At 66.7% G+C, this 55,705-nt stretch carries 53 protein-coding genes (1 of these 53 cut by a window edge); 29 read left to right on the top strand and 24 right to left on the bottom strand.

Annotated elements, in window-relative coordinates; all coding sequences use genetic code 11:
• Nucleotides 1-6: 6 nt before the first annotated feature.
• Nucleotides 7-1,392, bottom strand: coding sequence for a sodium:solute symporter family protein (locus G4G71_RS02380; RefSeq protein ID WP_169935256.1), 1,386 nt, complete (start codon nt 1,390-1,392; stop codon nt 7-9).
• Nucleotides 1,393-1,632: 240 nt separating this feature from the next.
• On the opposite strand from G4G71_RS02380, the gene G4G71_RS02385 reads away from it, so the two are divergent.
• Complete coding sequence (locus tag G4G71_RS02385; RefSeq protein WP_169935257.1) at nt 1,633-1,860, top strand: CopG family ribbon-helix-helix protein; 228 nt, start codon at nt 1,633-1,635, stop codon at nt 1,858-1,860.
• Complete coding sequence (locus G4G71_RS02390) at nt 1,857-2,138, top strand: type II toxin-antitoxin system RelE/ParE family toxin (protein ID WP_169935258.1); 282 nt, start codon at nt 1,857-1,859, stop codon at nt 2,136-2,138. Before G4G71_RS02385 ends, G4G71_RS02390 begins: the two co-directional genes overlap by 4 nt.
• Before the next feature lie 244 nt (nt 2,139-2,382).
• Here G4G71_RS02390 and G4G71_RS02395 read toward each other — a convergent pair whose 3' ends face one another.
• The gene (locus G4G71_RS02395) at nt 2,383-2,670 is read right to left on the bottom strand and encodes a DUF2218 domain-containing protein (protein WP_169935259.1); all 288 of its coding nucleotides are present in this window, start codon (nt 2,668-2,670) and stop codon (nt 2,383-2,385) included.
• A 97-nt stretch (nt 2,671-2,767) separates the two neighbouring features.
• Between G4G71_RS02395 and G4G71_RS02400 the strand changes: the two genes are divergently transcribed.
• Complete coding sequence (locus G4G71_RS02400; protein ID WP_169935260.1) at nt 2,768-3,685, top strand: LysR family transcriptional regulator; 918 nt, start codon at nt 2,768-2,770, stop codon at nt 3,683-3,685.
• A 43-nt stretch (nt 3,686-3,728) separates the two neighbouring features.
• Nucleotides 3,729-4,184: a GNAT family N-acetyltransferase gene (locus G4G71_RS02405; RefSeq protein WP_169935261.1), complete on the top strand. Its 456-nt coding sequence runs from the start codon at nt 3,729-3,731 to the stop codon at nt 4,182-4,184.
• Nucleotide 4,185: 1 nt separating this feature from the next.
• On the opposite strand, the gene G4G71_RS02410 is transcribed toward G4G71_RS02405, so the two are convergent.
• Both G4G71_RS02410 and G4G71_RS02415 read right to left on the bottom strand, forming a co-directional pair.
• Nucleotides 4,186-5,214 (bottom strand): helix-turn-helix domain-containing protein, encoded by a 1,029-nt coding sequence (locus G4G71_RS02410; RefSeq protein ID WP_240964868.1) that lies wholly within the window; start codon nt 5,212-5,214, stop codon nt 4,186-4,188.
• Between the two features lie 73 nt (nt 5,215-5,287).
• A complete protein-coding gene (locus G4G71_RS02415; RefSeq protein WP_169935262.1) occupies nt 5,288-6,238 on the bottom strand; it encodes an alpha/beta fold hydrolase in 951 nt (316 codons plus the stop codon).
• 209 nt (nt 6,239-6,447) lie between these two features.
• Here G4G71_RS02415 and G4G71_RS02420 point away from each other — a divergent pair, with 209 nt between their 5' ends.
• The gene (locus G4G71_RS02420) at nt 6,448-7,374 is read left to right on the top strand and encodes a LysR family transcriptional regulator (RefSeq protein ID WP_169935263.1); all 927 of its coding nucleotides are present in this window, start codon (nt 6,448-6,450) and stop codon (nt 7,372-7,374) included.
• Between the two features lie 71 nt (nt 7,375-7,445).
• Nucleotides 7,446-7,736 (top strand): hypothetical protein, encoded by a 291-nt coding sequence (locus G4G71_RS02425; protein ID WP_169935264.1) that lies wholly within the window; start codon nt 7,446-7,448, stop codon nt 7,734-7,736.
• A 112-nt stretch (nt 7,737-7,848) separates the two neighbouring features.
• On the opposite strand, the gene G4G71_RS02430 is transcribed toward G4G71_RS02425, so the two are convergent.
• On the bottom strand, nt 7,849-8,775 hold the full coding sequence (locus tag G4G71_RS02430; RefSeq protein WP_169935265.1) for a LysR family transcriptional regulator: 927 nt from the start codon (nt 8,773-8,775) through the stop codon (nt 7,849-7,851).
• Between the two features lie 96 nt (nt 8,776-8,871).
• On the opposite strand from G4G71_RS02430, the gene G4G71_RS02435 reads away from it, so the two are divergent.
• The 6 genes from G4G71_RS02435 to G4G71_RS02460 all read left to right on the top strand — a co-directional run bounded on the left by G4G71_RS02435 (nt 8,872) and on the right by G4G71_RS02460 (nt 17,883).
• Nucleotides 8,872-9,720 (top strand): AraC family transcriptional regulator, encoded by an 849-nt coding sequence (locus tag G4G71_RS02435; RefSeq protein WP_169935266.1) that lies wholly within the window; start codon nt 8,872-8,874, stop codon nt 9,718-9,720.
• An 84-nt stretch (nt 9,721-9,804) separates the two neighbouring features.
• Entirely contained in the window at nt 9,805-11,634 is a 1,830-nt protein-coding gene (locus G4G71_RS02440; RefSeq protein WP_240964869.1) for a DUF1302 domain-containing protein, read from the top strand.
• Nucleotides 11,635-11,645: 11 nt separating this feature from the next.
• A complete protein-coding gene (locus G4G71_RS02445; RefSeq protein WP_240964870.1) occupies nt 11,646-12,983 on the top strand; it encodes a DUF1329 domain-containing protein in 1,338 nt (445 codons plus the stop codon).
• Between the two features lie 465 nt (nt 12,984-13,448).
• Nucleotides 13,449-15,542, top strand: coding sequence for a 3-hydroxyacyl-CoA dehydrogenase NAD-binding domain-containing protein (locus G4G71_RS02450; protein WP_169935267.1), 2,094 nt, complete (start codon nt 13,449-13,451; stop codon nt 15,540-15,542).
• Nucleotides 15,543-15,551: 9 nt separating this feature from the next.
• A complete protein-coding gene (locus G4G71_RS02455; protein ID WP_169935268.1) occupies nt 15,552-16,742 on the top strand; it encodes an acyl-CoA dehydrogenase family protein in 1,191 nt (396 codons plus the stop codon).
• A 10-nt stretch (nt 16,743-16,752) separates the two neighbouring features.
• Nucleotides 16,753-17,883: an acyl-CoA dehydrogenase family protein gene (locus tag G4G71_RS02460; RefSeq protein WP_169935269.1), complete on the top strand. Its 1,131-nt coding sequence runs from the start codon at nt 16,753-16,755 to the stop codon at nt 17,881-17,883.
• A 38-nt stretch (nt 17,884-17,921) separates the two neighbouring features.
• Here G4G71_RS02460 and G4G71_RS02465 read toward each other — a convergent pair whose 3' ends face one another.
• Both G4G71_RS02465 and G4G71_RS02470 read right to left on the bottom strand, forming a co-directional pair.
• Nucleotides 17,922-18,863, bottom strand: coding sequence for an IS481 family transposase (locus G4G71_RS02465; protein ID WP_169935270.1), 942 nt, complete (start codon nt 18,861-18,863; stop codon nt 17,922-17,924).
• 353 nt (nt 18,864-19,216) lie between these two features.
• Entirely contained in the window at nt 19,217-20,002 is a 786-nt protein-coding gene (locus G4G71_RS02470) for an IclR family transcriptional regulator (RefSeq protein ID WP_024763684.1), read from the bottom strand.
• Nucleotides 20,003-20,200: 198 nt separating this feature from the next.
• Here G4G71_RS02470 and G4G71_RS02475 point away from each other — a divergent pair, with 198 nt between their 5' ends.
• The 4 genes from G4G71_RS02475 (at nt 20,201) to G4G71_RS02490 (ending at nt 26,317) form a co-directional block, all read left to right on the top strand.
• A complete protein-coding gene (locus tag G4G71_RS02475; protein WP_169935271.1) occupies nt 20,201-21,832 on the top strand; it encodes a long-chain-fatty-acid--CoA ligase in 1,632 nt (543 codons plus the stop codon).
• 47 nt (nt 21,833-21,879) lie between these two features.
• On the top strand, nt 21,880-23,403 hold the full coding sequence (locus G4G71_RS02480) for a 3-hydroxyacyl-CoA dehydrogenase (RefSeq protein WP_169935272.1): 1,524 nt from the start codon (nt 21,880-21,882) through the stop codon (nt 23,401-23,403).
• A gap of 137 nt (nt 23,404-23,540) precedes the next feature.
• Nucleotides 23,541-24,899, top strand: a complete 1,359-nt coding sequence (locus G4G71_RS02485; RefSeq protein WP_169935273.1) for a DUF1254 domain-containing protein — start codon at nt 23,541-23,543, stop codon at nt 24,897-24,899.
• Nucleotides 24,900-24,901: 2 nt separating this feature from the next.
• A complete protein-coding gene (locus G4G71_RS02490) occupies nt 24,902-26,317 on the top strand; it encodes a DUF1254 domain-containing protein (RefSeq protein ID WP_169935274.1) in 1,416 nt (471 codons plus the stop codon).
• A gap of 126 nt (nt 26,318-26,443) precedes the next feature.
• Here the strand turns inward: G4G71_RS02490 and G4G71_RS02495 are convergent, their stop codons facing one another.
• A complete protein-coding gene (locus G4G71_RS02495) occupies nt 26,444-27,535 on the bottom strand; it encodes an aminopeptidase (RefSeq protein ID WP_169935275.1) in 1,092 nt (363 codons plus the stop codon).
• Nucleotides 27,536-27,600: 65 nt separating this feature from the next.
• On the opposite strand from G4G71_RS02495, the gene G4G71_RS02500 reads away from it, so the two are divergent.
• On the top strand, nt 27,601-28,017 hold the full coding sequence (locus G4G71_RS02500; protein ID WP_169935276.1) for a PA0061/PA0062 family lipoprotein: 417 nt from the start codon (nt 27,601-27,603) through the stop codon (nt 28,015-28,017).
• A gap of 43 nt (nt 28,018-28,060) precedes the next feature.
• The gene (locus G4G71_RS02505; protein WP_169935277.1) at nt 28,061-28,501 is read left to right on the top strand and encodes a PA0061/PA0062 family lipoprotein; all 441 of its coding nucleotides are present in this window, start codon (nt 28,061-28,063) and stop codon (nt 28,499-28,501) included.
• A gap of 126 nt (nt 28,502-28,627) precedes the next feature.
• Here the strand turns inward: G4G71_RS02505 and G4G71_RS02510 are convergent, their stop codons facing one another.
• The 4 genes from G4G71_RS02510 to G4G71_RS02525 all read right to left on the bottom strand — a co-directional run bounded on the left by G4G71_RS02510 (nt 28,628) and on the right by G4G71_RS02525 (nt 30,180).
• The gene (locus tag G4G71_RS02510; protein WP_420825972.1) at nt 28,628-28,873 is read right to left on the bottom strand and encodes a DUF1161 domain-containing protein; all 246 of its coding nucleotides are present in this window, start codon (nt 28,871-28,873) and stop codon (nt 28,628-28,630) included.
• Nucleotides 28,874-28,955: 82 nt separating this feature from the next.
• Complete coding sequence (locus G4G71_RS02515; protein ID WP_169935278.1) at nt 28,956-29,378, bottom strand: OsmC family protein; 423 nt, start codon at nt 29,376-29,378, stop codon at nt 28,956-28,958.
• 230 nt (nt 29,379-29,608) lie between these two features.
• A complete protein-coding gene (locus tag G4G71_RS02520) occupies nt 29,609-29,830 on the bottom strand; it encodes a DUF1161 domain-containing protein (protein ID WP_169942488.1) in 222 nt (73 codons plus the stop codon).
• A 134-nt stretch (nt 29,831-29,964) separates the two neighbouring features.
• Nucleotides 29,965-30,180 (bottom strand): dodecin, encoded by a 216-nt coding sequence (locus G4G71_RS02525; protein WP_017518905.1) that lies wholly within the window; start codon nt 30,178-30,180, stop codon nt 29,965-29,967.
• Between the two features lie 166 nt (nt 30,181-30,346).
• Between G4G71_RS02525 and G4G71_RS02530 the strand changes: the two genes are divergently transcribed.
• From G4G71_RS02530 to G4G71_RS02540, 3 genes are all read left to right on the top strand, one after another.
• Nucleotides 30,347-30,853 carry a sigma-70 family RNA polymerase sigma factor gene (locus G4G71_RS02530; protein ID WP_420825973.1) on the top strand — a complete coding sequence of 169 codons (507 nt, stop codon included), beginning with the start codon at nt 30,347-30,349 and terminating at the stop codon, nt 30,851-30,853.
• The gene (locus tag G4G71_RS02535; RefSeq protein WP_169935280.1) at nt 30,850-31,800 is read left to right on the top strand and encodes a FecR family protein; all 951 of its coding nucleotides are present in this window, start codon (nt 30,850-30,852) and stop codon (nt 31,798-31,800) included. Before G4G71_RS02530 ends, G4G71_RS02535 begins: the two co-directional genes overlap by 4 nt.
• 97 nt (nt 31,801-31,897) lie before the next feature.
• On the top strand, nt 31,898-34,300 hold the full coding sequence (locus G4G71_RS02540) for a TonB-dependent siderophore receptor (protein ID WP_169935281.1): 2,403 nt from the start codon (nt 31,898-31,900) through the stop codon (nt 34,298-34,300).
• Nucleotides 34,301-34,307: 7 nt separating this feature from the next.
• Here the strand turns inward: G4G71_RS02540 and G4G71_RS02545 are convergent, their stop codons facing one another.
• Nucleotides 34,308-35,195, bottom strand: a complete 888-nt coding sequence (locus G4G71_RS02545) for a LysR family transcriptional regulator (protein WP_169935282.1) — start codon at nt 35,193-35,195, stop codon at nt 34,308-34,310.
• 304 nt (nt 35,196-35,499) lie between these two features.
• On the opposite strand from G4G71_RS02545, the gene trpB reads away from it, so the two are divergent.
• Nucleotides 35,500-36,708, top strand: a complete 1,209-nt coding sequence (gene trpB, locus G4G71_RS02550; RefSeq protein ID WP_054907542.1) for a tryptophan synthase subunit beta — start codon at nt 35,500-35,502, stop codon at nt 36,706-36,708.
• Complete coding sequence (gene trpA / locus G4G71_RS02555; RefSeq protein WP_169935283.1) at nt 36,705-37,511, top strand: tryptophan synthase subunit alpha; 807 nt, start codon at nt 36,705-36,707, stop codon at nt 37,509-37,511. Before trpB ends, trpA begins: the two co-directional genes overlap by 4 nt.
• A 262-nt stretch (nt 37,512-37,773) precedes the next feature.
• Here trpA and G4G71_RS02560 read toward each other — a convergent pair whose 3' ends face one another.
• On the bottom strand, nt 37,774-39,285 hold the full coding sequence (locus G4G71_RS02560; RefSeq protein ID WP_169935284.1) for a YdgA family protein: 1,512 nt from the start codon (nt 39,283-39,285) through the stop codon (nt 37,774-37,776).
• Nucleotides 39,286-39,476: 191 nt separating this feature from the next.
• On the opposite strand from G4G71_RS02560, the gene gloA2 reads away from it, so the two are divergent.
• Nucleotides 39,477-39,863, top strand: coding sequence for an SMU1112c/YaeR family gloxylase I-like metalloprotein (gene gloA2, locus G4G71_RS02565; protein ID WP_169935285.1), 387 nt, complete (start codon nt 39,477-39,479; stop codon nt 39,861-39,863).
• Nucleotides 39,864-40,154: 291 nt separating this feature from the next.
• Here gloA2 and G4G71_RS02570 read toward each other — a convergent pair whose 3' ends face one another.
• Nucleotides 40,155-41,096, bottom strand: coding sequence for an AraC family transcriptional regulator (locus tag G4G71_RS02570; protein WP_024763669.1), 942 nt, complete (start codon nt 41,094-41,096; stop codon nt 40,155-40,157).
• A 311-nt stretch (nt 41,097-41,407) separates the two neighbouring features.
• Between G4G71_RS02570 and G4G71_RS02575 the strand changes: the two genes are divergently transcribed.
• A complete protein-coding gene (locus G4G71_RS02575; protein ID WP_169935286.1) occupies nt 41,408-41,725 on the top strand; it encodes a putative quinol monooxygenase in 318 nt (105 codons plus the stop codon).
• A 30-nt stretch (nt 41,726-41,755) separates the two neighbouring features.
• Here the strand turns inward: G4G71_RS02575 and G4G71_RS02580 are convergent, their stop codons facing one another.
• From G4G71_RS02580 to G4G71_RS02600, 5 genes are all read right to left on the bottom strand, one after another.
• Nucleotides 41,756-44,140, bottom strand: a complete 2,385-nt coding sequence (locus tag G4G71_RS02580) for a TonB-dependent receptor (protein ID WP_169935287.1) — start codon at nt 44,138-44,140, stop codon at nt 41,756-41,758.
• 249 nt (nt 44,141-44,389) lie between these two features.
• Complete coding sequence (locus tag G4G71_RS02585) at nt 44,390-45,331, bottom strand: FecR family protein (protein ID WP_169935288.1); 942 nt, start codon at nt 45,329-45,331, stop codon at nt 44,390-44,392.
• On the bottom strand, nt 45,328-45,849 hold the full coding sequence (locus tag G4G71_RS02590; RefSeq protein WP_054907549.1) for a sigma-70 family RNA polymerase sigma factor: 522 nt from the start codon (nt 45,847-45,849) through the stop codon (nt 45,328-45,330). The genes G4G71_RS02585 and G4G71_RS02590 overlap by 4 nt, the downstream gene beginning before the upstream one ends.
• A gap of 103 nt (nt 45,850-45,952) precedes the next feature.
• A complete protein-coding gene (locus tag G4G71_RS02595) occupies nt 45,953-46,291 on the bottom strand; it encodes a DOPA 4,5-dioxygenase family protein (RefSeq protein ID WP_169935289.1) in 339 nt (112 codons plus the stop codon).
• On the bottom strand, nt 46,288-47,184 hold the full coding sequence (locus G4G71_RS02600; protein ID WP_169935290.1) for a choline sulfate utilization transcriptional regulator: 897 nt from the start codon (nt 47,182-47,184) through the stop codon (nt 46,288-46,290). Before G4G71_RS02600 ends, G4G71_RS02595 begins: the two co-directional genes overlap by 4 nt.
• Before the next feature lie 141 nt (nt 47,185-47,325).
• On the opposite strand from G4G71_RS02600, the gene betC reads away from it, so the two are divergent.
• The 3 genes from betC to G4G71_RS02615 are packed head-to-tail and all read left to right on the top strand — an operon-like array spanning nt 47,326 to nt 51,375.
• Nucleotides 47,326-48,840, top strand: a complete 1,515-nt coding sequence (gene betC, locus G4G71_RS02605) for a choline-sulfatase (RefSeq protein ID WP_169935291.1) — start codon at nt 47,326-47,328, stop codon at nt 48,838-48,840.
• A gap of 33 nt (nt 48,841-48,873) precedes the next feature.
• Nucleotides 48,874-49,809: a choline ABC transporter substrate-binding protein gene (locus G4G71_RS02610; RefSeq protein WP_169935292.1), complete on the top strand. Its 936-nt coding sequence runs from the start codon at nt 48,874-48,876 to the stop codon at nt 49,807-49,809.
• A 3-nt stretch (nt 49,810-49,812) separates the two neighbouring features.
• Nucleotides 49,813-51,375 carry a SulP family inorganic anion transporter gene (locus G4G71_RS02615; RefSeq protein ID WP_169935293.1) on the top strand — a complete coding sequence of 521 codons (1,563 nt, stop codon included), beginning with the start codon at nt 49,813-49,815 and terminating at the stop codon, nt 51,373-51,375.
• Nucleotides 51,376-51,497: 122 nt separating this feature from the next.
• On the opposite strand, the gene aroE is transcribed toward G4G71_RS02615, so the two are convergent.
• Complete coding sequence (gene aroE / locus G4G71_RS02620) at nt 51,498-52,319, bottom strand: shikimate dehydrogenase (RefSeq protein WP_169935294.1); 822 nt, start codon at nt 52,317-52,319, stop codon at nt 51,498-51,500.
• A 158-nt stretch (nt 52,320-52,477) separates the two neighbouring features.
• Nucleotides 52,478-53,392, bottom strand: coding sequence for an oxygen-dependent coproporphyrinogen oxidase (hemF, locus tag G4G71_RS02625; protein WP_169935295.1), 915 nt, complete (start codon nt 53,390-53,392; stop codon nt 52,478-52,480).
• A 182-nt stretch (nt 53,393-53,574) separates the two neighbouring features.
• Between hemF and G4G71_RS02630 the strand changes: the two genes are divergently transcribed.
• Nucleotides 53,575-54,552, top strand: a complete 978-nt coding sequence (locus tag G4G71_RS02630) for an NADPH:quinone reductase (RefSeq protein WP_169935296.1) — start codon at nt 53,575-53,577, stop codon at nt 54,550-54,552.
• 97 nt (nt 54,553-54,649) lie between these two features.
• On the opposite strand, the gene tsaC is transcribed toward G4G71_RS02630, so the two are convergent.
• Entirely contained in the window at nt 54,650-55,207 is a 558-nt protein-coding gene (gene tsaC / locus G4G71_RS02635; RefSeq protein ID WP_169935297.1) for an L-threonylcarbamoyladenylate synthase type 1 TsaC, read from the bottom strand.
• 41 nt (nt 55,208-55,248) lie between these two features.
• Nucleotides 55,249-55,705 carry the final stretch of a DNA-processing protein DprA gene (gene dprA / locus G4G71_RS02640; protein ID WP_169935298.1) on the bottom strand. Its footprint extends 644 nt past the window's final position, so the window shows 457 of its 1,101 coding nt (coding positions 645-1,101); the start codon falls outside the window, past its right edge; its stop codon occupies nt 55,249-55,251.

The following is a 55,705-nucleotide window of genomic DNA, read 5'->3' on the forward strand; positions in this document are numbered from 1 at the left end:
AGTGGCTCAGTCGGTCTGCGCGTGCAGGCTTGTGGCCGGCGCACCCGCGAGGCTGATCACCACGAAGGTGACCAGGCTGGCGAGCAGGCCGTAGGCGATGGGGGTATTGGCGAGGATGCCGTCGATGGCCATGAACAGGATCACCACCAGGCTGCCGACGATGATGCTGGCGATCGCCCCGCGGGCCGATGCGCGGCGCCACAGCAGCGCGCCAAGGATCGGCACCAGCAGGCCGCCCACCAGCAGGTTGTAGGCAATGCTCAGGGCGCCGATGACGTCGTTCACCAGGCACGCCAGGACCAGCATCACCACGCCCATCAGCAGGGTGAACAGGCGGCTCTCACGCAGGCCATTGGGCGCACCGGGGCGCAGGAAACGTGCGTAGACGTCCTCCTGCAGCACAGTGGCGGCGGCGAGCAGGCAGCCGGAGGCGGTGGACATGATGGCCGACAGCGCTGCCGCTACCACCAGCCCGCGCACGCCCGGCTCCAGTACCTGCCGGGTGACCTCGGCGTAGGCGTTCTCCGGCACCGCCAGGTTGGGGATCAGCACGTGGGCGGCGGCGCCGATCAGCGCGCAGGCCAGGCCGTAAAGCATGCAGTAGATACCGGCGCCTAGACCGGCGTAGCGCACCACCTTCTCGCTGCGCGCAGTGAACACGCGCTGCCAGATGTCCTGGCCGATCAGGGCGCCGAAGAAGTACAGCAGGAAGTAGGTGAGGATAGTGTCAAGGCCGATGTGGCCAAGGTCGAAGAAGCCCGCCGGCAGCACCTCCTGCATCCGCGACAGGCCGCCCGCCTCGTGGATCGACATGGGCAGCAGCACGGCGAAGATGCCAAGGGTCTTGATCACGAACTGGATGATGTCGGTGAGGGTCAGCGACCACATGCCGCCAATCACCGAGTAGAAGATGACGATGCCGCCGCCGCAGAGGATCGCCGGGATGCGCGGTACATCGAAGACCACCTCGGTCACCGAGCCGATGGCGATGGTCGCGGTGACCGCCACCATCAGGTCGTAGGCGACCATCACGATGCCGCCGATCAGCCGCGAGGAAGCCTGGTAGCGCTGCTCGAGGATCTGCGTGACGGTGTAGACCTTGAGCCTGGCGATCTGCCGCGAGAACACCAGGCTGAGGACGATGATCCCCAGGCCCAGCATGAACACCAGCCACAGGCCGGACAGCCCGTAGAGATAGCCGAGCTTCACCGTACCGATGGTGGACGCGCCGCCAAGCACCACGGCGGCCATGGTGCCCAGGTACAGGCCCGGGCCGAGCCGGCGCCCGGCGACGAGGAAGTCGTTCTGGTTGCGCGCCTTGCGCATTCCGTACCAGCCCAGGGCAAGCATGCCCAGGGCGTAGACCAGCATGATCAGGTAATCGAGCAGCATCGCGGGGCTCCTGTTGTTGTTGTGTGGGCCGCCCGGCAAGCCTGATGCGCCCCGCCTCGCCAACAAATCCCCGATGCCGGAAGCCAACTTTCGCCGGCGCGAAAGTGGCGGCCTGTCCCGTGCCTGGCGCGCCCTGGCCGCGTCTGCCGAAGAAAAACCTGCTCAAGCCAAGTGCTTGATTCGTATACGTATGTTATCGTTGTAAACACTGTATACAGCGTAAACGGAGCTGTTCAAAAAGTGACCACCGTTGTTTCGTTCCGCGCCGATGACAGCCTCGTGGCGGCGCTGGACCAACTGGCCCGCGCCACCCACCGGGACCGGCCCTACCACCTGCGCCAGGCCCTGGCGCAGTACCTGGAGCGCCAGAGCTGGCACGTGGCGGCCATCGATGAAGGCGTGGCGGACGCCGATGCCGGCCACCTGCTGGAGCACGCCGCCATCGAAGCCAAGTGGGGATTGGCATGAGCCTGCAGTGGACGTACAAGGCCGCAGCCGACCTGGACGCCATCTACGACCACTACGTCGTGCTGATCGGCCCGGAGAAGGCATTGAGGGCCATCCAGGACATCGTCGAGCAGGTCAGCCCGCTGGCGAACCTGGACCTGAGCAGCAGCGGCGTGCCGAGCGAAGTCCCCGGCGTGCGCGAATTGGGTGTCGAGCGCTGGCCCTACCAGGCCGCCTTCCGGGTAAAGGGCCGCTCTGTACAGATTTTGCGCATCGACCGTGTGGATAACTCGGGGTAAAAGTGGCCACATGGTTACAAGATATTTCAAAGTATTGACTTTTCTTTTTGATCAGAAATCAATCAATCGAACGTATCTATTCCTCTTGGTCAATCTGAAATTCCAAGCGCCATACTCGAATATTCTGTGACCGGAGATCTGCATATTGGTCATAAAACTTGAGCGGCGCCTGGCTATTTCCAGGCAACAAAAAACCCGGCCTTGGCCGGGTTTTTCAGTTTTTGCGCTTTTCCGCTGGGTGATTTCAGGCGGCTTGCCAGTTCACCGGCATTTGGCCTTCTTTCCAGGCGAAACGGTCGAGGTGGCTGACTACCACGTTCTGCAGGCGCTCAAGGCCTTCGGCATCAGCGGACTCGGCTTCCATCAGCAGGGCTTGCGCGGTGGCGTGCAGGCGGCAGGTGCCGAAATCGAAGGTCAGGACGCCCCGGTCTTCGGTCAGTTCGACCGGCAGCTTGTGGGCGAAGTGGTTGCACAGGCGCTTGAGGTAGCGCGCGGCATCGAGGGTAGGGACGGTGGCACGGCTCGAAGGCATCGTTTCTCTTCTCCATTTTGGGAGATGACATCCTAGGCGCCGGCAATCAAGGGAAAAACCCGCTATTTTGCCTTTCACTCTTTAGCGGAGCTTCACAATGGACAATCTTCGCGGCATGGCGGTGTTCGCCACCGTGGTCTCGCGCGGCTCCATGGCCGCCGCGGCCGAGGCACTCGGCATGACGCCCTCGGCGGTCAGCCAGCAGATTCGCAAGCTCGAAGCCCACGCCCAGGTCACGCTGCTGCACCGCACCACCCGCAAGCTGACGCTCACCGAAGCCGGTGAGGCCTTCTATCGCAGCTGCGCACAGATGCTGGCGATTGCCGAGGAAGCCGAGCAGCGCCTGGGCGAATGGCGCGAGGCGCCGGTGGGCGAACTGCGGCTGGCGGCACCGGTGGGTTTTTCCGGCAAGTTGATCACCGAAGCGCTGCGGCCGCTGCTGGAGAACCACCGGCAACTGCGCTTGCAGCTGTTCTTCCATGACGAGCAGATCGACCTGATCGAGCAGCGCATAGACCTCGCCATCCGCGTCGGCAGCCTGTCCGATTCCAGCCTGGTGGCGCGCCATCTGGCGGAATGGAACAACGTCATCTGCGCGGCCCCGACTTACCTGCGGCGCATAACTCCCATCGACCATCCCCAGCAATTGCAGAACGTGGACTGGCTGGCGTTGAACACCGTGGCGCACCAGGCGTACCTGAACTTCAGCGGGCCGGGCGGAGAAACCTGCAAGCTGCGCCTGGAGGCGCGCGTCGCCGCCAACAGCATGATCGCCCTGCGCCAGTTCACCCTCGATGGCCTTGGCGTGTCCTGCCAGCCGGAACCCGAAGTGCGCGAGGCGCTGGAGGAGGGCAGGCTGGTGCGCCTGCTGCCGGAATGGTCACTGCCGCCGTTCGGGATCTACGCCGTCACCCCACGCCGCGACGCGCAGCCGGCCAAGGTCAAGGTCGCCATCGAAGCGCTGCGCCGGCACCTGGGCGGGTCCGCGACACTGCGCTTCCACGCGCCGGTGTGAGCCGCGTTACCATGGCCTTCTCGATGATCGGAGTGAACAGAACATGGCCCTGAACTGGACCTGCAAGCACCACCTCGACCTGACCAAGGAAGAGCTCTACGCCATCCTGCAACTGCGCACCGAAGTCTTCGTGGTGGAGCAGAAATGCCCGTACCAGGAAGTCGATGGCCTCGACCTGGTCGGCGACACCTGCCACCTGATGGTGGAGCAGGATGGCCAGCTGATCGGCTACCTGCGCCTGCTCGATCCGCAACGCCATGACGGCGACGTGGTGATCGGCCGCGTGGTGATCGCGCCGGCCGGGCGCGGCACCGGTCTTGGCCACCAGCTGATGGAGCAGGCACTGCAGGCCATTGCCCAGCGCTGGGCCGGCCTGCCGATCTACCTCTCGGCCCAGGCGCACCTGCAGGGCTACTACGGCCGCTACGGCTTCGCGCCGGTGACCGAGGTCTATCTGGAAGACGACATCCCGCACATCGGCATGCGCCGCACCGCCTGACTCAGCGGGGCAGGGCGTCGCGCCAGGCACCAGGACTGGTGCCGTACCAACGGCTGAAGGCGCGGGAAAAGCTCTGCAAGTCACCATAGCCGAGCTGGTCAGTGATCTGCGCCAGTGACAGCTGCGGATCCTCCAGCAGGTCCAGCGCGCGAAAGCGCCGTTGCTCGTCCAGCAGTTCGCTGTAGCGCCAGCCGTGGCTGAGCAATCGCCGCGCGGCGGTGCGCTCGGTCAGATGGCGGAGCTCGCAGAATGCCTGGAAGCTCGCGCCCTGGGGCAGTTCGCGGGCAATGTAGTCGGCGGCCACGTCCAGCAGGGTTCGCTGGGTCTGGCTGCGTGCCTGGTCGAGCAGGCCGACCAGGGTGGCCTCCAGTTCGGCGTTGGGCGGTGACAGGGGGCGGCGATACAGCTCCGGCGCCAAATGCAGCACCACCGACGCGGAGCGCCAGCGCAAGGGCACGCGCAGTGCCTGTTGGTAGACGTGGGGATTGGCCGGCTCGACGCCGGGCAAGTCGATGGCCAGCAACGGATCGAGTGGAATGCCACTGGCCGACAGCTTGCGCCGCAACAGGCTGCAGATGCCCACCACGGTGTATTCGCTGCTCTGCCGCCCCGACAGCAGCGCACCCTGTTCGCTGAGCACCAGGGCGATCTGCCCGCGATCCTCGCGCAACTCGGCGCGCAGCGAGCCGTTGAAATACGGGAAGTACTCGCAGAAGTAGGCGCAGGCCGACTCCAGGGTCGGCGCCACGTCGAACAGATAAGTCAGGCCGTTGGTCAGGGTCGAGGCGAAGCGCTTGCCCGCCAGCAGGCCGATGGCCGATTCGCCGCTGGCCGCTTCTGCCTGGTCCCAGAAGCGCCGCGAGAGGAACAACGGCACCCGCACCAGCGGCGTGCGCAGCTCCAGCAGCGTGCGGCGGAAGCTCGCCTCCAGCTCATCGCCCGGCACACCGCGCGCCAACAGCTCCTCGATGGCCGGCAGCAGGGTCGGCGCGTAGAAGGCGTTGGACAGGTCGGCGGGACGGGGGCTCATGGGCTCGGCAGCTCGGGATGGCGGCGCGACCGACCTTACGCATTGCGCCCGACGCCCACAAGCACCGACGGGTTCAGGTCGGGTAATGGCGCGTGAAGAAGTCCAGCAGGTAGGCATTCACCTTTTGCGGCTGCTGGTTCTGTATCCAGTGCCCGCAGTCCGCCAGCACATGCTGTTCGAGGTTAGGCACATGCTCGGGCATGCGCTGCACGGTGTAAGCCTCGAAGCGCCCAACCGGGTCGCGGTCGCCGATCAGGAACAGTGTCGGCTGCTGCACCTTGCGCCCGGCCAGCGGCTCGGTGCGCTGCCAGCTGCGCTCGAAGTTGCGGTACCAGTTCAGCGCGCCGTGGAAGCCGTGGCCCTGGAAGGTTCGCACGTAGTACTGGAAGTCCTCGGCACTGCACCAGCTCGGGTGTTCCGGCGGTGTTGGCAGGCCGTCGAACAGGCGCCCATCGGGGGACTGGTCGGGCGCCAGGCGCACGTTGTCACCGAGGAAGTGCCGCAGGCTGATGGCGACGTCCGCGTCCAGCTCGGCCTCGGCGCGCCCCGGCTGCTGGAAATAGAGGATGTAGAAGAACTTGCCGGCGAACACCTCGCGCATGATCTCCACGGCGGGGCGCTTGGCGCGGCCGGCGAAGGGAACCGACAGCGTGGCCAGCACGTCGACGCGCTGCGGCTCCAGCAGCGCCAGGTGCCACGCCACCGGGGCCCCCCAGTCGTGGCCGACCATCGCTACGCGCTCGTGGCCGAGGGCATCCATAGCCCCCTGGATGTCTGCACACAGGGTCAGTACGTCGTAGGCATCCACCACGTCGGGCGCGCTGGTCTGGCCGTAGCCGCGCATCTCCGGCACGAACACGCGGTAGCCCGCGGCAGCGAGCACGCGCATCTGGTGCTGCCAGGAGTGCCAGCACTCGGGGAAGCCGTGCAGCAGCCATACCGGCTTGCCACTCAGCGGGCCGCAGCTGTAGAGGCTGAGCTGGATGCCGTTGACCGCCAGCAGCTGGTGTTCGAACTCGTTCATGGCCGGGCTCCCGCGAAGGGTGATGACACTGGGAGAACCACTATGCCAAGCAGCGCGCAAATCGCCGAAGCGCATTCATCGGCCGAATGCCGGCACCGCGCTCATCGGCGCAGCGCACGGATGATCGAAAATTGTCCTGCAGGGCTGGCGGCGCGGGGCAGGGCGCTCACTAGCATCCACCGCTCGCTTTCGCGCCCAACGCGGTACCCATGCTCGACCTACGCCAACTGGACCTCAACCTGCTGCTGGCCTTCGACGCCATCTACCACCAGCGCAGCATCACCCGAGCCGCCGAGGTGATGAACCTCACCCAGCCGGCGATGAGCAACGCGCTGCGCCGCCTGCGCCTGCTCTGCGCGGACCCGCTGTTCGTCAAGACGCACCTGGGCGTGGCGCCGACGCTGGTGGCGCACCGGCTCTCCGGACACGTCCGCGACGCCCTCGACAGCCTGCGTGACGCCCTGCACCACACACCCGCAGCGCTGGCCACAACGCCCACGCGCAGCCTGCGCCTGAGCTGCCCGGACGCTTTCCAGCCGCTGCTGCTCGACGCGTTGTGCGAGCAGCCGGAGCGGGACTGGCAGGTGCGCTATTACCAGACGCGTCGCCGCGAAGCGTTGCAGGAGCTGGCCACCGGCAAGCTCGACCTGCTGATCGACATCGACCAGCCGATTTCCCAGCAGAGCGGCCTGCGCAAGCTCCCCCTGCTCAGCGACCACTATGTGTTCGCCTATGGCGCGGCCTTGCAGCAGGCGCCGCGCACGCTGGAGGAGTACCTGCGGGTACCGCAGATCCAGGTGTCGCAGCGCCGCGATGGGCTTGCGCCGGTAGACCTGGAGCTGGGCCTGCGCGGCCAGCGCCGGACCATCGCCGTGAGTGTGCAGAGCGCACTGGCCGCGCGCCTGATCGCCGACCGCCAGCCCTTCGGCTTGACCCTGCCCAGCCGCGTCGCCCAGCTGTTGGGGCTGCAGCAGAGCCCGCTGCCGATGGAGCAGCCGCTGAGCCTGGAGTTGTGTCTCTATGTGGAAAGCCGCTACCGCTTCGAACACGCGATGGAGCGGGCGCTGGCCTGTATCCAGCAGGCGTTCGCCGGCCTGCAGAAACAGCCACAGCGACGCATCGCGCTAGAGCGCTAGTCGAGCGTTCCCAGGCATGCGGCCGGTGGATAAGCTTGCGGCCAACGGATGCCATCGACAGCGGGAACCCCATGAAGCGAACCCCTACCGCCAGCCTGTGCCCCGAACTCGACGCGATCCTTCGCGCGGAGCTGAGTGCCGGCAACCAATTGGGCGAAGGACCGGTGCGCACGGATTGGCCGCAGCCCGGTTCGATCTACGCCGCGTTGCGCGACAGCCTCCGCGTTCCACTGGGCGAGTTGACCGGGCCGGTGAAGCATTCGATCTGCCGCGATCCTCATTATGGCTGGCATGACGAGTGTTTCTGCGAACGGCATGGCGACCTGCTGGTGGCCGGCAGCACGCAACGTCAGCAGGCGTAGGAGCGGACTCCGTCCGCGATATGCAACAGGTCAACTCGGTGCAACCGGCCATCGATCGCGGACAGAGTCCGCTCCTGCACAGAGATCGGCGCCGCTGCGCAGCTGTGCCCCGTCAACCCGCATGACCTCCACGCGGCAAGCGCCGATCGGCCGCGAAGATCGCCTCGATCATCGCCTGCGCCGCCGGCGACAAGCCGTAGCCCGCGCGGCTGACGATGCCGTAGTGCAGGCGCAGCTCGGGGCGGTCCTGGGGCACGTCGACGATCTGCAGGATCGCCACCTCGCCACGCTGCACCGGATCGTGCAGGGCCTCCACCGCGGCGAGGCCCACCGCATCGGAACGCGCGACGATATGCAGGATCGCGGCGAACTGCGCGCACTCGACGTTCATGTGGAAATCACGCTCGCCGAGCACCTCGGCCAACACTTTGCGCAGCGGCGGCGGAATGCGCGTACCGACGCGCGGGTAATCGAGCAGGGCGGCCAGGCGCAGCGTGCCCTGTTCGGTCAGCGGGTGCCCCGGCCGGCAGAAGAAGCGCCCCGGGCGCAGGTCCATCCAGCGCACCTGGTAGTCGGGGTCGCCGGCGAAATTGCGCGCATCGCCGATGAAGAATTCCACCTGCTCTTCCTTGAGCAACTGGGCCATCTGCTCCCAGTCGCCCATCAGAAAGCCGACGTCGATGGCCGGGTGTGCGCGGATGAAATCCGCCATCGCCTCGGGCACCAGCAGCTGGGCGGGGTAGGGACCGCAGCCGAAGCGAAGTTCGCCGGCATTGAGGCCGTTGTACTGCTCCAGTTCGTTGCGCAGCGAACGGGTGCCGCTGAGCAGGCGACGGGCGTGCTGCAACACCAGTTGGCCCTGGCCGGTGAGGCGGAAGTCGCGGCTCTGGCGGTCCACCAGCTCGCAGTCGAGATCGCGCTCCAGGGTCTGGATGCTGCGGCTCAGCGCCGACTGGCTGAGGCCGATGGCATCGGCGGCGCGCTGGTAGTTCTGGAAGTCGGCGAGGGCGGCCAGGTGGCGAAGCTGTCGGAGTTCCATCATGCATCCTGCGCATTAAAGTGTTGAGTCGAATGAATTTGATGGATAACAGAGCGAGCTGATCTAGTAAACCGGTCACCGAACCGGTCCGCCACCATGTCGCCTCTGCTCTTCGCTTCCAGTGCCTTCGCCAGCACCATCCTGCTGCACGCCGCCCGGCTCGGGCTCAGCGCCGTCGACCTGCGTCTGCGCGCCGGCATTGCCGAAGCTTTGCTGGAAGACCACCGCGGGCGCATTCCAGCGCTGCAGGTGGAGCAGCTGTGGCGCGAGTGCGAGCTGGCCAGCGGCAATCCGCACTTCGGCTGCGAGATGGTCAACGGCATGGCGACCCATTGCTTGCAGGGGCTGAACATACTGCTGGATTCCGCGCCGGACCTGGGCACCAGCCTGCGCGCGTTCTGCGAGCACGTGCCGTCGGTGACCAATTGCGTGGACGCGCGGTTGGAGTTCGATGGCGAGAACACTCGCCTGGTCCTCGATCCGGTCACCCAGGACCTGCATCACTTCGGCCTCGACGCCGCCGTGCTCACCTTGATCCGCAATATCTCGCGGCGAATCGGCCGCTCGCCGCAGGGCGTGTTCAACGCCGTGGGGATCGGCCCGCGGCAGCGCTGCGAGGAAATGCTGACGCTCTGGAACGTGCCTTGGCAGGTCACGCCGACGCCATTCCTGCAACTGCCCACTGCGCTGCTGGGCACGCCGCTGCCGGGTGCCAACGAGTTCCTCTACCAGAGCCTGCACCGGCAATGGTGCGGCGCCGCGCAGACCGGGGAGGGCGATGGCCTGAGCCTGGCGCGCATCTGGCTGCGTTCGTCCGACCAGCCCATCGAGCGCATCGCCGAACGCATCGGTTACCGCCAGAGCGGCAACTTCATTCGCGCCTTCCGCAAGCGCTTCGGCATCACGCCCAAGCAGTTCCGTCTGGGCCAGTCGATCGGCGCATGATCGAAATTTGTCGCTCCCGGCTTGTGGCGGAAAGGGCCGCCGCCGTCATGGTGCTCCCGCGGTACCTCATACCCGGAGCCCATAATGACAAGAATCCATCCGGCCGCCGTTCCCCCCGTCTGCCGGGGGCGGCGCCCACGCAGCTTTGCCCAACCTCTCCTGCTGAGCCTCGCGGTGACCGGCGCCAGCCACGCGCAGGCCACCACCTTCGAGATGAACGACGACTGGAGCCTGTCCACCAAGACCACGCTGAGCCTGGGCGCCAGCTGGTCGGCGCAGGACCCGGACCGGCACCTGATGACCCACGCCAACGCGGTGCAGGCGCAGCACATCAATAACGCCGACGGCACCAGCGTCAGCGCCGACGACAACCGCCTGAACTTCAAGAAGGGCGACCCGATCTCGCAGATGTTCAAGGGCCTCACCGACTTCAGCCTGGAGGGCCAGGGGCAGGGCGCCTTCATCCGCTTCAAGTACTGGTACGACAACGCCTACGAAACCGGCGACGGGCGCTTCAAGGACTTCGACGACAGCGGCTGGCCGACCCTGGCCCGCTACCACGGCTTCGATACCCTCGATGCCTACGTGTGGAAGGACTTCGACGTCGACGAGCATCCGCTGAACCTCAAGCTCGGCAAGCAGGTGCTGTCCTGGGGCGAGGCGATCCTGATCCAGAACGGCATCAACGTAATCAACCCGCTGGACTACAGCGCTTTCAACAAGCCCGGCGTGGACATCAAGGAAGGCCAGCTGCCGGTGGAGATGCTTTCCTTCAACCTCGGCCTGACCGACAAGGTGAACCTCGAAGGCTTCTACCAGTACAACTGGCGACCCAGCGTGCTGGACGGCTGCGGCACCTTCTTCGCCACCAGCGATGCCATCCAGCCCGGCTGCGGGCCGCTGTACCTGAGCCAGACGCAGACCGACGCGCAGATGCAGGCCAGCGGCCTGTACGCCGCCCATGGCGACGACCAGGACCCGTCCGACCAGGGGCAGTGGGGCGTTGCCCTGCGCACGCTGATCAGTTCGCTGAACGACGCCGAAGCGGCGTTCTACTACGTCAACTACCACGCACGCCTGCCGTACCTGGAGCTGACCGCGCGGGACGCCAGCAGGCCCGGCAACTTCCCCATCGGACGGGTGCAGGGGCCGGTGTATGCCGCGGCCTTCCCCGAGAACATCCACCTCTACGGCATGAGCATCAACGGCGCGCTACCCGGCTGGGGCACCTCGCTGGCGGCGGAGCTGAGCTACCGGCCGAACATGCCGGTGGGCCTGAACGGCCCGGACATGAACGTGGCAATGATCACCGGCCCGGCCGGCAGCTCGGCCATCGACGGCATCCCCGCCAGCGCCACTACCAGCGGCCAGTCCCTGGATGGCTGGGTGCGCAAGCCGGTGTGGCAGATGACTGCCTCGGCCACCCAGATCATCGACAACGTGCTCGGCGCCACGCGCCTGACCCTGCTCGGTGAAGCTGGCGTGGTGCATGTCGGCGATGTAGGTGATGAACGCCTCGGGCGCAACGCCGCCTTCGGCCGCAGCGCGCGCCTGGATGGCGCCGCCTGCAATGCGCCGAGCACCGGAGTGACCAACCGCTACTGCACCGACGACGGCTTCACCACGCCCTGGTCCTGGGGCTACCGCCTGCGCGCGGGCCTGGAATACAGCGATGTGCTGCCCGGCGTGAACATGCTGCCCAGCCTGAACTTCCGCCATGACGTGGAGGGCTACTCCTACGATCCGGGCGGCCCGTTCCAGGAAGGGCAGATGGCGGCCGGCCTCTCCCTGGCCTTCAACTACCTCAACGATTACAGCCTGGAGTTCGGCTACAACGCCTTCTTCGGCAACAACAAGTACAGCACGCTCGACGACCGCGACTTCTACAGCGTCAGCGCCAAGGTCGACTTCTGAGGAACCTGCCGATGCAACTCATGCGAATCACTGCCCTGGCGCTCGCCATGGGCCTGGCCGTTGGCGCCCACGCCGACTCCGTCGCCGACCTGGGCGGCAAACTCACCCCGGTGGGCGCCGAGAAAGCCGCCAACGCCGACGGCAGCATCCCCGCCTGGGACGGCGGCCTGGCGCCCAACGCCGGGCAGGTCGACGCCAAGGGCGGCTACGCCAACCCCTACGCTGCCGAGAAGCCGCTGTTCAGCATCACCCCGGCCAACGCCGCGCAGTACAGCCAGTGGCTGAGCCCGGGCGAGCAGGCGATGCTCAAACGCTACCCGAATACCTACAGGATCAACGTCTACCCCAGCCACCGCAGCGCTCGGCTGCCCGACGAGATCAACGCCGAGACTCGAAAAAACGCCGAGCAGAGCAAGCTCGCTGACGGCGGCAACGGCGTGCTCAATTACCACCGGGGCGTCCCGTTCCCGCTGCCCAGGGAAGGCGTCGAGGCGATCTGGAACCACATCACCCGCTACCGCGGCGGCAGCATCGAGCGCACCTTCAGCTCGGCCAACGTGAAGGAAAACGGCGTCTACAGCCTGGTGCGCTCGCAGACCGAGATGAACTACGCCGAGACACTCTCCGACCTGCCGGCCGACGCCAATGTCCTGTTCCTCTTCAAGACCCGTGTACTGGAGCCGGCACGGCTGTCTGGCGAAGCCGTGCTGTCCCACGAGCCGATGGACCAGGTGGCCGAACCGCGCGCCGCCTGGCAGTACATTCCCGGCCAGCGCCGAGTGCGGCGCGCCCCGCTGATCGCCTACGACAACAGCGCGCGCTACAGCGACGGCATGATCACCGCCGACAGCCTCGACGGCTTCAACGGCGCGCCGGATCGCTACGACTGGAAGCTGGTGGGCAAGCAGGAGCTGTTCGTGCCCTACAACAGCTTCCGCCTGTACGACCGCTCGGTGAAGTACGCCGACATCCTCAAGACCAACCACCTCAACCCGGACCTGGCGCGCTTCGAGAAGCACCGCGTGTGGGTCGTCGAGGCCACTCTCAAGCCAGGCGCGCGGCACATCTACAGCAAGCGCCGCTACTACCTGGACGAGGACAGCTGGAACATCGTCCTCGGCGAGTTCTACGACAGCCGCGGCGAGCTGTGGCGCAACTACCAGTCCCACGCCATGCCGTATTACGACAAGCAGTTCACCTACGAAGCGCTGGCGGGGGCCTTTGACCTGATCAGCGGGCGCTACTTCGTCAACGGCCTGATGAACGAGGAGAACAGCGGGCTGAAGACCGGGCAGACAGCGAAGATGAGCGACTACACGCCGTCTGATCTGCGGCGCTGGGCGAAGTAAGGCTTCCGCTCCTTTGTCCCGGCTGGGCGTAGCCGGGGCGGTTGCGCCCTCTCCGGATTACGGAGAGGGCGTTTTTGTTTTTCGGCGGGATGCTGCTGGGCTGCCCGGCGCAAGTGCATTCCCTCACCCTAACCCTCTCCCAGGGGGAGAGGGGACTGTCCTGAGCGAGCTGCTCATTCGGCGTTAGCCGGCTGACTCAGAAACATCCGCAAAGCGCCGAACGGCCCCGGAGCGGGGCGTACAGCCAGGGCTGGGGTGAGGGCAAGCCCGAGCACAATTACCCCCCTTGTAGGAGCGAGCTTGCTCGCGAATGGGGTTTCCGGCGACTCCGGTGCCAGGCGGTTCGCGAGCAAGCTCGCTCCTACAATCGAACCGGAAGTCCTTCCTATCGACAAGAAAAAATCAGCATCGTATTCTGCACAGCGAAACATGATTCCGTAAAACAAAAGAAAGACGGAGCACAGCATGTCAGAAGCGGTACAGCTCGAACGCCGGGGCGAGATCGCCCTGGTGACGGTCGACAACCCACCGGTGAACGCCCTCGGACACGCCGTCCGCGCCGGGCTCCTCGCCGCCTTCCAGCAGGCCGATGCCGATCCGCAGGTGCGCGCGGTGGTACTGGTCTGTTCCGGGCGCACCTTCATGGCCGGCGCCGATATCCGCGAGTTCGGCAAACCGCCGCAGGCGCCTTCGCTGCCGGAAGTGGTCGAGGTCATCGAAGGCTCGACCAAGCCCAGCGTTGCCGTGATCCACGGCACGGCCCTGGGCGGCGGCCTGGAAGTCGCGTTGTCCTGCCATTACCGCATCGCCCGCCGCGATGCCCAGGTCGGCCTGCCGGAAGTGAAGCTCGGCCTGCTCCCCGGCGCCGGCGGCACCCAACGCCTGCCGCGTCTTGCCGGTGTGGAAAAGGCCCTGGACATGATCGTCAGCGGCACGCCGATCCGCGCAGCCGAAGCCCTGGAATTCAACGTCGTCGACGAACTGTTCGACGGCGACCTGAGCGAAGCCGGCCTCGCCTTCGCCCAGCGCCTGCTGGCGGACGGCAAGGGCCCGCGCCGCACCGGCGAGCGCAACGAGCGCGTGCAGCAAACCGGCCTCGCCGAGGTGATCGCCCACAAGCGCGGCGAAGTGCAGAAACGCCTGCCCGGCCAGTTCTCCCCACAGCGCTGCATCGACGCCGTGGAAGCCGCCACCCAATTGCCGCTGCGTGAAGGTCTCGCCCGCGAGCGCGCGCTGTTCCAGCAATGCATGGAGTCGCCGCAGCGCGCCGCGCAGATTCACGCCTTCTTCGCCGAGCGCGAAGCGGCCAAGGTCGAAGGCCTCGCGCCCGAGACTCAACCGCGCGAGGTGCGCAGCGCCGCGGTGATCGGCGGCGGCACCATGGGCGTGGGCATCGTCCTGTGCTTCGCCAACACCGGCATCCCGGTGAAGCTGCTGGAAGTGAACGACGAAGCCCTGCAACGCGGCCTCGACCGCGCCCGCAGCCTGTACGCCGCCAGCGTGGCACGCGGCAGCCTGGGCGCCGAAGAGATGGAGCGGCGCCTGGGCCTGATCAGTGGCGTACTCGATTACGCCGCGCTGGGCGACGTGGACGTGGTGGTCGAAGCCGTGTTCGAAAGCCTGGAAGTGAAGCGCCAGGTCTTCGAGCAACTGGACGCTGTGTGCAAACCCGGCGCAATCCTCGCCAGCAACACCTCCTCGCTGGACCTCGACGAAATCGCCGCCTTCACCAAGCGTCCGCAGGACGTGATCGGCCTGCACTTCTTCAGCCCGGCCAACGTCATGCGCCTGCTGGAGGTGGTGCGCGGCAAGGCCACCTCGGACGCCGTGCTGGCCTCCGCCATGCAGCTGGGCAAGCGCCTGAAGAAGGTCTCGGTGGTGGTCGGCGTATGTGATGGCTTCGTCGGCAACCGCATGATCTTCCAGTACGGCCGCCAGGCCGAGTTCCTGCTGGAGGAGGGCGCCACACCCGCGCAGGTGGACCGTGCGCTGCGCACCTTCGGCATGGCCATGGGGCCGCTGGCGGTGCGCGATATGTCGGGCCTGGACATCAGCCACGCGATCCGCTCGCGCCAGCGACCGAATCTGAAACCCGGCCAGACCCTGCCCACCGTACTCGACCACCTGATCGCCGCCGGCATGCTCGGGCAGAAGACCGGCACCGGCTTCTACCTGTACGGCGAAGGCGGCCGCGCCCCGCAGGACAACCCGGCGCTGCCGGCCATGCTGGAGCAGGCCGCGACCGAACGCGGCATCAGCCGTGGGCTGGTGAGCGACGAGGAAATCGTCGAGCGCTGCATCTACGCGCTGATCAACGAGGCGGCGAACATCCTCGACGAAGGCATCGCCCAGCGCGCCAGCGACGTCGACGTGATCTTCCTCAACGGCTACGGCTTCCCCGCCTGGCGCGGCGGCCCGCTGTTCCATGCCGACAGCGTCGGCCTTGCCCACGTGCTCGAAAGAATCCGCGAGTTCCACCAGCGTCTTGGCGCCTGGTGGAAACCCGCGCCGCTACTCGAACGCCTGGTGGCCGAAGGCCGCCGCTTCGCCGATCTCTGAGGACCTGCCATGGACATCCATTTCACCCCCGACGAACTGGCCTTCCGCGATGAAGTCCGCGCCTTCCTCGAAGCCAGGTTGCCCAAGGACATCGCCACCAAGGTGCGCCTGGGCAAGCACCTGAACAAGGGCGACCACCAGCGCTGGCAGCGCGTGCTGACCGAGCAAGGCTGGTACGCCACGCACTGGCCGGAGGAATACGGCGGCACCGGCTGGAACGCCGTGCAGAAGCACATCTTCGAGGAGGAATGCGCCGCGTTCGGTGCGCCGCGCACCATCCCCTTCGGCGTCAACATGGTTGCCCCGGTGATCATCAAGTTCGGCACACCCGAGCAACAGGCGCACTACCTGCCACGCATCCTCGACGGCACCGACTGGTGGTGCCAGGGCTACTCCGAACCAGGCGCCGGCTCCGACCTCGCCTCGCTGAAGACCCGCGCGGCGCGCGACGGCGATCACTACGTGGTGAGCGGCCAGAAGACCTGGACCACCCTCGGCCAGCACGCCGACTGGATATTCTGCCTGGTGCGCACCGACCCGGAGGCGCAGCAGCAGCGCGGCATCAGCTTCCTGCTGATCGACATGCAGACACCGGGCATCACCGTGCGCCCGATCATCACCCTCGACGGCGAGCACGAGGTCAACGAAGTCTTCTTCGACAACGTACGCGTGCCGGTGGAAAACCTCGTCGGCCGCGAGAACGAAGGCTGGACCTGCGCCAAGTACCTGCTCACCTACGAGCGCACCGGGCTGGCCGGCATCGGCGCCTCCAAGGCGGTGCTCGCGCACCTCAAGCGCGTGGCCAGCCGCGAGCTGTGCGACGGCAAGCCGATGCTCGAAGACCCGCTGTTCCGCGCCCAGGTAGCGGAGGTGGAAATGCAGCTGATGGCCATCGAGATGAGCACCCTGCGCATCCTCGCAGCCGCCCGCGAAGGCGGCGTTCCGGGCGCAGAAAGCTCGATCCTGAAGGTGAAGGGCACCGAAATCCGCCAGGCCATCAGCCACCTGCTGCGCAAGGTGCTCGGCCCCTACGCGCTGCCCTTCATCGAGGACGAATTCGAGCTGGGCGCCGAGCCGCTGCACGCGGACTATTCGGCGGCGCCCGCCAGCCAGTACTTCAACCTGCGCAAGCTGTCGATCTTCGGCGGCTCCAACGAAATCCAGAAGAACATCGTCTCCAAGATGATTCTCGAACTGTGAGGCACCGAGCATGGACTTCAAACTGAGCGAAGAGCAGCAGATGCTGCAGGACACCGCGGCGCGCCTGGTGCGCGACGCCTATCCGTTCGACAAGCGCGAGGGCTTCAGCCAGAGCGAGCGGGGCTACAGCGTCGACTTCTGGCGCCAGCTCGGCGAGCTGGGACTGACCTCGGTGTCGCTGCCGGAAGGCTACGGCGGCTTCGGCGGCGGCGTGGAAAGCATGCTGGTGCTCACCGAACTGGGGCGCGGCCTGTGCCTGGAGCCGTACCTGCAATCGGTGGTGCACGGCGGCGGGCTGATCGCCCAACTGGGCAGCGAGGCGCAGAAGGAGCATTGGTTGCCGCGCATCGCCAGCGCAGAGGCGCAATTGGCCGTCGCGCTGGAAGAGCCGCAGAGCCATTACCAGTTGCATGACGTGCAGACCCGCGCGGAGCAAACCGGCGATAGCTGGAAACTCAGCGGCCGCAAGGCGGTGGTGATCGGCGGGCAGAGCGCCACGGCGATCCTCGTCTCGGCGCGGGTGTCCGGCAATGCGCGGGACGACGCGGGCATCGGCCTGTTCCTGGTCGACCCGCAGCAGGCTGGTGTCACTCGCCGCGAGTATCCAACCGTGGACGGCCAGCGCGCCTGCGAGCTGTTCCTCGACGGCGCTATCGGCGAAGCCATCGGCACGCCGGGTGAGGCGCTGCCGGCACTGCGTTACCAGCAGGGCCGCGCCATCGCCGGGCAATGCGCCGAAGCCCTCGGCAGCCTGCAGGAAGCCTGCGCGCTGACCCTGGACTACCTGAAGACGCGCAAGCAGTTCGGCATCCCCATCGGCAAGTTCCAGGTGCTGCAGCACCGCATGGTGGACATGCGCAGCGAACTGGAACAGGCCACCAGCATGGCGATCCTCGCCGCCTGCGTCGCCGACCAGCCCGACAGCGCCGAGCGCAGCCGCACCCTGGCGGCGGCCAAGTTCATCGTCACCCGCGCCGCGCGCTACGTCGCCGAGCAGGCGATCCAGCTGCACGGCGGCATCGGCATGACCTGGGAATACGTCCTCGCGCACCACGCCAAGCGGCTGGTGATGCTCAGCCACCAGCTGGGCGATGACGATCATCACCTGAAGGTTTATGCAGGACTGATGGAAGTCGCGTGAGGCGCAACGCCGTTTCGTTGTAGGAGCGAGGGGGACGCCTAGTTGTGTAAACCCAGTAGGTTGTTCAGTGGAATGCGGCTGATGGGTGGGCAGTAATGCAGACTGGAGTGAGGCCTGTGCCAGTTGTATTGGTGTAGCCAGAGGGCCAGATGCTGGGCGCGCTGCTCAGAGCTCTCGTAGCTACGGGCGTAGGCCCACTCCCGCAAGCTGGTTTGAATGAAGCGCTCAGCTTTGCCATTGGTACGTGGGGTGTAGGGTCTGGTGCGGATATGTCGTAAGCCCAGACGCCGGCATAGGCGGCGGAATAGACCTGATCGGTAGCAGGCACCGTTGTCAGTCATGACCCGAGTAAATCGAATCTTCAGCGAGCGGTAGTAGCGCAAAGCCTGGAGCAGAGCGCGACAGGCACTTCCACCTCGTTCATCAGCATGCAGGCTGGAGAAGGCGATGCGCGAGGCATCGTCGATGGCGACATGGACAAACTCCCAGCCCGCTCCGTCAGAGCCCATCAGCCGGGTTCCCGTAACTCGATGTCCCGGTCTCCAAAAGCGTGCGAGCTTCTTGATATCCAGATGCAGTAGATCACCTGGTTGAGCGTACTGATAACGCCTGATCGGCGGAGCGGGCTCCAACTCGGGGAGCCGATTGAGTCCGAGTCGTTTGAGGTGGCGAGCGATGGTACTGACTGCCAGCCCTAACTCGTTGGCAATTTGCCGATAGGTTTGACGGGCGCTGCGCCGCTCAATCAGCCTTTCGAGCCGGGACTCGGGTGTGGCATGGGGGCAGGCGTGAGGGCGCGAAGTGCGATCCATCATGCCGGCCTCTCCCTCTTCGCGGTAACGCCGAAGCCATTTGTAGGCCGTACGTACGCTGACACCGGCCGCCTGCGCTGCCTCTTCAGCACGTAACCCCTGAAGCATGCGCTGGACTAAAAGGGCTCGACCGCGCGGTGTAAGACGGGCATGTTTATGCAGGTTCATTCGGGGCTCCTGGAAGGATTGGTTGGTCGCACTTCCAGTTTTCCGGGTAAGCCCCGGATGAACAACCTACCGAGAGATCACACCTAGTCCTTGCTCGCGAAAGGATTCACCGGCGGCTCCAATGCTGGGCGGTTCGCGAGCAAGCTCGCTCCTACAAGGGGAAGTCCTGAGCGGAAGCCTGCCCTCTCCCTAACCCTCTCCCTGAAGGGAGAGGGGACTGTTCTGAGCTGATGGATATGCCGGCGCTCACCGGCTAACTACGTCATTTCCGAACACGCCGATCGACTCCCTCTCCCTTCAGGGAGAGGGCTGGGGAGAGGGTGCATGAGCGGCAGCGGAGTTGATCGCGAAAATCAGGCCCCGAGGCTCTCGATATCCCGCGCCAGAATCTCCAGCTCATGGGCCAGCGACCCGCGCAGCGTCTCCTCGCTGAGCTGGAACGACGGCGCCCCGCAGGTCAGCGCCATCAGCCCGCCGTCGGCCAGGCGCAGCGGCACACCTGCCGCGCGCACGTTGCGGTCCCAGTCGCCCAGCGACAGGCAGAAGCCATGCTCGTAATACTCCTCGAAGGACGCATCGAGCGAGGCGCGCATCACCGACCAATCCCCTTCGTGACGCTCCTGCAGCGCCGACAGCAGATGCTCGCGCTCCTGCTGAGGCGTGGCGGCGAGATAGGCGCGGCCGGCGGCGGTGGTGGCCAGCGGCAGGCGCACGCCGGCGTCCATGCGCAGGGACGTCGCTTCCGGCGGGCGGCAATTTTCCACGTAGATCATCGACAGCCAGTCACGACAGGTCAGGCCCACCGTGGTGTTGGTGCGGCGGGCGAAGGCGTCCATGTACGGCTTGGCCAACTGGCGCACGCGCAGGTTGGAAACGTAGGCGTAACCCAGCGCCAGCACGCCTGAATCGAGCTGGTACTTCTCGTGCTGCTGCGAGTAGCAGAGGTAGCCCAGCTGGGTCAGGGTGTAGGTCATGCGCGACACCGTTGCCTTGGGCAGGCCGGTGATCCGCGAGATTTCCTGGTTGCCGAGCACCACCGAGCCGTGGGTGAAGGCGCGCAGCACGTCCAGTCCGCGGGCGAGCGCCTCGACGTACTTGCGGTCCTTGGGGTTGCTGCTGTCTTCGACGTCGTCGCTCATGGGGCCTCGGCGGGGTATTCAGGTGGACGAGCGCCGCGCGCGGCGCGGGCGAACGATAGCAGATCGACCCCATTCCCCGCAGCGGTCCGGGCCTGCTCGTTGCGCCAGGCAAGCCTATCGCATACCATCAATTTCGACACGCTGTTTCACTGTGCAGAACAACAATTCGAAGCTCAGAGAAAAAGTACGGAGAAGTCGATGCCTGCCATTGCGACCGGATACGTGGCCAGCGAGATCGCCCGCCACGCCTACCAGAACCTGTACGACCTGCTGCAACGTGCCTCCCGCGAGTTCCCCGAACGCCACGCGTTCTCCTGCGGCGACAGCCATCTCACCTTCGCCGAACTGGACCGCCAGGCCGACGCCTTCGCCCGCTACCTGCGCCACCACGCCGGCCTGCAACCCGGCGACCGCCTGGCGCTGATGCTGCCCAACTCCCTGCAGTACCCCATCGCCACCTTCGGCGCGCTGAAGGCCGGCGTGGTGCTGGTGAACACCAACCCGCAATACACCGCCAGCGAGTTGCGCCACCAGTTGGCCGACTCCGGCGCCAGCGCCGTATTGCTGCTCGACCGCCTGCTGCCGCTGCTGCACGGCGTACAGGCGCACAGCGAGGTGCGGCAGATCCTGCTGACCTCGATCGACGACATGGAGCGCCCCCAGTTCGACAGCGACGAAACCGACTGCACGCGCTTCCAGCAGGCCCTGCGCCTGGGCGCCGAAGCGCCGCCGGTGCCCATCGAGCCGGGGCTGGATCGCCTCGCGCTGCTGCAATACACCGGCGGCACCACGGGCGTCTCCAAGGGCGCGATGCTCAGCCACCGCAGCCTGGTCGCCAACGTCGTGCAGACCCTGGAACTGTTCCTGCGCCCCGGCCTGCTGGAGCCGGCCACCGACGTGCGCATCGCGCCGCTGCCGCTGTATCACATCATGGCGTTCTCGACGAACCTGCTGTCCTCGGTGGGCATGGGCCTGCACACGGTGTTCATCCGCGACGGTCGCAACCTCGACGAGATCATCGGCGCCATGCGCCGCTATCCCTTCACCCTGATGAGCGGGATCAACACCCTGTTCGTCGGCCTGATGAACCACCCGGATTTCCCCGCCGTCGACTTCAGCCACCTGAAGTGGGTGACCTCCGGCGGGGCACCGCTGAACCGCGAAGTGGGCCGGCGCTGGGAGGCCGCGACCGGCGCGCCGGTGCGCGAAGGCTTCGGGCTCACCGAGGCATCGCCCGTGGTCTCCACCGGCACGCTGCACAGCCCGTATCGCGAGGGCTACGTCGGCCAGGCGCTGGTGGATACCGAGCTGCGCACGGTGGACGAGGAGGGCAACGACACCGGCCCCGACCAGCCCGGCGAGCTGTGGCTGCGTGGCCCGCAGGTGATGCAGGGCTACTGGCAGCGCCCGGAGGAAAGCGCCCAGGTGCTGACCGCGGACGGCTGGCTGAAGACCGGCGACATCGCCGAACTGGACGCCAACGGCATGCTGAAGATCGTCGACCGCAAGAAGGACATGATCCTGGTCTCCGGCTTCAACGTGTTCCCCAACGAGGTGGAAGACGCCGTGATGCGCCACCCCGGCGTGCGCGAGTGCGTGGCCATCGGCGTGCCGGACGAGCGCAAGGGCGAGTCGGTGAAGCTGTTCGTCAGCCTCAAGGATGAGTCGCTGGCGCCGGCGCAGATCATCGCCCACTGCCGCGAGCACCTCACCGGCTACAAGGTGCCGAGCTTCGTCGAGGTGCTCGACGAGCTGCCCAAGACCAGCGTCGGCAAGTTGCTGCGCCGTCAGCTGCGCGACCTGGAGCTGGCGAAAAGGACCACCGCGTGAGCGCAGGGTCTATGGTTGAAGCAGGTTCGCACGACGAGACCCGCCGCATGACCGAGTCCTTCCAGCGTATCGGCGTCATCGGCGCCGGCGCCATGGGCCGTGGCATCGCCCAGCTGTTCGCCAGCGCCGGCCTGCCGGTGCGCCTGTACGACAGCAACCCGCAGACCGTGGAGCAGGCGCTGACCTTCAACCGCGAGCTGCTGGAACGCGCGGTGGCCAAGGGCAAGCTCAGCCCGGAAGCGCTGGCGGCGACGATGCAGCGACTGTTGCCCACCCACAGCCTCGATGAGTTGGCCGACTGCGACCTGCTGATCGAGGCGATCATCGAGGACCTCGGCGCCAAGCAGGCGCTGCTCGCCGAGCTGGAAAAACGCGTAGCGCCGGACGCCGTGCTCGCCAGCAACACCTCGTCGCTGTCGGTCACCCGTATCGCCGCGCGCTGCCGGCATCCAGAACGGGTCGCGGGCTTCCATTTCTTCAACCCGGTGACGCTGATGCGCATCGTCGAAGTGGTGCGCGGCCAGCGCACCGACGAGTCGGTGGTGCGCCGCCTGAGTCGGCTGGCGGAGCAGGCCGGGCACTTCCCCGCGGTGTCGCCGGACAGCCCCGGCTTCATCGTCAACCACGCCGGCCGCGCCTTCAGCACCGAAGCGTTGCGCATCCTCGGCGAAGGCATCGCCAGCCCGGCGCAGATCGACCGTATCCTGCGCGACGGCGTGGGCTTCCGCATGGGGCCCTTCGAACTGCTCGACCTGACTGGCCTGGACGTCTCCCACGCGGTCATGGAATCGCTCTACCAGCAGTTCTACCAGGACCCGCGCTACACCCCGTCGCCGCTGGCCGCGCAACGTGTCGCCGGCGGCCTGCTCGGGCGCAAGAGCGGCGAAGGCTTCTATCGCTACCGCGACGGCCAGCCCGTGCGCGAAGCCGAAGAACAGCACGACACCGTACTGCTCAATCGCCCGTACTGGCTCGACAGCCAGGACCCCGAACTGCGCCACCGCGTCGCCGCGATCCTCACCCTCGGCGGCGTGGTGCTGGAGACCGGCGACGGGCCGTCGTCCCGCGCCATCTGCCTGGTCACGCCGCTGGGCGTGGATGCAAGCACTCGCATCGACGCCCTCGGCCTGCCGCCTGATCGCAGCCTGGCGCTGGAAACCTTCACCGAACTGGACCGCCGCCGCGTACTGATGCGCCAACCGGCGCTCGACCCGGCGCTGGAGGCCCAGGCCCGCCAGGCCCTGGGCAGCGACGGCGTGCCGGTGGAGGTGATCAACGACTCGCCCGGCTTCATCTGCCAGCGGGCGATCGCCGGCATCGTCAACCTCGGCTGCGAGATCGCCCAGCGCGGCATCGCCACGCCGGTGACGCTGGACCGCGCAGTGCAATTGGCGCTGGGTTATCCGTTCGGCCCGCTGGCCTTCGGCGAACACTATGGCGCGGCACGTATCCTCACCATCCTCCAGGGCCTGCAGGCGTGCTACGGCGAGGCGCGCTACCGGCCCAGCCCCTGGCTGCGCCGCCGCGTGCAACTAGACCTGCCGCTGCACAGCCCCGATCGGGCGGAGTAGTTCCACCGGCAGCGATGATCGTTTTCTGTCCGCTGGCGCTTACGGCCGGCAGCTCGGCGTGGCGCACTCTGCGGCGATGCCTGGCGCCGGCGCGCGCGGCGGGGCCGGGCGAGAACAATAACAACGAGGAACACGTCATGCGCCAATGGCTGCCCGCACTCGCCCTTCTGCCCCTGCTCGCCGGCCACGCCTGGGCCGCCGGGCCAACGCCACAGGAGGCCCGCGAACTGGCCTCGCAGGCCTATCTGTTCGCCTTCGCCACCGCCGAGCACGGCAAGACCCTGCAGGCCATCGCCGCCAAGCTGCCGGTCAATTACCTGTACAACAAGACCGCGCTGCTCGGCCCGGAAGACCGCACCGTGGTCTCGCCGAACAACGACACGCTCTACTCCTACGCGCTGCTCGACCTGCGCGAGCACCCGGTGGTCCTCGATGTGCCGGCCGTGCCGCAGCGCTACTACAGCTTCCAGCTGATCGACATGCGCACCAACAACCTCGACTACATCGGCACCCGCGCCACCGGGCGTGCGGCGGGCAGTTTCCTGATCGCCGGCCCCGACTGGGACGGCCAGGCGCCCGAGGGCTTCAAGGGCCAGGTGATCCGTTCGCCCAGCCGCATCGTCTTCCTGCTCGGCCGCACCGCGGTCGATGGCGAAGCCGACCTCGACGCCGCCAAGGCCGTGATGGACGGCTACAAGCTGCGCAGCACCAAGCCGACGCTGCTGCCGCACAAGATGGACGTGCCGGAGTACCTGCCGACCAAGGAAGGCCCGGCGGAAAACGCCTTCATCGACTTCAACGGCCTGTCGGCCTGGCACGCCTGGACTCCGGAAGAACAGGCGCGGCTGAAGCAGTTCGCGCAGATCGGCGTGGGCACCGGCAAGCCTTTCGACGCGAAGCAGCTGCCGGCGGACATCGCCCAGGCGGTGGAGCAGGGCGCCGAGGACGGCCGCGAGAAGATCCGTGCCGCCACCGAACGCTTCGCCGCGCCGGTGAACGGCTGGCAGAATTCGCCGACCAATATCGGCCACTACGGCAACGACGACCTGACCCGCGCGGCGGTCGCCTGGAAGTACATCTACGCGAACGACCCGGCCGAGGCGATGTATCCGCTCACCCGCGTCGACGCTGCCGGGCAGGCACTGGACGGCAGCCGCGCCTACACCCTGCACTTCGCCCCCGGCCAGCTGCCGCCGGTGGATGCCTTCTGGTCCGTCACGCTCTACGACGGCAAGACCCAGATGCTCGCGGCGAACCCGCTCAACCGATACGCCATCAACAGCGCCAGCGACCTGAAGAAGGACGCCGATGGCGGCCTGACCCTGACCATCCAGCATGCCCAGCCGGCCGGCACCGACAACTGGCTACCGGCGCCGCCGGGGCCGTTCAACCTGATCCTGCGCATGTACCTGCCCCAGGCAAAGGCGCTCAAGGGCGAATACCTGCCGCCAGCCGTCCAGCCCATCGCCAGCAGCGCAATCACCAGCAAGGAGTAGCCATGAACCCGATCCTGACCCGCCGCCGGCTCATCGGCGCCAGCGGTGCGCTCGGCTTCGGCCTGGCGCTTCCCGACTGGCTGCTCGCGGCCTCTTCCCAGACGAGTGATCCGGCCATGCCCCAGGCCTCCACCGACCAGGAAACCGTCCGCCAGGCGTGGCTCTACGCCTACCCGATGCTGATGCACTACCAGACGATGCAGAAGCAGGCGCTCGATGCGAAATCGCCGGAGTACGTCGGCGGCTTCGGCGTGTTCCGCCACTACAGCGAACTGTTCACGCCGAACAACCGCGACATCGTCACGCCGAACAACGACACGCCCTATTCCTGGGCCTGGCTCGACCTGCGCGCCGAGCCCTGGGTGCTCAGCGTGCCGGCGGTGGCCGAGGACCGCTACTACGTGCACCAGCTGGTGGACCAGTACACCTTCAACTTCGGCTATGTGGGCGTGCTCAGCACCGGCCGCGAAGCCGGTGACTACCTGATCGCCGGGCCGGACTGGAAGGGCGAGACGCCGGCCGGCATCCGCCAGGTGCTGCGCAGCGAAACGCAGATCGCCATGGTCCTGGGCCGCACCGGCCTGCGCGATGCCAACGACTTGCCGGCCGTGCGCGCATTGCAGCAGCAGTACCGTCTGCGACCGCTGCACGAGTTCGCCGGCAGCACGGCACCGGCGGCCCCTCCGGCGGTGAACTGGCTGCCGTGGGAATTTCCCCGCGACCTGGGGCCGGGCTTTATCCCGCACCTGAACCAGGTCCTCGCCTTCTGCCCGGTGGACCCGAGCGAGGTCGAACTGCGCAAGCGCTTTGCCCAGGTCGGCATTGGCGCCGGGCTGGCCTTCGACCCTGCCGCCCTCTCCGCCGCGCAGCGCACGGCGCTGGGCGCCGGCATCCAGCAAGGCGTGGCGGAACTGAAGGCAAAGGTGGCGACGCTGCGTTCCTCCGCTGGCCTGTTCGGCACCCGCTCGGCGATGCACAACGATTACCTCAGCCGCGCCGCCGCGGCGGCCAGCGGTATCTACGGCAACAGCGTGGAGGAGGCGATCTACTTCGGCACGCGCAGCGACAGCAGCCAGCAACCGCTGGTGGGCGGCCAGCGCTACCGCCTGCACTTCCCGGCCGACGCGCTGCCGCCGGCGAAGGAGTTCTGGTCGATCACCCTCTACGACCTGCCGGACCGGCAACTGGTAGCCAACCCGCTCCAGCGCTACTGCCTGAGCAGCCGCGATCACCTCGCGCGCGACGCTGACGGCGGAGTGACGCTGTACATCCAGGCGGATTCGCCCGGCCAGGCGCTGGAGGCGAACTGGCTGCCGTCGACCCAGCAGGGGCCGTTCAACGTCATCCTGCGCATCTACGGGCCGGAGCAGAAGGTGGTGGGCGGGGAGTGGAAGATGCCAGGGGTGGAGCGGGTCTGACACAAGCCGCCACCGTCCTGCATTGGTTCGCGAGCAAGGACTGAGTGTCCCCCTCGGTCCTACAGGTTGAATCGGCGCTTTGTCTGTAGGAGCGAGCTTGCTCGCGAACCCGCCCCACGCCAGAGCTCAACGAAAGGTGATGCGCTCCCCGGCAGCGAGGCGTTCCAGAGTCGCCTTGCGTTGATCCGCCGGCAGCGCTCCCAGCTTCTCCACCCGCGCATAGAACGCCGGCCAGTTACCGCCCACCTGCCTGAACAGCGCGGCGAACGCCGGCACCCACTGGTCATACAGCCCGAAGGGCAGCAGCTTGGCGTTGTTCATCGGGCCGTTGACCCAGGCGTCGAACGGCGCCTTGCCGCCCCAGTCCTGATCACGCAGCTGTGCATAGTCGTGGCGCAGGCGCTCGAACTCGGCGGCCTTGCCGGCACGCTTTTCCGCGTCGCTGCGCGGGCTGGCGTACAGCGCCTGCAAGCGCTCGCGGGTATCGAGCACCAGCTGCGTGAAGCGCTTGCGCTGCTCGTCCAGCAGGGGCGATTCATCCGCCAGGTTGCGCGCGGCGCGCCAGCGGCGGCCGCCTTCTTCCTCGACGAAGGAGGCGTAGGACTCGTTGAACGCCGTATCGCCGGGCAGGTAGAACTTCTGGTGCGCCAGCTCGTGGAAGATGGTTTCCGCCAGGCGCTGGTCGCCCCAGCGCATCATGCTGCTGAGGATCGGATCGTTGAACCAGCCCAGGGTCGAGTACGCCTCGACGCCGCCGACATAGACGTCCAGTCCCTCGCCCTTCAGGCGCTTTGCCTCGGCCTGCGCGCCCTCGGCGCCGTAATAGCCGCGATAGGCCACGCAACCGGCGATGGGAAAACAGTGGGTCAGCGGCTGTAGCGACAGCTCGGGCGTGGCGAAGACGTTCCACACCACGTTGGGCCGATGGATGTCGGCGTAGAGGCGGTAGCTCTGGTTGTCCGGCAGGCCCAGCTCGGCACTGGCGAAGGCGCGCGCCTCCTGGGACAGCTCCAGGCGCTGGCGCAATGCGGGGTCGCGGCTCGGGTCCGCGACTACTTCGGCCACCGGCTCGCGGGCGGCCAGCAGGCGCAACTGACCATTGGCCAACTGGCCGTAATAGCCAACGGTCGAACAACCGCTCAGCGCCCAGATGGCCAGGCAGGGAACCCAGCGGCACAGGCGGCGGTCGAGTGTCGGGATAAGAAGGCGGAAGGGCATGCGCGGAACATAGCACAGCGCCTGGTCCGCTCGCTGCCGCCCCTTTCTGACCAGGAGCCAACCCGATGCGCACCCTCCTCATACCTGCCGGCCTGCTCGCCCTGAGCGGCTGTTCGCTGCTGATGCCCCAGCCGGACCCGAACCGCGCCTGGGTAGACCTGGACACCAACAACCAGAGCGACCTGGCCGCCATCGAAGTGGACAGCAAGGAGTGGTCCAGCACGCGCTACTTCGAAGTCGACCCGGGCTCTCACGAATTGCGCGTGCGCTTCCAGTTCCAGGTCGAGCCGGTGGACATCGGCCCGGTGGACGAGGCGCTGTGGCGCGATTGCGAGATGACGGTGCAATACAAAGACTTCAGCGCCGGCCAGCGCTACCGCCTTGAGACCGGCAGCATCGGCTTCCGCCCCTGGGCCAAGCTCTACGACGCCCAGGGCGGCGAGATCGCCCGTGGTCGCGAACGGGGCTGCGCCAAAGCCTGAGCGGGGTATGCTGTGGACTGACCACAGTCCACGGTAACTCTTCATGCGCCCGCGCTTCCTGCCTGCCCTTGTCCCGCTGAGCCTCGCCCTGCTCGCCGGCTGCGCCAGCCCGCTGCCCGCCCACGACCCGCAGATGGCCTGGATCGATCTCTACACCGCGGCCGGCAGGACCCTGATGGCCGAGCGCCTGGACGGCAAGTCAGTGAATGACGGCCGCTACTACCAGGTGACGCCGGGCCGCCACGAACTGCTGGTGCGCTTCCAGTACGAAATCCCCAGCGGCGGCGGCATGGGTGCGATGAGCGACCCTTCGGAGCTGACTTGCCGGGTCAAGGTGACCTACGACGATTTCGCCGCCGGCCAGCGCTACCGGCTGGAGCTGCGCCCGCAATTGCGCAGCGCCCTGGCCTTGCTGACCGATGCCAATGGGCAACTGGTGGCGAAGACGGACTTCCAGGGCGCGGTGAGTTGCGGGCCGTTCTAGGGCCAACGCAATCGGCGGAGCTTGCGTAGGAGCGGACTCCGTCCGCGATGATTTCGCCGCGCGCCGGTGGCCGATCGCGGACAGAGTCCGCTCCTACGCGGTCGCCCATTTCGGCGCGGGGATGATTCAGCCGTCGTTCTTCTGATAGATGATCCGTCGTTTACCGTTGTCGCAGGTGCCGACCACCATGTTCGGGTCCTTCACCTCGGCCTTGTCCACGATCTCCAGGGTGTAGGAGGTCACACCGGCGGCCTGGATCTTGGTCTCGATCTCGGCCTTGAGTTCCTCGCAGGGCTTCACTGCCGCCCAGCTCGCGCCGCTCGCCAGCAGCAGCGCCGCACCGGTCGCCAAGGCCCACTTCATCGTCGTCATCACATTCCCTCGTCAAAGCCCCACGGCGGGGCACCCTATCCTAACGGTGGACCGCCACCGCCGGACAGAGTGCCCGGCAGGCTCATTCGAGGCTGGCGTCGAGGGTGATGCGCGCGTTGAGCACCCGCGAGACCGGGCAACCGGCCTTGGCCTTGTCGGCGATGGCCTGGAAGGTCTGCGCATCGGCGCCCGGCACTTTCGCCTTCAGGGTCAGGTGCACGGCGGTGATGGTGAAGCCATCGGTGAGTTTCTCCAGGCTGACTTCGGCCCGGGTGTCGATGCTTTCGGCGGTCAGGCCTTCCTCGCCCAGCATCATCGACAGCGCCATGGAGAAGCAGCCGGCGTGAGCCGCGCCGATCAGCTCCTCGGGGTTGGTGCCCGGCTTGTCCTCGAAGCGCGTGTTGAAGCCATAGGGCTGTTCCTTCAGCGCTCCGCTTTCGGTGGAAATCGTGCCTTTGCCGTCCTTCAGGCCACCCTGCCAATGAGCCGATGCCGATTTTTTCATGTCGCTTCCTCCGCTTGGGTTGCAGTCAGAACTTTCGAGGCTGAGCAGGCGGGAGGGTTCAGCTTTTCGCGCACAGCGCCATCGGTGTAGGAGCGAGCTTGCTCGCGAACGGCATTGCACCGTGCCATTCGGGTTCGCGAGCAAGCTCGCTCCTACAAGTCAGAGCCATTAAAAAGGCCGGGCCCCTCGCGGGTGCCCGGCCTTGCTCAGCGTCGAAGGGCCTGGAGGGCTCACTTCGAATAGACGATTTCCTTGGTGCCGCCTTCACAGGAGCCGACGACTTGCTTGCCGCCCGCGCTGCCCTTGTCGACGATCTCCAGGTTGAACGAGGCGACGCCTTTGGCCTTGATCTTCGCCTCGATCTCCGATTTCAGCTCTTCGCACGGCTTGCCGGCAGCCATCGCATGGCCCGCCAGGGCGAAGATCCCCACAGCCAACAGGAACTTCTTCATCGGTAACGCTCCCTCGTCGTTCACAGGAAAAGGCCCGAACGGGCCGGAAAACCGGGATACCCCGGTGCGCACATCCACGCGCCGCACCAGCATGGCCCAGGCGCGTGACAAAAAAGCCGCGTGACAAAAAAGACCTAGCTGTTGGCAATCCTGAAACCGACCTTGATCGTCACCTGGTAGTGACCGACCGCGCCGTTCTCGATATGCCCACGGGTATCCACCACCTCGAACCACTCCAGGAAGTCGATGCTCTTGGCCGCTTCTGCCAGCGCATTGTTGATCGCGTCCTCGATGCTGGTGCGCGAGGAGCCGACCAGCTCGATCTTCTTGTAGGTGTGGTGATTCGACATCGCGTGCTCCCTGGCGCGCTCCGCGGCGCGCGGTGAGTGAGTGTCCCTGTTGGACCCTAGTCGATGGCTACAAGTGCAGCAAATTGCCGGTAGCGGCGAATTGCCGTCTCTTTGTGGAAATGTATAATGCGAAGCATTCTTATTTAATTTTCCAGGGATGGTCCGCGTGGCCGGCTCACTCTCCAGCAAGCTGGGGTTCTTCTTCAGCGACCACCACCGCTGGCTGCTGCAGCACGTGCAGCGCTACCTGGATAACCGCGCCGACAGTGAAGACACGGCAGCCGAGACCTTCTGCCAGATCCTCAGCGCCAGGGTCGATCCGCAGACCATCGAGCAACCTCGGGCCTACCTCTCCACCATCGCTCGCCGGCTGATCTACGATCGCCACCGGCGCCGGCGGCTGGAGCGCGCCTACCTGGATTACCTCGCCCTGCAGCCCGAAGCGCTGGAGCCTTCGCCGGAAGACCGCGCGCTGCTGCTCGAAGCATTGCTGCTGGTGGACCGCACCCTGGACGGCCTGCCCCAGGTGGTCCGCCGCGCCTTCCTGTTCAGCCAGCTCGACGGCCTGGGCTACGCCGAGATAGGCCGCCGCCTGGACGTCAGCGAACGTACCGTGGGCCGCTACATGAAGCAGGCGCTGCGACAGATCTACCTCAACGAGCTGGTGCCATGAGCGAAGTTCAGCTGGATACGGCCGGCGAGCAGGCCATCGACTGGATGGTGCGGCTGCGCTCAGGCCACGCCGATCTGCGGATGCAGCGCCAGCTGCAGGCCTGGCTGAACAGCGACCCGGCCCACGCCGACGCCTGGGCCCGCCTGCAACGCGGCCTGGGTGCGCCCTATGACGATCTCCGACGCATGCCCGGCGCCGCCGACCTGCTGCTGCACCAGCACGGTTCGCGTCGCCAGTTGTTGCGCGGGCTGGCCGGGCTCGGCCTGCTCGGTGGCGGGCTCTGGCTGACCGCCAGCAGCACGCCAGTGCGTGACCTGATCGCCGACCTGCGAACCGGCACCGGCGAACGACGCAGCTTCACCCTCGAAGACGGCAGCCGTCTCAGCCTGAACGCCGGCAGTTCGGTGGACCTGGCCTTCGACTCGAACCAGCGCCTGATCCTGCTGCGCCACGGCGAACTGGTGATCCAGGTGGCACCCGATGCGCAACGCCCGCTGATCGTCCGGACGGCCCAGGGCGAAGCCCGGGCGCTGGGCACGCGCTTCCTGGTCAGCCAGGAGGCTCACGCCACCCGTCTGGTGGTGCTGGAGCACCGCGTCCGCGCCAGCCTCGCCGGGCAGTCCCAGTGGCGTGAACTGGGCGAAGGCGAGGCGGCGCTGCTGGCCGCCGACGGCATCCATCCGCTCAGCCAGCAGGCCTACCGCGCGGACTGGCTGGACGGCCGGCTCAGCGTCAGCGACGAGCCGCTGGAAGCCGTGATCGACTCCCTGCGGCCTTACCTGCCGGGGTTTGTCCGCGTCGACCCGCGCGCACGGCGACTGCGTGTGCAGGGTGTATTCCCGCTGGACGAACCCACCCGCGCGCTCGCCGCACTGGGCGAAACCCTGCCGCTGGAAATCCGCCGCTTCGGCCCCTGGCTGACCCTGATCAGCCTGCGAGAGCCTTGATGGCGCTGCCCTGGAAAAATATTTCGGCAGCGCCTGTCCGGATTTTCCGTCTCGGCGCACCTAGCTCCTGAATACGAATAATTCTCAGGAGATTACTGTGTCCTCACCCTGGCCCCGCGCCCTTGCCACCGCCTTCGTGCTGGTGGCCAACGCTCCCTGCCTGCTCGCCGCCGAACCCGCCCGGCTGCACTTCGAGCTGCCCGCCGCGAGTCTTGCCACCACGCTGAACGCCATCGCCCGGCAAAGCGGCGAGGTGATCTCGCTGGACCCTGCGCTCGTGCGCGACCAGCATGCACCCGCCGTCCAGGGCGAACTGAGCGTGGAACAGGCGCTGGAGAAGGCCCTGTCCGGCAGCAACCTGCGCCTGAAGGTCACCGCCAGCGGCGCTTTCAGCGTGGAAGCAGCCCCGACCGACGGCGCCCTGGAACTGGACAGCACCACGGTGACCGGCCAGGGCCTGGACGCCACTACCGAAGGCAGCGGCTCCTACGCCGCGCGTGCCACCACCATCGGCAAGGGTGAGCACAAGCTCAAGGACATTCCCCAGTCGGTCAGCGTGATCACCCGCAAGCAACTCGACGACCAGGACATCACCGACCTGCGCGACGCGGTCAACCACAGCACAGGGCTGGTCGGCGCCACCGGTATCGGCCCGGGCATGGTGATTTCCTCGCGCGGTTTCCAGATCGACGACTGGCAGTACGACGGCGTGCCGGTCCCGCGCAATACCTATGTGCTGGGCAACTGGGCGAACCAGGACCTGGTGTTCTTCGACCGCGTGGAAATCCTCCGCGGCGCCTCCGGCCTGCTGCAGGGCGCGGGCAGCCCCGGCGGCGCCATCAACCTGGTGCGCAAGCGCGGGCAGAACACGCCCACCGCCACCTTCACCGGCAAGGCCGGCTCGTGGGATCACTACGGCCTGCAGGCCGACGTCGGCGGCCCGTTGAACGAGAGCGGCACAATTCGCGGGCGCATGGTGGCCGACCAGGACGACACGCATTCCTTCACCGACTACGTGTGGAGCAAGACCACCTCGCTGTATGGCGCGCTGGACTTCGACCTGAGCCCGGACACCACGGTCGGCATCGGCTTCAGCGACTCCGACCTCGACTCGCGTCCGATGATGCGCGGCTTGCCGCGCTACCCGGACGGCAGCGACATCGGCTTTTCGCGCTCCACCTACAGCGGCGCGACCTGGAACAGCAACGACATCGAGCAGACCACCGTCTACGCCGACCTGACCCACCGCTTCGATGACAATTGGAAATTCAAAGCCGCCGCCGTGCGCATGCGCGAGCACAACGACTCGACCCACCAGCGCATGCACGGAGATGTGCAGCCCGACGGCAGCGGCCTCAACTTCGCCGACTGGATCACCAACTTCGAGTCCACCCGGATCGGCCTGGACATGTACCTCGACGGCAAATTCGAGGCGTTCTCGCTGGAGCAGGAACTGATCCTGGGCGGCAACTACACCAAGTACACCACGGACGACTTCTACGCGCGGCGCTTCGTCCCCGGCGGCAACATCTTCGATATCGACCACCATCGCCCCAAGCCGAGCCTCGACGACATCCTCTCCTCGCCGGGCGGACGCTCCACCAACGCCGACTACGACATCCGCCAGAAGGGCCTGTACAGCAGCTGGCGGGTCAAGCTCGCCGAGCCGCTGACCGCCGTCGTCGGTGGCCGGGTGAGCTGGTACGACTACGCCTACAACCTGCCGGACGACGACTACACCGACAGCATGACCGAGACCGGCGAAGTCACGCCGTACTTCGGCCTGGTCTACGCGCTGACACCGGAGTGGTCGGCCTACGCCAGCTACACCGACGTGTTCGAACCGCAGAGCGCGCGCGACGCGCAGCAGAAGATGCTCGAGCCGGTGATCGGCAGCAACTACGAGGTGGGCCTGAAGGGCGAGCTGCTGGACGGCCGGGTGAACACCTCGCTGGCGCTGTTCCGCTACGACCAGAAGAACCGCGCCGTGCTCGACGAATCCTCCGGCTACGCCTGCGACGGCTGGTACTGCTCCACCGCCTCCGGCAAGGTGCGCAGCCAGGGCATCGAGGCCGAGGTGAGCGGCGAGGTGCTGCGCGACCTGCAACTCTTCGCCGGCTACACCTACAACACCACCAAGTTCCTCGACGACCCGGAGAACAAGGGCCGCGTGTTCAGCCAGTGGACGCCCAAGCACATGCTGCGGATGTGGGCCGACTACCAGTTACCGGGCGACTGGAACCGCGTCAGCACCGGCCTGGGCTTCGTCACCCAGAGCCACACCGTTAGCTTCGACCGTGAGTTCGACATCCCCGGTTTCACCGTCTGGAGCGCGCGCCTGGGCTACCGCCTGAGCCGCGAAATCGACCTCGCGGTGAACGCGAACAACCTGTTCGACAAGCGCTATTACCTGCCCGGTTACGCCGCGGCCGATGGCGCCAACAACTTCGGCGACCCGCGCAACCTGATGTTCAGCGTGAAGTACACGCCGGAGTTCTGAGGCGCGCTCAACCCAGCTCCTGGCGCAACCACTGCGCCAGGCGCTCGGCACGTGGATCGGCGCGCCGCTCGGGCACCCACAGCGCCAGCCGCGCGGTGGTTTCGACGAACCCCCAGGGCGCGGCCAGGCGGCCGGCGGCAAGGTCGTCGGCCACCAGTTGCTGCGGCGCAATGGCCACGCCCAACCCGGCCACGGCAGCTTCCAGCAGGTAGTAGAGGTGCTCGAAGCCCTGGCCCAGCTTCAGCCGCGCCGGCTCCAGGCCGTGGCGCGCGGCCCATTCCGGCCAGGCCTGCGGGCGCGAGACGGTGTGCAGCAGAGACTCGCCCAGCAGTGCCTCGGCAGGCGCCGCACGCAGTTGCTCGAAGCGCGCCGAGCGCGGGCTGAGCACCGGGCCGATGCGCTCCACCGCCAGCTCCAGCACGCGCATGTCCGCCGGCCACGGCGGCGCGGCGAAACACAACGTTGCATCGAGGCCGCCACGGCGCGGATCGAGATCGCCATCGCTGGCCGACAGTTGCAGGCGCAGGTCCGGCAGGTCGCGGTTCAGGCGATCCAGGCGCGGGATGAACCAGCGGGCGAGCAGACTGCCTGGGCAGCCAAGAACGAACGGCGCGTCACCGCCAGCCTGACGGCGCAGTTCGGCGCAGACGCTGCGCAGGCGCTCGAAGGAATCGCTGGCCACTTCGCTCAGGCGCACGCCGGCATCGGTGAGTTTTACGCCGCGCCCTTCCTTGACGAACAGCGCAACGCCCAGTTCTTCCTCCAGCAGGCGGATCTGCCGGCTGATCGCCCCATGGGTGACACTCAGCTCATCCGCCGCTGCGCTCACACCGCGCAGGCGGGCAGCGGCTTCGAAGGCGCGCAGGGCATTGAGGGGCGGAAGGTCGCGGCTCATGGCATTCAACCTGTGAGTTTTTCTGACATATCATGGCGATCTTATCGCTTTTCCCCGTCATCACACAGCCGTATCCTGAGTGCCATTCGTAGGCGCCGCGCCGCCATGGTCCGCCCCTACAAGATCAGAGCCCCTCTCCCTAACCCTCTCCCGCAAGCGGGAGAGGGGACCGTTCGGTGCAGGATGAAACCTTGGTATCAGCCGGCACATACGGCTCCCTCTCCCTTCAGGGAGAGGGCTGGGGAGAGGGGAAGCCCAGACACAATGTCTCGGAAAGAGGCAGGTTCCAACCAGGAGTGATCCCATGTCCACACTGCGCACCGGTCCAGACGCCAAGGGCCTGTTCGGCAGCTTCGGCGGCCAGTACGTCGCCGAGACCCTGATGCCGCTGATCCACGACCTGGCCCGCGAGTACGAGAAGGCCAAGGACGATCCGGAATTCCTCAAGGAACTGGCCTACTTCCAGCGCGACTACGTCGGCCGCCCGAGCCCGCTGTACTTCGCCGAGCGCCTGACCGAGCATTGCGGCGGCGCGAAGATCTACCTCAAGCGCGAAGAGCTGAACCACACCGGCGCGCACAAGATCAACAACTGCATCGGCCAGATCCTGCTGGCCAAGCGCATGGGCAAGCAGCGCATCATCGCCGAGACCGGCGCCGGCATGCACGGCGTGGCCACTGCCACCGTGGCCGCGCGCTTCGGCCTGCAATGCGTGATCTACATGGGCACCACCGACATCGATCGCCAGCAGGCCAACGTGTTCCGCATGAAGCTGCTGGGCGCCGAAGTGATCCCGGTCACCGCCGGCACCGGCACCCTGAAGGACGCGATGAACGAAGCGCTGCGCGACTGGGTGACCAACGTCGACAGCACCTTCTACCTGATCGGCACCGTGGCCGGCCCGCACCCGTATCCGGCGATGGTCCGCGACTTCCAGGCGGTGATCGGCAAGGAAACCCGCGAGCAACTGGCCGAGAAGGAAGGGCGCCTGCCCGATTCGCTGGTCGCCTGCATCGGCGGCGGCTCCAACGCCATGGGCCTGTTCCACCCGTTCCTCGATGACACCAGCGTCAAGATCATCGGCGTCGAAGCCGCCGGCCACGGCATCGAGACCGGCAAGCACGCGGCCAGCCTGAACGGCGGCGTACCGGGCGTGCTGCACGGCAACCGGACCTTCCTGCTGCAGGACGAGGACGGCCAGATCATCGACGCGCACTCCATTTCCGCCGGCCTGGACTACCCCGGCATCGGCCCGGAACACGCTTGGCTGCATGACATCGGCCGCGTCGAGTACACCTCGATCACCGATCACGAAGCCCTCGACGCGTTCCACCAGTGCTGCCGCCTGGAAGGCATCATCCCGGCGCTGGAGTCCTCCCACGCCCTGGCCGAAGTCTTCAAGCGCGCGCCCAACCTGCCCAAGGACCACATCATGGTGGTGAACCTGTCCGGTCGTGGCGACAAGGACATGCAGACCGTCATGCACCACATGCAACAGGAGCCGCAAGCATGAGCCGCCTGCAGACCCGCTTCGCCGAACTCAAGCAGCAGAACCGCGCCGCTCTGGTGACCTTCATCACCGCCGGCGACCCGGGCTACTCGACCTCGCTGGACATCCTCAAGGGCCTGCCCGAAGCCGGCGCCGACGTGATCGAGCTGGGCATGCCGTTCACCGACCCGATGGCCGACGGCCCGGCGATCCAGCTGGCCAATATCCGCGCCCTGGGCAACGGCCAGAACCTCGCCAAGACCCTGAAGATGGTCCGCGAATTCCGCGCTGGCAACGACACCACCCCGCTGGTGCTGATGGGTTACTTCAACCCGATCCATTACTACGGCGTGGACAAGTTCATCGCCGACGCGAAGGAAGCCGGCGTCGACGGCCTGATCGTCGTGGACCTGCCGCCGGAGCACAACGAAGACCTCTGCCACCCGGCCCAGGCCGCGGGCATCGACTTCATCCGCCTGACCACCCCGACCACCGACGACAAGCGCCTGCCCACCGTGCTCGAGGGCAGCTCCGGCTTCGTCTACTACGTCTCGGTGGCCGGCGTGACCGGCGCCGGCGCGGCGACCCTGGAACACGTCGAGGAAGCCGTGGCGCGCCTGCGCCGCCACACCGACCTGCCGGTATCGATCGGCTTCGGCATCCGCACCGCCGAACACGCGGCGAGCATCGCCCGCCTGGCCGATGGCGTGGTGGTAGGTTCGGCGCTGATCGACAAGATCGCCGAGGCCACCAGCTCCGCCGATACGGTGCAGGGCGTACTCGGCCTGTGCCGTCATCTGGCTGAAGGTGTGCGCAACGCTCGCTGAGGACTGCCACACGGCTCCGCGTAGGATGGGTGGAGCGAAGCGATACCCATCGATTCTGTGAGCCGGCAGCATGGGTATCGCTGCGCTCCACCCATCCTACGAACTGAGGATTACGCAGGATGGATCTTCTGTAGGAGCGAGCTTGCTCGCGAACAGTTCTTGCCGGCAGCTCTGATGCTGGGAAGGTTCGCGAGCAAGCTCGCTCCTACAGGAAGCATGAAAAAGCCCGGCGAATGCCGGGCTTTTTTGTTTCAGGCGCGGCTTACTCCACGCTTTCTTCCTGCGGCTCTTCCTCGGCGCCGGCAGCAGCGCCGCCGCCCAGGCCGAGACCCTGCGCGGAGCCCATGGCGAAGGCCATGAATTCCGGCACGCTCATGTCCTTGCCATTGAACTTCACCTGGTCGTTGGCGTAGGCCAGCGAGCTGGACAGGGCATTGCCATCGAGCACGGCCCACTGCGAGTTCAGGGCCATGCCGCTGAACAGGTCGGTCATGGCGTCGGACTGCTGCTTGAGCGCCACCGGATCGACGCTGCCGGCAGCCTCGCCACCCAGCGAACCCTGCAGCGCGACGATGTCGCCGATCACCGCCTTGTCCACCTTCAGGTCAGCCTTGAGCGCGGCGAGGATGCTGCGCGCCATCTCGTCCGGCGTGGCAGCGGCGGCGTTTGGCTTGCGCAGGTCGACCGACAGCGAAGCCTTGGCTACGCCGTGGCTGGTCTGCAGGGACAGCTCGTCCAGCGAGAGCACCGGCGAACCTTCCAGCAGGGCCAGGCCGAGCTTCTTCAGTTCCTCTTCCTGCGCCGGGGTCAGCTCGGTGCTTTCCAGGCTGTCCAGGGCCATCTTGTTGTAGGACTCCTTGAAGGTCTTGAGCACGCCCTCGTCGAGGTTGCGCAGGCTCAGGTCCAGCTTCACGCCGCCGATTTCCTGGCCCTGCACCACAACCTTGCCGACGCGGTAGGAAACGCTCTGGTCCAGGCCCTTGCCGCCCTGCTTGAGGGTCTCTTCGACCACGGCGTCGCGCAACTCGACTTCCGGCGCACCCGGCGACTTGATGTTCAGGCTCTTGATGGTGGCGGAGCTGGGGCCGAGGGCAAAACCGTTGGCATTTTCCTTCTTGTCACCCTGCATGCCCAGGTCGCGCAGCTGTACGCGCGCCGGCTGACCGGTGTTCTCGTCGGTGAAGTCCAGGTCGACCTCGGCGAGGTTGCCCACGGCGCTGACGTCCTTCTTGTCGCCGGAGACGTTGAAGGTGATCTTGGCCGGGGACAGGCGCAGCTTGTCACTGTCCTTGGCGAATTCCAGGGCGGCGGTCTCAACGGCGCCTTCCTGCTTCTGGTCGTAATGGATGGTCAGCTCGCCGAACAGCGGAGCCTTGCCGCCAGCGGCGGTGAACAGCGGAGCGGTGAGTTCGTTTTGCTCCAGGGCGAAATGGCTCTGCGCCATGACCGGCGCGAGCTTGCCCGCTGCCAGGCGCGAGGCCGGGAAGGGGCCGTGTTCGAGGCGGTCGGTGAAGACCAGGATCTGCGGCTCTTCGCCTTCCTTGCCGGTGAAGGAGAGGTTGTAGCGCGCGGTGCTGGAGAACAGCCCGCGCTGGATGTCCACCAGGGTCAGGTGGGCGCCCAGGCCGGGGGCTTCCTGCTGGAACAGTTGGTTGGCTTCGGTGATGCCGCGGTTCACTTCCTGCTCGACACGGCTGCCGGTGTACCAGGCGCCGGCAACGGCAGCGCCGACGATGGCAACGGGGATGGCGATGGCCAGGGCGGTCTTCTTCATGCTGATTCCTTTCAAGTGCGGCCGTACGGGGGACGTCCTGTCGACCGTGATTGTGGGGGTGGCGGCGGGATGCTAGCAGGCGCACTGCCATCACTCCAGCGCCGTTGGCGACCGACTTCACAGCGCCAGCATTGACCGTCGGGACACGGCTGTCAGGATAGAACGCTCCGACCCACCGGGAAGAACCACCCATGCCCCTGCTGCACAGCCTGCACCACGTTGCCCTGATCTGCTCGGACTACCCGCGCTCCAAGCACTTCTACACCCAGGTGCTGGGCCTGAAGGTGGTCGCCGAGACGTATCGCACCGCGCGTGACTCCTGGAAGCTCGACCTGGAATTGGGCTATGCGCGGCTGGAGCTGTTCTCCTTCCCCGGCGCGCCGGCCAGGCCGTCTTATCCCGAAGCGCAGGGGCTGCGCCATCTGGCGTTCGCCGTGGATGACCTGGAGAGCGCCGTCGCCCATCTGCAGAACCACGGCGTGGCCTGCGAGCCGATCCGCGAGGACGAGCTGACCGGCAAGCGCTTCACCTTCTTCGCCGACCCGGATGACCTGCCGTTGGAGCTTTATGAGCGCTGATTGCCTGCGGCCAACGCCTTTGTAGGATGGCGTGGAGCGCAGCGATACCCATCAATTCGGTGCGCCGACTGAGTTTCGGCGCCCGGTAACGCCCTCACCCTAACCCTCTCCCAAGGGGAGAGGGGACTGTCCCGAGAGCTCTGAAAATTTGGCGCTCGCCGGCTAACTCCCCTGTTTCGATGCGCGCCGAACCGCCCCCCCTCCCTGAGGGAGAGGGCTGGGGTGAGGGAGAAATCCAGGGCGCCAATGCCCAGTCGAAACACCCGCAGGAGCGAGAAATCTGACGGCGGATTACGCCGGCACGGCTTCGCTGTCCAGGGCACCGCGCAGGCTCGCCAGGTCGCGCAGCGGCGGCGCGCCGAACAGGCGGCTGTATTCGCGGCTGAACTGCGAAGGGCTCTCGTAACCGACACGATGCCCGGCTACTGCCACTTCCAGCCCCTCGGAGAGCAGCAGCCGCCGCGCTTCCTGCAGGCGCAACTGCTTCTGGTACTGCAGCGGGCTCAGGGCGGTCACTTCCTTGAAGCGGTGGTGCAGGGTGGACACGCTGAGGTTTACCTCGCGGGCCAGGTCCTCGATGCGCAGGGACTTGTCGTAGTTGCGGTTGAGCCACTCGATGGCGCGGGTGACGCGGTGGGTCTGGCTGTCGGTCATCGCCAGGTCGTGCAGCAGGTGGCCCTGCGGGCCGCGCAGCAGGCGGTAGAGGATTTCGCGGACGAACAGCGGCGCCAGCATCTCGATGTCGCGCGGGGTATCCAGCAGGCGCATCAGGCGCAGCAACGCGTCGAGCACGGTGCAGTCCAGGCGTTGCAGGTAGATGCCCCGGCTGGCCGGGCGCGGCGCACTGCCGGCGAGGCCGGCCTCGGCGATCAGCCGGGTCAGCTCACCGGGGTCGATGTCCAGACGGATCGACAGGTAGGGCTTCTCCGGCGAGGCCTCGATCACCTGGCCGGATACCGGCAGCGTCACCGACACCACCAGCAGGTTGAGTTCGTCGTAGCGATACACCTCGCTGCCCAGGCGCACTTCCTTGCAGCCCTGGGCGATCACGCACAGGGCGGGGCGATAGAGGGTCGGCATGCGGCCCTCGTGGGGGCAGTCGCTGCGACCGACCAGCAGGGAATCGATGGCGGTCTCGAAGACGCCTTCACCCTGGCAGTGGCGCTGGATAATGTCGGCCAGCTCCTGGCGGCCGGCGGCAATGGGATCGTAGGCGGGAACGGACTGGGACATGCACAGGACCTCCAGTGGCGGCGCTCGAAGCTTACGCCCACGGCACAGCGCCCAGTGTGACAGTAAGGCAGCCGCTGGAGGATCAGGCAAGCAATCGGCAGGAATGGACAAGCCGCAGCCCTCTCCACGCGCGCACCGCGGCGGTGCATGGCCCGGAAACGGCCTGTTACAGAGGCTGGCGAACCTGCCGCAGGATCAGGCAAGAAGGCGGCAGCATCCGGATAACGCGCGGGCCTGACGGGGCCGTACTCTTGCTGTCAGTCGTCCGAGGAGCCACTTCGGACTTCTTCCTGTAATGCGGAGGACAGGACATGCACTGGCAAACCCCCATCGAACACGAATTGCAGATCCACCCCCGGGCGGGGCACGAGGCGGAACTCGGCGCCCTGATCGACAATCTGGTCGACGGCGCACGCCGGGCGCCGGGGTGCCTGCGCTGCCAGTTGGTCGCCCGTGAGAACGGCCAGCCGTGGCTGCTGCAAGGCAGCTGGAAAGACGAAGACGCCCTGCTGGACTACTTCGCCACGCCCTCATTGCAGCTGCTCGGCGAAGTGCTTTTATGCCACTGCCGAAGCCTTAGCGGCGGCATAGTGGAAACCCTCGATCAGGCCACCGGAAAGGTGGCCTGAGTCTTTTCAGGTAGAGAGCTTTCAGGCCCTTCAGTACTCCAGGCTCCAGCCCAGGGTGAAGGTGCGGCCACGGCCCTGGTAGTCATAGAGATAGGCCGGCCCGTAGGTCGGCGAATAGAACAGCGCGGCGCGCTGGCCCCAGACGGTGCTGTACTGCTTGTCCAGCAGGTTCTGGATACCGGCGCTGAAGGTGCCGAAGCCGGTCTTCTGCTCGCCCATCAGGTCGAAGGTGGTGTAGCCGTCGATTTCATGGTCCGCATCGTCCTTCAGGTTGAACGCGTGCTGGGCCTGCAGGCGGGCACTGCGCTCACCATCGCCCCAGCCGACGAACGCGGTGGACTTGGACAGCGACGCATAGCGCGCATCACGCTTGATCCAGTCGCCATCGGCATCCTCTTCTTCCGAACGCACCAGGTGCAGCGTGGTGCCGCCCTGCCAGCCGTTGTCGAAGTAACGGGTGACTGCGCCCTCGAAGCCGAAGTCGCGGCTCTTCTGGTCTTCCACGTCGATGGTCAGGGTCGCCGCGTCGGTGGTGATGATCTTGTCCGACCAGATGTAGTAGACCGCCGCCTGGGTCTGCCACTGCATGTCGCTGTAGCGCCAGCCGGTCTCGACCTGGCGGCTCTTGATGCCGGCCAGTGGGTTGTCGTCCACCGACAGACCAGCCTTGCCGTAGTACTTGGCCGGATCGGGAAGGTCGAAGCCTTCGCTGTAGTTGGTCCAGACCTGGTGGCCGTTCTTGAAGTCGTAAATGGCGCCGAGGTTGAACAGGTTGACCTGGTAGTCGTTGCTGCCACCGGGCACGCCTTTGAAGTCGTCCACCTCGACGTCCATCTTCTGGTGGCGCGCGCCGCCGGAGAGGGTCAGGTTGTCGGTGGCCTTCCAGTCCAGCTGGCCATAGAAGGACAGGCCATCGACGATGTAGCTCGGGTAGCGCGGTGCGCTGCTGGCGGTTTCCAGGTCCAGGCCGCCGCTCTCGGAGGACAGGCGCTGGTCGAAGACCTTCTGCTCGGCGTTGAAACGCTCGTGGTCGAGGTCCACGCCATAGGTGAACTTCAACGCATCCCACTGCTTGCTGAACAGGCCCTTCAGGCCGCTGACCTCGAAGTTCTGCTGCGAGCCGGCGAAGTACACACCCTTGGAGCCGGTCGGCTTGCCGGTGTTGTAGTAGGGGAACGGATAGAAGTTGTCGTCTTCCTTGCGGTAATACGCCTGCAGGTAGAAGTCCTGCTCCAGCAGGTTGCTGTGGTGGTAGTTGGCATTGAGCAGCACGCGGCGCGAGCGCGGTTCCAGGTCGGTGTCCAGGCCGCTGCGGATTTCCGCATCCTCCAGGTTCGACGGGCCCTGGTACTTCAGGTTGGGAAAGTAGATACCGGTGCTGCCGTCGTTGCCCGAGTCGTAGTACTGCGCCAGCAGGTCGAGGCTCTGCTCGTCGGTGAACTGCGCGGTGAGGTTGCCCATCACGTCGACGGTGCGGTTGTACTGCAGGTCGGTCTGGGTGTTGTCGATGAAGATCTGGTTGCCACCGCCATCGTAGAAGGCTTCGTTCTTCTCCGCCGAGACGCCCAGGCGGCCGGCCACGCGGTCGTTGCCACCGCTGATGGACTGCGCGGCGCGAGTGGACAGGTCATCGCTGTTGTTGAAGCCGCTGGTGGCGCCCAGTTGCGTCTCGAAGCGCGCATCACCGGCTGCGCCCTTCTTGGTGATGATATTGATGATGCCGCCGGTGGCGCCGCCGCCGTAGATGGCGCTGGCGCCGGAGAGCACTTCGATGCGCTCGACGTTGAACGGCGAGATGCTGTCGAACTGGCGCGACAGGCCGCGCGAGCTGTTCTGGCTGACGCCGTCGATCATCACCAGCACGTTGCGCCCGCGCATGTTCTGGCCGTAGTTGGTGCGGCCCTCGGGCGCCAGGTCAAGACCGGGAACTAGCTTTCCCACGGCCTCCTTCAGGCTGACGCCGGTGTCGAGCTGTTCACGCAGCTGGGTCTGGTCGACCACCCAGACGGTGCCGGGGATCGAGCTGATATCGGTGGGCGTGCGCGCCGCCACGCTGATCTGCATCGGCGCCAGGCTCAGGGCCGCGGAGTCGTCCTTCTCGCGCTTGAGCAGCACGGTGCGCTCGTCGGTGAAGCGCCAGCTCACGCCACTGCCGGAGAGAAGTTGGTTGAGCGCTTCCTCGGTGGTGTAGGTACCGTCCAGCCCTTCGCTCTGCAGGCCCTGGATGTCCTCGGAGTTGAACAGCAGGTGCAGCCCGGCCTGGTCGGCAAACTGGGTCAGCGCGCTGTCCAGGCTGCGCGGGGCGATATGCAGCTCGACGGCGGCAGCGTTCGCAGCATGGACGACGGGCGCGGCGGCGCCGAGCAGGGAAGCGAGCAGGATCGCGCGGTGCAGCGGGGAAGGACGGTAATGCATGCGGGTGAAATCCGTTCTTGTGTGGGCAGGGTCGCGTATTGAGAATTTTTCGCGTTCCTGCCTACGACGAAACGGTCATGCAAACCTTGCAGTGCTGAATGAAAAATATTTTCATTTTCTTGTTTGGACAGCCACAGCGAGACCTTCCTGTAGGAGCGAGCTTGCTCGCGAACGAATTTCCCGGCAGCTCCGAGATTGGGCGGTTCGCGAGCAAGAACTAGGCGTCCCCCACGCTCCTACAAAAAACGGTCAGGCGTTCGGCGCCGGGCGGATCAGCACCAGCCAGGGCAGGTGGGTGACCGTGACCGGCTGCAGCCGCTCCAGCGTCTTGAGCAATGCGCCTGGGTCCTGCAGGTCGAACACCCCGCTGACCTTGTGTTGGCGCAGCGCGCTGTCGGTCAGCACGATGCGCCCGGGCAGGTAGCGCTCCAGCTCGTCGAGCACCTCGCCCAGCGGGCGCTGGTTGAAGATCAGCTTGCCGCGCTGCCAGGCGCTGGCACTGGCGAGATCCAGCGGCTGCGCCGGCTCGGGCGCGGTGCGCTCGCGGTAGCTCAGGCGCTCGCCGGCGGACAGCCGCACCGGCGCGCTGCCAGCGCTGTTCACCTGCACCACGCCCTCGGTCACATCGACACGTACCTGCGGCCCGCGGCTGTCCACATCGAAGCGCGTGCCCACGGCGCGCACCTCGCCGCCCCTAGCTTCGACGATAAAGGGCCGCTCCGCATCCTTTGCCACCTCGAACAAGGCTTCGCCAGCATGCAGGCGCAGGCGCCGCTGCTGCGGGCTGAAGTCTACGGATAGGGCGCTGTCGCTGTTCAGCCAGACACGGCTGCCATCGGCCAGCTGCAGCATCCGCCGCTCACCCGTGCGCGTGGCGTAGTCGGAGTACAGCCCGGCCAGCGGTTCGGGCTGGGCAATGGTGACGGCGATCGCCGCGACACAGGCGGCAGCGGCCAGCGCCAGCCAGCGGCGCGGGCGCCGGGCGCGGCGGCGGTAATCCTCGGCGTGGCGGGTTTCCGGCAAGCTCCCCCACAGCGCCTCTGCCTCGCGGGCGGCGCGCTCGTGTTCCGGGCTCTGCCCGCGCCAGCGCAGGAAGTCCATGCGCTCGGCGGCACCGGCACTGCCTGAATGCAGCTGCACCAGGCGCTCGATGGCTTCATCGCCCAGCAGGTTCTGTTCGACGCGGCTCATGGCGCGTCTCCCTGGCGCTGCGCCCAGTCGCGGCAATGGCGCATGGCCTGGACGATGTACTTGCCCACCATGCTCTCGGAAACGCCCAGGCGCTGGGCGATCTGCGCGTGGGTGAGGCCGTCGAGGCGGTTCATCAGCAACGCCTGGCGGGCATTGGCGGGCAATTGGTCGAGGGCGGCGTCGAGGTGCTCCAGCGCCTCATGGGCGAGCAGGCGGTGCTCCAGCCCGGACGCGGGATCGCTGAGGTCATCCGCGGCGGCTTCATCGACATGCAGCTCAGCCAGCCGGCCCTCGCGGCGCAGGTTGTCGATGGCGATGTTGCCGGCGACGCGGAACAGGTAGGCGCGCGGGTCCTGCACCTCGGCTTCGGCGGGGTGGTCGGCCAGGCGCAACCAGGTGTCCTGGGCCACGTCTGCCGCGCGCTGGTTGTCGCCCAATCGCCGCGCAAGGAAGCGCATCAGGTCCGCGTAATGCGCCTGGAAGCTCTGCAGCAGGGAGGAGGAGGCGAAGCGCCGCATGATGGCCGAAATACCCCGAAAAACCGGCCAACGTCTGTCAGACCGATGCGAAGGGACGGCAGCATACACCGAATCGAGAATTATTATCGAATGCAAAAACGTGTCAGCTCGTGAACTGCGAGAGGTCCAGCGGGCGCACTTCGCCCATCCACAGGCCGTGGTCGCGGTGGTCGCGCAGGTCATCGCCGGTGTTGGGATGAACGAAGATCACCAGGCCATCGCGATTCAGCGCCAGCCACGGCACCAGGGTGGCGAAGGTGGCGTTGTCGAAGGCCAGTTGGCAGCTCCAGTCCGGATGCGGGCCGACCGGGCGCTCGTGCACCCGACCCATCTTCGCGCCGAAGCGGCGCGCCGCCTCTTCGCACAGCGCGCGGGCGCGCTCGAGGCTGCTCGCGTCGAAGTAGACGTGGGCGTGGAAATCCTTGATCGGGGTGTCGTTCATCGGTCCTGCTCCAGTTCCGCCTGCAGCCAGTCGACGAAACGCTGCACCAGGCGCATGCGCCGCTTGCGCTCGGGCAACACGGCGTAATAGCCGAACCTCGACTCCACGGATTCGGCGATGGGCCGGCACAGTAACCCCTGCTCCAGCAGTTCGTCGACCAGATGCCGCCAGCCAATGGCAACGCCCTGCCCGGCAATGGCCGCCTGGATCAGCAGGGTGTAGTTGTCGAAGCGCAATCCGGCGGGGGCCGGCGCCCCGTCGATGCCCAATGCGCGGTAGACCCCTGGCCAGTCGAACCAGCGGCTCGACGCCTCGGGATGAAGGTGCAGCAGCGGCAACTCGGTCAGTGCCTGCGCCGTCAACGGAAGCTCACGCCCATCCAACAGACGCGGGCTGCACACCGGGAATACTTCCTCGCTGAACAGCCGCAGCGCCTCACCGTGCTTGAAGCGCCCGTCACCGAAGGCGATGGCGACATCGATGTCGCTGCGCAGGGAAATCGGGCTGCGATCACTGCTGATCAGGCCGACGTCCAGCTCCGGGTGTGCCTGGCGAAAGCGCGGCAGGCGCGGCATCAGCCAATAGGCGGCGAAGGCGAAGTCGGTGGCGACTTGCAGCACCTCGTGGGGATGTTTCGCGGTGACCGCCGCAACGCCGGCATCGATGCTCTCCAGGCCGGCCTGAACATGCTGTTGCAGGACCTGCCCGCTTTCGGTGAGCGCGATGCCGCGGTGGATGCGGTCGAACAGGCGCACTGCCAGCAGCTTCTCGAGGCGCTTGATCTGCTGGCTGACCGCCGGCTGGGTGGTGCCCAGCTCGCCGGCGGCGGCCGTGAAGCTCAGCAGGCGGGCCGCGGCCTCGAACACGCGCAGCAGCTCAAGGGGCACGCTCATACCCGGCTCTCACATAAGCAGCTGTTATCCGAAGCATGTCGCACCATGCGGTTTACCCCCGGTCCAGCTGGAAACAGACTCGATGCAGTTCTGCAAAAGCACAGCATCCCATAACAGCGCCAACAGGATAAGCCCAACGCCATGAAGCGCCAGCGCCCGAACATCCTCTTCATCATGGCCGACCAGATGGCCGCGCCGCTCCTGCCTTTCTACGACGCTCAGTCGCCAATCAAGCTGCCCAACCTCTCGCGCCTCGCCGGCGAAGGCGTGGTCTTCGACTCGGCCTACTGCAACAGCCCACTCTGCGCGCCGTCGCGCTTCACCCTGGTCAGCGGCCAGTTGCCGACCAGGATCGGCGCCTGGGACAACGCCGCGGATTTTGCCGCCGACATCCCCACCTACGCGCACTACCTGCGCCGCCTGGGCTACCGCACCGCGCTCTCCGGCAAGATGCACTTCTGCGGCCCGGACCAGCTGCACGGCTACGAGGAACGCCTGACCAGCGACATCTACCCCGCCGACTACGGCTGGGCGGTGAACTGGGACGAGCCGGACGTGCGCCCGAGCTGGTACCACAACATGTCTTCGGTGCTGCAGGCCGGCCCGTGCGTCCGCACCAACCAGCTCGACTTCGACGAGGAAGTGGTGTTCAAGGCGCGCCAGTACCTCTACGACCATGTGCGCGAACACCCCGAGCAGCCGTTCTGCCTGACCGTGTCCATGACCCACCCGCACGACCCTTACACCATCCCGCGCGAGTACTGGGACCTGTACCGCGACGAGGACATCCCGCTGCCTGCCGTGCAGATCGCCCAGGGCGAACAGGACCCGCACTCCCAGCGGTTGCTGAAGGTGATCGACCTGTGGGGCCAGGAGATGCCCGAAGAGAAGGTCCGCGCAGCACGCCGTGCCTATTTCGGCGCGTGCAGCTATGTCGACGCGCAGATCGGCGCGCTGCTGCGCACCCTGGAGGATTGCGGCCTGGGCGAAGACACCCTGATCGTGTTCTCCGGCGACCACGGCGACATGCTTGGCGAGCGCGGCCTCTGGTACAAGATGCACTGGTTCGAGATGGCCGCCCGCGTGCCGCTGCTGGTGCACGCGCCCAGGCGCTTCGCCCCGCGCCGGGTCAGCCAGTCGGTTTCCACCGTCGACCTGTTGCCAACCCTCGTCGAACTGGCCGGCGGACAGCTCGAGCCCGGCATCAACCTCGATGGCCGCTCGCTGCTGCCGCACTTGCAGGGCACCGGCGGCCACGACGAAGTGATCGGCGAATACACCGCCGAAGGCACCGTCAGCCCGCTGATGATGATCCGCCGCGGCGACTTCAAGTTCGTCTATTCCGAGCAGGACCCGTGCCTGCTGTTCGACCTGAAGAACGACCCGCGCGAGCTGGAAAACCTCGCCGATTCGCCCGTCCACGCCAACCTGCTACGCGACCTGCTGGGCGAAGCCCGCGCGCGCTGGGATGTGCCGGCCATCACCCGGCAAGTGCTGGCCAGCCAGCGTCGCCGCCGGCTGGTGGCCGATGCGCTGACCCACGGCACGCTCAAGAGCTGGGACCACCAGCCCATGGTCGACGCCAGCCAGCAGTACATGCGCAACCACATCGACCTTGACGATCTGGAGCGCCGCGCCCGCTATCCGCAACCGTGACAACAAGCACAACAAGCCGAAGGGGAAGGGAGCATGAAGAACACCGTACGAAGAGCATCGACGCTGTTGCTGGCCGGCGCACTCGCGCTGGGCGGCCCGCTGGCCCGGGCCGAAGATGAAGCCTGCAGTACGGTGAAGCTGGCCGATCCGGGCTGGACCGACATCGCCGTCACCAACGGCATCGCCGCCTTCCTTCTCGACGGCCTGGGTTACAAGGTGAAGATCGACACCCTGTCGGTGCCCATCACCTACGGCGGCCTGCGCGACGGCCAGGTGGACGCCTTCCTCGGCAACTGGATGCCGGCGCAACAGGGGTTCCACGACCAGTTCATCGCCAGCAAGCAGGTCACCCAGCTGGCGAAGAACCTGCAGGGCACCGAGTTCACCCTCGCCGTGCCGACCTATGTGTGGGACGCCGGGGTGAAGACCTTCGCCGATCTGGACCAGCATGCCGACCAGTTCAACAGGAAGATCTACGGCATCGGCTCCGGCGCACCGGCCAACCAGTCGATCCAGAAGATGATCGGCGGCGACGAATTCGGCCTGGGCGACTGGAAGCTGGTGGAGTCCAGCGAGCAGGCGATGCTCGCCGAGGTGGGCCGCGCCGTGAAGCGTGATCGCTGGGTGGTATTCCTCGGCTGGACGCCGCATCCGATGAACGTGAAAGTCGACATGAAGTACCTCACCGGCGGCGAGAAATACTTCGGCAGCACCGGCAGCGTGTTCACCGTGACGCGCAACGGCTACACCGAGCAGTGCCCGAACAGCGGCAAACTGCTGGCCAACCTGTCCTTCGACCTGAAGATGGAGAACGCCATCATGGCCGAGGTGCTGGAGAAGAGCGTGAAGAATCCTGACGCGGTGAAGGCCTGGATCAAGGCCAATCCACAGAGCCTCGACACCTGGCTTGAAGGCGTGAAGACCCGCGACGGCGGTGATGCGCTGGCCGCCGTGAAGGCCAAGCTGTAGCCCGTGAAGGAACGTCTGATCCGCCTGCTGCCCTTCCTCGCCTGGCTGCCGCAGGTCACGGGGCGTGATGTGCGCCGTGACCTGGGCGTCGGTCTTTCCGGCGCGGTGCTCGCTCTGCCGCAATCCATGGCTTACGCGCTTATTGCGGGGCTGCCGGCGGAGTACGGTCTGTACGCGGCGATGCTGCCAGTGCTGATCGCCTGCCTGTGGGGCTCGTCGAAGCACATGGTCGGCGGGCCGACGGCGGCGATCTCGGTGGTGCTGTTCACCGCCATCGCCCCGCTGGCGCCGCCGGGCAGCGCGCAGTTCATCCAGTACGCACTGCTGCTGACCTTCCTCGCCGGATTGTTCCAGTGGCTGCTGGGCCTGCTGCGCTTCGGCGTGCTGGTGAATTTCGTTTCTCACTCGGTGCTGCTGGGCTTTACCTGCGGCGCCGCGCTGGTGATCGTCGTTGGCCAGTTGCCCTATCTGCTCGGGATTACCGCGAGCGGGCAGGGCACGGCGCTGACCAGTGCCGCCGCGCTGTGGGGGAAGCTGGCGGAGTTCCATGGGCCTTCGGTGCTGGTCGGCCTGTTCAGCCTCGCGCTGAGCCTGCTGGTGAAGCGCCTGTGGCGGCGCGGGCCGGCGCTGCTGGTCGGCCTGTTCGGCGCCAGCGCGCTGGTCTGGGCGATGCCCGCGACCTTTGCCGGCGTCGCCAAGGTGGCCGCGTTCCGCAGCGCGCTGCCGCCACTCAGCCCTTTGTCGTTCGACCTGTCGGCGATTGCCCAACTGCTCCCCGCTGCCGTGGCCTGCGGGATGCTCGGGCTGGTCACCAGCCTGTCCATTGCCCGCGCGCTGGCCGCGCGCTCGCACCAACCGCTGGATGCCAACCAGGAAGTGCGCGCCCAGGGGCTTTCCAACCTGATCGGGCCGTGGCTTTCGGGCACGCTGTCCGCCGGCTCCTTCACCCGCTCCGGGCTGAATCAGGATGCCGGCGCGCGCACGCCACTGGCCGGGGTCTTCTCGGCACTGTGGGTCGCGCTGCTGGCGTTGGCGGGTGCCGGGTTGATCACCCATATCCCGCTGTCGGCGATGGCGGCCGGCATCCTGCTGATCTGCTGGAATCTGGTTGATCGCCCGGCGCTGCGCGCCCTGTGGAAAGGCAGTCGTGCCGAGTCCCTGGTGATGCTGCTGACCCTCGCCGCCACCTTGCTGCTGCCGCTGCAGAACGCCATCTACGCCGGTGTGCTCGCCTCGCTGTTCTTCTACCTCAAGCGCACCTCGCAGCCACGTGTGCAGCAGTGGGCGCGCGAAGATGAAGAAGTGCTGCGCATCGAGGGCTCGATCTTCTTCGGCGCCTGCGACTACCTGCAGAAACTGATGCAGCACACCCGCGGAGAGCGCCTGGTGCTGGACGCCCACCACGTCAACTTCATCGATTTCGCCGGCGCCCAGATGCTTCAGCAGGAGGCCCGGCGCCTGGCCAGCGAAGGCCGCAGCCTGGTGCTGCGCAATGCGCGGCCGCGGGTGCGTGCGGAGCTGGAAAGGCAGATGGAGAAGGGCGGGGTGTTGCAGGTGGAGGAATAGCGCCTGGCTTCATCTGTAGGAGCGAGCTTGCTCGCGAACAGATTCTCCAGGCGACTTCGCTGCTGGGCGTTGGTTCGCGAGCAAGCTCGCTCCTACAAGTGGTCGCACGCCCTTCCGAGCGCTCAGCCCTTGAGCTGCCGGCGCAATTCTTCCAGCACCGGCGCCGAGTCCGGCCGTACGCCGCGCCACAGCAGGAAGGCCTCCGCCGCCTGCTCCACCAGCATGCCCAGCCCGTCGATGCAGCGCGCCGCGCCATGCTCGGCAGCCCAGCGATTGAACGCGGTGATGTCCTTGCCGTACATCATGTCGTAGCAGACGGTGTGGCCCGGCTCGATCAGCGCCGGATCGATCGGCGGCAACTCGCCGGCCAGCGATGCCGAGGTGCCGTTGACGATCAGGTCGAAAGGTTCGTCGCTCAAGTCGAAGCCCCCTCCGCGCACGGTGCCCAGGTCCTTGAATTCGTTGGCCAGTTGTCTGGCCTTCGACGCCGTGCGGTTGGCGATGACGATGCAGGCCGGCTGCTCGGCGAGGAAAGGTTCGAGGATTCCGCGCACCGCTCCCCCGGCGCCCAGCACCAGGATACGCGCACCGTGCAGGGTCACACCGTGGTTCACCGTCAGGTCGCGGGTCAGCCCGGCGCCGTCGGTGTTGTCGCCCAGCAGTCCGCCGCCGTCCAGCTTCTTCAGGGTATTCACCGCGCCGGCCCGGCGCGCGCGTTCGCTCAGCTCGGTGGCCAGGCGGTAGGCGTCTTCCTTGAACGGCACGGTAACGTTGCCGCCCAGGCCCTCAACGAAGAACTCGCGGGCGTTCCCGGCGAAGTCATTCAGCGGCGCCAAGCGCGCGTCATAGCTCAGCGCCTGACCGGTCTGTTCGGCGAACAGGCGGTGGATCTGCGGCGACTTGCTGTGGCCGATGGGGTTGCCGAAGACGCAGTAGCGGTCCATGGGAAGTCCTGGAGCGAGAAGATTGGAAAGGGCAGGAGCTTGCCGGGTTTTCTATCGGGGTACCAGACCAGGTTCGCGAGCAAGCTCGCTCCTACAGTGAAGCGCTGGAGTACGTTTGTAGGAGCGAGCTTGCTCGCGAACCACCCGAAAAGCGCAGATCAGGCCTGCGCCAACCAGTCCCGATCCGTGAGGAAGTACTCGGTGAGGCGCGCTTCCTCGCTGCCCGGCTCCGGCTTCCAGTCATAGCCCCAACGTACCTGCGGCGGCAGCGACATGAGGATCGACTCGGTACGCCCGCCCGACTGCAGGCCGAACAGGGTGCCGCGATCGTAGACCAGGTTGAACTCGACATAGCGGCCGCGGCGGAAGGCCTGAAATTCGCGCTGCTGCTCGGTGTACGGGATGTTCTTGCGCTTGCGCACGATGGGCAGGTAGGCGTCGATGTAGGCATCGCCGATGGCCCGCAGGAAGGCGAAGCTGGTGTCGAAGTCCCACTGGTTCAGGTCGTCGAAGAACAGGCCGCCCACACCGCGCGGCTCGTTGCGGTGCTTGATGTGGAAGTAGCGGTCGCACCATTCCTTGTAGCGCGGGTAGACGTCCGCGCCGAAGGGCGCGCAGGCGTCGCGGGCGACCTGGTGCCAGAGCACGCAGTCTTCTTCGTGGGCGTAGTAGGGCGTCAGGTCGAAGCCGCCACCGAACCACCACACGGCCTCTTCACCTTCCTTCTCGGCGATGAAGAAGCGCACGTTGGCGTGGGAGGTCGGCACGTGGGGGTTGGTCGGGTGGATCACCAGCGACACGCCCAGCGCCTGGAAGCCGCGGCCGGCCAGTTCCGGACGGTGCGCGCTGGCGGACGGCGGCAAGCCGCTGCCGAATACATGGGAGAAATTCACCCCGCCTTTCTCGATCAAGGCACCGTCGCCGATCACCCTCGTACGACCGCCGCCGCCGGCCGGACGCTGCCAGGCGTCTTCGACGAAGCGTGCGCTGCCGTCTTCGGCTTCGAGTGCGGCGCAGATGCGGTCTTGCAGGTCGAGCAGGTAGGCCTTCACGGCCTCGATGCGGTCGGTCACGAGAATCACCTTGGAGCGGGAAAGCCACGCGTGGCGCGGGCCGGAGCGGGGTTCAGGTACGAAAACGGGCGCAAGCATACCATCGCCGCCGGCAAAGCTGGTCTTGACGGCCGTCAAGCTGGCGGCTTGGATGAAAGTCTTTTCCCCGGCGAGGCAGAGCCTCGCGTCATCAGGAGAGCGACATGGCCAAGCGTGTTCAATTCGCCAAGACCGGCGGCCCGGAAGTCCTCGAAATCGTCGACTACACCCCGGCCGAGCCCGGTCCGAATGAGGTGCGGGTGCGCAACCGCGCCATCGGCCTGAACTTCATCGACACCTACTATCGCAGCGGCCTGTACCCCGCACCGGCGATGCCATCCGGTGTCGGCACCGAAGGTGCCGGTGAGGTGGAGGCGGTGGGCAGCGCGGTGACCAGCGTGAAGGTCGGCGACCGCGTCGGCTACGCCACCGGGCCGCTGGGCGCCTACAGCGAGCAGCACACGCTGCCGGCCGCCAGCGTGGTGAAGCTGCCCGATGCGATCACCTTCGAGCAGGCCGCCGCTGTCATGCTCAAGGGCCTGACCGTGCAGTACCTGCTGCGCCAGACCTACAACGTGCAGCCGGGCCAGACCATCCTCTGGCACGCGGCTGCCGGCGGGGTCGGGCTGATCGCCTGCCAGTGGGCCAAGGCCATCGGCGCACACCTGATCGGCACCGTCAGCTCGGCTGCCAAGGCGGAACTGGCGAAATCCCACGGCGCCTGGGAAACCATCGACTACAGCCACGAGAACGTGGTGGAGCGCGTGCTGGCGCTGACCGACGGGAAGAAATGCCCGGTGGTCTACGACTCGGTGGGCAAGGACACCTGGCTGACCTCGCTGGACTGCACCGCGCCGCGCGGCCTGGTGGTGAGCTTCGGCAATGCCTCCGGCCCGGTGGACGGGGTGAACCTGGGCATCCTCTCGCAGAAGGGCTCGCTCTACGTCACCCGCCCGACGCTGTTCGGCTACGCCAGCACGCCGGAACGCCTGCAAGCCATGGCGGACGACCTGTTCGGCATGATTACCAGCGGCAAGGTGAAGGTGGAGATCAACCAGCGCTTCAGTCTGGCCGAGGCGGCCAAGGCGCAGACCGAGCTGGCGGCGCGGCGTACCACCGGCTCGACCATTCTGCTGCCGTGATCTGAAGATCATTCGCGATCAAGCTCGCTCCTCAGGGTGCATCCGCTCTTGTAGGAGCGAGCTTGCTCGCGAACCGAGTCGCGTCGTGGCGACCGGCTTACGACGGGCGAACGGTCTCGCCGGTGCGCAGATCGCGGATCAGGCTGGGATTGCGGCGCCCGCCCAGGGAGCCGCCGAGCACGCCGTCCAATTCGCCGCGGAAGTACTGCTCGACGCGCAGGCGGCTGCGCGCGGCGGGGCGCCCGGCCGGGTTGGCGGACGTGGAGATCAGCGGGCCGGTGTAGCGGCACAGTTCGCGCACCAGCGGGTGGTCGGTGACGCGCAGGGCAACGGTATCGTGCTCGCCGGTCACCCACTCGGGCAGGCGGCCCTGGTGCGGCACCAGCCAGGTGTTCGGGCCGGGCCAGCTGGCGGCGAGCTTGTCCTGCCAGGCTTCGGGCAGGTCTTCGAGGAGGAAGTCGAACTGGCGGATGTCGCCGGCCACCACGATCATGCCTTTTTCCACCGGTCGCGCCTTGATCGCCAGCAGGCGGTACACGGCGTCGGCGCTCCACGGGTCACAGCCCAGGCCCCAGACGGCTTCGGTCGGATAAGCGATCACACCGCCATCGCGCACGACCTGGGCCATGCGCTGGGTACGCCAGTTGCTGTACATCGGGAGTTCCTCGGATCTGCGATGCGCGGCAGTTTACGTGCTCAGGGGGCGCGATGCACCCAGACGCCGGCCTCGCAGGCCACCCGCCCGTCCAGCTCCAGTTCGGTGAGTTCCGCCAGCACCTGCGGCAGTTCCAGTCCACTGCGCAGGGCCAGTTGCTCGCTGCTCTGCGGGGCGGCGCGCAGCAGATCGACTAGTGGATGGGACGGCCACGAAGGCGCGGCTTCCACCCTCGGCGCGCTGTGCGTCCAGCCCTGCAAGCCCTCGAGGATGTGCTCGACCGTCTCCACCAGCGTCGCGCCCTGGCGGATCAGCTCGTGGCAGCCGCGCGCGCCGGGATGATGGATCGAGCCGGGGATCGCATAGACCTCGCGGCCCTGCTCGGCGGCCAGCCGCGCCGTGATCAGCGAACCGCTGGACGGGCTGGCCTCCACCACCAGGGTGCCCAGGGACAGGCCACTGATGATCCGGTTGCGCCGGGGAAAGTTCGAAGCCTGG

This window comes from Pseudomonas multiresinivorans (assembly GCF_012971725.1).
GTDB classification, from domain to species: Bacteria; Pseudomonadota; Gammaproteobacteria; order Pseudomonadales; family Pseudomonadaceae; genus Pseudomonas; species Pseudomonas multiresinivorans.

Excerpts from the sequence above, each read along its gene's own strand:
- G4G71_RS02455 (WP_169935268.1), top strand. The coding sequence starts at position 15,552 with ATGGACATCCATTTCACCCCCGACGAACTGGCCTTCCGCGATGAAGTC.
- G4G71_RS02490 (WP_169935274.1), top strand. The coding sequence starts at position 24,902 with ATGAACCCGATCCTGACCCGCCGCCGGCTCATCGGCGCCAGCGGTGCG.
- G4G71_RS02505 (WP_169935277.1), top strand. The coding sequence starts at position 28,061 with ATGCGCCCGCGCTTCCTGCCTGCCCTTGTCCCGCTGAGCCTCGCCCTG.
- G4G71_RS02390 (WP_169935258.1), top strand. The coding sequence starts at position 1,857 with ATGAGCCTGCAGTGGACGTACAAGGCCGCAGCCGACCTGGACGCCATC.
- G4G71_RS02450 (WP_169935267.1), top strand. The coding sequence starts at position 13,449 with ATGTCAGAAGCGGTACAGCTCGAACGCCGGGGCGAGATCGCCCTGGTG.
- G4G71_RS02545 (WP_169935282.1), bottom strand. The coding sequence starts at position 35,195 with ATGAGCCGCGACCTTCCGCCCCTCAATGCCCTGCGCGCCTTCGAAGCC.
- G4G71_RS02610 (WP_169935292.1), top strand. The coding sequence starts at position 48,874 with ATGAAGAACACCGTACGAAGAGCATCGACGCTGTTGCTGGCCGGCGCA.
- G4G71_RS02380 (WP_169935256.1), bottom strand. The coding sequence starts at position 1,392 with ATGCTGCTCGATTACCTGATCATGCTGGTCTACGCCCTGGGCATGCTT.
- G4G71_RS02410 (WP_240964868.1), bottom strand. The coding sequence starts at position 5,214 with ATGAGCCCCCGTCCCGCCGACCTGTCCAACGCCTTCTACGCGCCGACC.
- tsaC (WP_169935297.1), bottom strand. The coding sequence starts at position 55,207 with ATGTACAGCAACTGGCGTACCCAGCGCATGGCCCAGGTCGTGCGCGAT.
- gloA2 (WP_169935285.1), top strand. The coding sequence starts at position 39,477 with ATGCCCCTGCTGCACAGCCTGCACCACGTTGCCCTGATCTGCTCGGAC.
- G4G71_RS02395 (WP_169935259.1), bottom strand. The coding sequence starts at position 2,670 with ATGCCTTCGAGCCGTGCCACCGTCCCTACCCTCGATGCCGCGCGCTAC.
- G4G71_RS02475 (WP_169935271.1), top strand. The coding sequence starts at position 20,201 with ATGCCTGCCATTGCGACCGGATACGTGGCCAGCGAGATCGCCCGCCAC.
- G4G71_RS02580 (WP_169935287.1), bottom strand. The coding sequence starts at position 44,140 with ATGCATTACCGTCCTTCCCCGCTGCACCGCGCGATCCTGCTCGCTTCC.
- G4G71_RS02575 (WP_169935286.1), top strand. The coding sequence starts at position 41,408 with ATGCACTGGCAAACCCCCATCGAACACGAATTGCAGATCCACCCCCGG.
- betC (WP_169935291.1), top strand. The coding sequence starts at position 47,326 with ATGAAGCGCCAGCGCCCGAACATCCTCTTCATCATGGCCGACCAGATG.
- G4G71_RS02480 (WP_169935272.1), top strand. The coding sequence starts at position 21,880 with ATGACCGAGTCCTTCCAGCGTATCGGCGTCATCGGCGCCGGCGCCATG.
- G4G71_RS02460 (WP_169935269.1), top strand. The coding sequence starts at position 16,753 with ATGGACTTCAAACTGAGCGAAGAGCAGCAGATGCTGCAGGACACCGCG.
- G4G71_RS02440 (WP_240964869.1), top strand. The coding sequence starts at position 9,805 with ATGACAAGAATCCATCCGGCCGCCGTTCCCCCCGTCTGCCGGGGGCGG.
- G4G71_RS02485 (WP_169935273.1), top strand. The coding sequence starts at position 23,541 with ATGCGCCAATGGCTGCCCGCACTCGCCCTTCTGCCCCTGCTCGCCGGC.
- G4G71_RS02510 (WP_420825972.1), bottom strand. The coding sequence starts at position 28,873 with ATGACGACGATGAAGTGGGCCTTGGCGACCGGTGCGGCGCTGCTGCTG.
- G4G71_RS02415 (WP_169935262.1), bottom strand. The coding sequence starts at position 6,238 with ATGAACGAGTTCGAACACCAGCTGCTGGCGGTCAACGGCATCCAGCTC.
- G4G71_RS02535 (WP_169935280.1), top strand. The coding sequence starts at position 30,850 with ATGAGCGAAGTTCAGCTGGATACGGCCGGCGAGCAGGCCATCGACTGG.
- trpA (WP_169935283.1), top strand. The coding sequence starts at position 36,705 with ATGAGCCGCCTGCAGACCCGCTTCGCCGAACTCAAGCAGCAGAACCGC.
- G4G71_RS02600 (WP_169935290.1), bottom strand. The coding sequence starts at position 47,184 with ATGAGCGTGCCCCTTGAGCTGCTGCGCGTGTTCGAGGCCGCGGCCCGC.
- G4G71_RS02500 (WP_169935276.1), top strand. The coding sequence starts at position 27,601 with ATGCGCACCCTCCTCATACCTGCCGGCCTGCTCGCCCTGAGCGGCTGT.
- G4G71_RS02570 (WP_024763669.1), bottom strand. The coding sequence starts at position 41,096 with ATGTCCCAGTCCGTTCCCGCCTACGATCCCATTGCCGCCGGCCGCCAG.
- G4G71_RS02595 (WP_169935289.1), bottom strand. The coding sequence starts at position 46,291 with ATGAACGACACCCCGATCAAGGATTTCCACGCCCACGTCTACTTCGAC.
- G4G71_RS02420 (WP_169935263.1), top strand. The coding sequence starts at position 6,448 with ATGCTCGACCTACGCCAACTGGACCTCAACCTGCTGCTGGCCTTCGAC.
- aroE (WP_169935294.1), bottom strand. The coding sequence starts at position 52,319 with ATGGACCGCTACTGCGTCTTCGGCAACCCCATCGGCCACAGCAAGTCG.
- G4G71_RS02400 (WP_169935260.1), top strand. The coding sequence starts at position 2,768 with ATGGACAATCTTCGCGGCATGGCGGTGTTCGCCACCGTGGTCTCGCGC.
- G4G71_RS02590 (WP_054907549.1), bottom strand. The coding sequence starts at position 45,849 with ATGCGGCGCTTCGCCTCCTCCTCCCTGCTGCAGAGCTTCCAGGCGCAT.
- G4G71_RS02560 (WP_169935284.1), bottom strand. The coding sequence starts at position 39,285 with ATGAAGAAGACCGCCCTGGCCATCGCCATCCCCGTTGCCATCGTCGGC.
- trpB (WP_054907542.1), top strand. The coding sequence starts at position 35,500 with ATGTCCACACTGCGCACCGGTCCAGACGCCAAGGGCCTGTTCGGCAGC.
- G4G71_RS02515 (WP_169935278.1), bottom strand. The coding sequence starts at position 29,378 with ATGAAAAAATCGGCATCGGCTCATTGGCAGGGTGGCCTGAAGGACGGC.
- G4G71_RS02470 (WP_024763684.1), bottom strand. The coding sequence starts at position 20,002 with ATGAGCGACGACGTCGAAGACAGCAGCAACCCCAAGGACCGCAAGTAC.
- G4G71_RS02630 (WP_169935296.1), top strand. The coding sequence starts at position 53,575 with ATGGCCAAGCGTGTTCAATTCGCCAAGACCGGCGGCCCGGAAGTCCTC.
- G4G71_RS02425 (WP_169935264.1), top strand. The coding sequence starts at position 7,446 with ATGAAGCGAACCCCTACCGCCAGCCTGTGCCCCGAACTCGACGCGATC.
- G4G71_RS02495 (WP_169935275.1), bottom strand. The coding sequence starts at position 27,535 with ATGCCCTTCCGCCTTCTTATCCCGACACTCGACCGCCGCCTGTGCCGC.
- G4G71_RS02525 (WP_017518905.1), bottom strand. The coding sequence starts at position 30,180 with ATGTCGAATCACCACACCTACAAGAAGATCGAGCTGGTCGGCTCCTCG.
- G4G71_RS02430 (WP_169935265.1), bottom strand. The coding sequence starts at position 8,775 with ATGGAACTCCGACAGCTTCGCCACCTGGCCGCCCTCGCCGACTTCCAG.
- G4G71_RS02445 (WP_240964870.1), top strand. The coding sequence starts at position 11,646 with ATGCAACTCATGCGAATCACTGCCCTGGCGCTCGCCATGGGCCTGGCC.
- G4G71_RS02465 (WP_169935270.1), bottom strand. The coding sequence starts at position 18,863 with ATGAACCTGCATAAACATGCCCGTCTTACACCGCGCGGTCGAGCCCTT.
- G4G71_RS02520 (WP_169942488.1), bottom strand. The coding sequence starts at position 29,830 with ATGAAGAAGTTCCTGTTGGCTGTGGGGATCTTCGCCCTGGCGGGCCAT.
- G4G71_RS02585 (WP_169935288.1), bottom strand. The coding sequence starts at position 45,331 with ATGAGCCGCGTCGAACAGAACCTGCTGGGCGATGAAGCCATCGAGCGC.
- G4G71_RS02435 (WP_169935266.1), top strand. The coding sequence starts at position 8,872 with ATGTCGCCTCTGCTCTTCGCTTCCAGTGCCTTCGCCAGCACCATCCTG.
- G4G71_RS02405 (WP_169935261.1), top strand. The coding sequence starts at position 3,729 with ATGGCCCTGAACTGGACCTGCAAGCACCACCTCGACCTGACCAAGGAA.